Origin of the sequence: Salinivibrio sp. PR932, from assembly GCF_001996125.1 — a bacterium.
GTDB classification, from domain to species: domain Bacteria; phylum Pseudomonadota; class Gammaproteobacteria; order Enterobacterales; family Vibrionaceae; genus Salinivibrio; species Salinivibrio proteolyticus.
Window position 1 is genome coordinate 1 of the sequence record NZ_MUFM01000012.1, and the last position, 57,671, is coordinate 57,671.

Below are 57,671 nucleotides of genomic sequence, written 5' to 3' on the forward strand. Positions count from 1 at the left end.
TCAAAATACCTGTATATATATACAGTATATTTAATGATAAAAACGCTGCAAGAAAAGAAAACGAAAAGCGTGTTTTTACCTAACAGAAAACGGTATCAGGCTTCTGCAATAGGTGTGGTCACTGATTGAGAGGAGGCCAGCATCACTTGATTACGACCACGATCTTTCGCACGGTACATAAGAAGGTCAGCGGCATGGGTCAAGGTATCCAAATCCAGCGAAGCAATGTCGTCAGTAACATCACTGGATACAATTGCGCCAATACTTACGGTGACACGAATCTCGGCGCCATCGAACTCAAACACACTGTCTGCCACATCGCAGCGGATATGGTTGGCTATGTCGATCATTTCATCTAATGACGTGGCCGGACACAGCACGCAGAATTCTTCGCCCCCTAAACGTGCCACGGCACCATGCTTCACGACCCGCTTTAAATAACTGGCAAGGTGCACTAACACTTTATCACCCTGCATATGACCGTATTTGTCATTCACCTGTTTAAAGTGATCGAGGTCGATGAGGATCAGCCCCATTTCTTGCTGACGCTGAAGTTTGGGTTTAAGGCGAGAAAAATAGCCCTCTAGGCCACGTCGATTCAGCAATTGAGTCAGTGGGTCGGTATTGGCAAACTCACGCAAGCGGGCATTGGCTTGGCGCAAGGCAACGGTGCGCTTGTACACCATGCGCTTGAGGAAAAAGATGTACGCGACGGCGCTCAATGCCACCATGATCACTATGGTCGGGATTAACCAATCGGGATACGCCTCAATCCGCTCGGTATTAATCCATTTTTGCTTAATCCGTAGTAGTTCCTCAGACGGAATATGACTGATCCCAACACGTATTTCATCGAGCAATGCTTGGTTGCCTTTCGGCACTGCTGCATAAATTGGACGGGTATAAAGAACCTGCTCCGCGACAAATGCTAGCGGTTTTCCTTGAGTCAAAAAGTAAAAGTTGGCGACCTGACTATCCGCCACAAGGGCTTGGATCTCACCCTCTAGCGCGGCCGCAAATAAATCCTCGTTATTTAAAAAGCGACGTTGCTCCACTTGTGGATAGTGCTTGGCTAAGAACGAGGATTCATAACTTTCTGCTACCACACCAACGACTTGATCTGCCGCTAAAGGCTTAGTATCCGCACTGCCCGGTTGGTTTTTCACATACAAAGAACCATTGATATTAAAAATTGGCGTCGCAAAATCTAAAAAGCGCTCACGTTCAGGCGAACGTAATAAACCGGCATGCACACGGTTACCGCCTTCTCGCATGTAAGAAAGGGTTTCAGGCCAATCTAACAGAACAAACTGAATGGATTCATGATTGTATTTGGCATAAGCCTGCCAGAAATCGATCAATAGCCCTTTGGGCTGACCTGAGTCGGATAAATAGCTATAAGGCTTCCACACAGAGGAGTGGGTGGCGACTAAAATGTCTTTATTTTCTGACAGATAGGCGTCATCGGCCCACACCTGCGTACTCGCATACGTGAAGACTATAAGCAGCATCCCTGTCAAAAACCGTAAAATACGCGCAAACATTGTTAGGCAGCCCATCGAAAGTGCTCTGATAGTAGATAAATTCTAGGTGAACGCAAAAGACTTAATAAAAAAGCATGATCCAGTTCAAATTGGAAGACAGATCACACTCATTAGTGACAAAAGAATCACTAACAGCGCATAAAACAACCACCTTGTCGCATGGGGTGATAATCAACAGAAAACGTAATCATCAAAATAAAAGCGTGCTGAAACCGATTACTGTCACCGGCTTGTAATGATCTGGATGGTGAGCTGTGGTAAATTTACGCGCCCAAAGGATGGGAGGTGAATGGTGAATCGATGGCACAGGGTGAAATCGTGTTACACCAACAACGCCTTTATTGCCCGTGATCAACACAGATCAACGCAGACAATCTATACTCACGATCGATAAAACAGTGACGTCACCTCAGCGTGAAGGCTGCGGTAACGTCATTGAGAAATGCGAGAATTTTGCTAACTGCACCGCGATAACGACCTGTTTATGTTGTTTAATTACATTTAAATCAGTCTTTTGCAGTTAGGCCCCAAGTTTATGTTTCAATTTTTGACCGGAGAAATGCGTCGATGAAAAAGACCAAAATCGTTTGTACGATTGGACCTAAAACTGAATCGGAAGAGATGCTGACTAAGCTTGTTGATGCAGGCATGAACGTGATGCGTCTTAACTTCTCACACGGTGACTATGCCGAACACGGTGCGCGTATCACAAATTTGCGCAACGTCATGAAGACAACCGGTAAGCAAGTTGCGATTCTGCTCGATACCAAGGGCCCAGAGATCCGCACCATCAAACTCGAAGGTGGTAACGACGTCGCATTAGAAGCTGGTCAAACGTTCACTTTCACCACAGACACCTCTGTCGTGGGTAACAAAGATCGCGTAGCCGTTACTTACGCCGGCCTACCTCGTGACCTAAAAGCAGGCAACACTGTACTCGTTGATGACGGTCTGCTTGAGATGGAAGTACTAGAAACGACTGAAAAAGAAGTGGTTTGTAAGGTACTGAACAACGGTGAGTTGGGCGAAAACAAAGGCGTTAACCTGCCAGGTGTTTCGGTGAGCCTGCCTGCACTGGCTGAAAAAGATAAATCGGATCTAAAATTTGGTTGTGAGCAAGGCGTTGACTTTGTTGCGGCCTCATTTATTCGTAAGAAAGAAGACGTGGAAGAAATCCGCGAGCTGCTGGCTCAAAACGGCGGCAGCGACATCAAGATCATCTCTAAAATTGAAAACCAAGAAGGTGTCGACAATTTTGACGCTATCTTGGAAGCGTCTGACGGTATCATGGTAGCCCGTGGTGACTTGGGCGTAGAAATCCCAGTGGAAGAAGTGATCTTCGCGCAGAAGATGATGATCGAGAAGTGTAACCGTGCTCGCAAGATGGTTATTACCGCAACACAAATGCTGGACTCAATGATCAAAAACCCACGTCCAACCCGCGCTGAAGCCGGTGATGTGGCGAATGCGATCATGGACGGTACCGATGCCGTCATGCTGTCTGGCGAGTCAGCGAAAGGTAAATACCCGGTTGAAGCGGTGAGCATCATGGCGCAAATCTGTGAGCGTACTGACCGTCAAATGTCACCTGCGCTGGGTTCTCGTCTCGATAGCGATCGCCTGCGTATCACCGAAGCGGTCTGTAAAGGCGCGGTTGATACCTCTCAGAAGTTGGGCGCACCTTTGATTGTTGTTGCCACAGAAGCGGGCAAATCAGCACGCTCAGTACGTAAGTACTTCCCAACGGCAAACATCATCGCGGTCACCACCAACCCGAAAACAGCCGCTCACCTGTGTCTAACCAAAGGTGTAACACCTGTGATGATCGAAAGCATCGACAGCACCGATGAGTTCTACCGTCGCGGTAAAACCATCGCGCTTGAGTCTGGTTTGGCGCATAAAGGCGACATCGTGGTCATGGTTTCAGGCGCGCTTGTGCCTTCTGGTACCACCAACACCGCCTCTGTGCACGTGCTGTAATTAAGCACCAATAGCAACGCCTACGCCTCGACAATGTCGGGGCGTTTTTTTATCCATGACACGGTGGCATGATAAAGAGGCTTGCATTTAGTCGCGAGCCAACCTCGTCGACCTAGCACAGGAAGTGTTATGAAGTTCACCAAAGCCCAACACGCTATGGAGCAAATCTGGGTAGCCATATTAACCCGCCAGTTATCACTCACAGCGCGCGCAGAGGGCGATTATCCACTCACTGTCTCCGCTTTGTGTGAGCAACTCAGCCTGTCGACGGCCACAGCGCGCGATGGGTTACATTTATTAGCGGTAGAAGGACGGGTTCTTTATCAGCCTCATCTTGGCTATCGGCTCACACCATTAAGCCAAGCAGACTGGCAGGCATTGATTCAAGCCCTAAAAGGTCTGTTTGGTGCGTGCATCGATAGCTTTCCTAGCAAACTTGATGAACACACTGCATTACAGGTGTTGGGACTGATTCATTCTATTCAGCACTTACCCGCCAAAGATAGCGCCGATATCACCACCATGGCCTATTGGCACCAAACCCTGCACACCCAGCTGCTTTGTGGTATCAACCCCTACTTGCAAAAGGCGTTGATTCCAGTCATGGCACAGCACCAGCGTTATCTCACCCATCCTGATGTGAAGATAGATTGGCTGGCACAATGGCAACAGTTATTTCCGATTGTGCGCGGTTTGGTTTCGCCGCGCCCGCAAGCGTATACGCAGCGCTATCAGCTGTACTGGCAATCACTAAACCAGCACATTGACCATCAGCTTATCGCGCTTACCAGTGGACAATTTCTTTGAAGTGCGTTTTGATCAATACCGCTAACGGCACTAAATAAATCGCGCTAAGCTTTAATGCCATTACCGCGAGCGTCAGTGTAGTCATGCGCACTAGGCACTTGTTGATGGTTTGTACGACAGGGTGGCTCATCATCATTTCAGTCTAAAGTAGGATGGTTGTTCAAAAATCAGGCTGTAGTTTACAAATTAATCAATAAATCGCAAGCGCCAATCACGCCTGTTATCATGGCGCGCGAAGAGGCTGAGTCTAAGTCGCTGATTTACCGCTACCACAGAGAAAAAAATGACAAAACCATTAACCATTTTGGATATTGCCCGCTTAGCCGGGGTGGGGAAATCGACCGTATCGCGTGTGCTAAACCATGACGCACGCGTTAAAGACAGTACCCGCGCTAAAGTACAAGCGGTGATCGACCAACATGGCTTTTTACCGTCGAAATCAGCGCGCGCGATGCGTGCGCAACGCAGCGGTGTTGTGGGCGTGATCGTGGCAAAGCTCAGTTCCAACTCAGAGAACACCGCACTGACGGGACTGCTCAATACCTTGTATGCCAAAGGCTATGACGCAGCCATTATGGAAAGCCAGTTCTCACAACAAAAAGCACAAGCCCATCTCGATGTGCTAAAACGCCGTAACGTGGATGGGATTATCTTTTTTGGTTTTTCGGGCTGTGATCTCAACGCGCTAGCGCCATTCGCCCCCAACTGTGTCGTGCTGGCCGTTGATAGTGAGCAATACGCCAGCGTCAGTTACGACAACCAAGGTGCCGTCACGCAAGTCATGGACCACTTTTATCGTCAAGGATGCCGTCATATTGCCTTCTTGGGGATTGATGAGCGCGATGAAACCACAGGTCTCGCCCGATCTGATGCCTATCAGCGTTTTTGCCAAACCCACCAGCTTTCACCACAACTCCATCGTTGTGAGATGAGCCTACATGCCGCCTATGCCGCAACAGATTGCCTATTAACCCCACAGAGTGACGCCATTGTCTGCGCCTCCGACACTCTCGCCTTAGGGGTCGCAAAACGCCTACAAACCCTACATCGTGAAGATATCGCCATTGGCGGCATTGGCAACCATGACATGCTACGCTTTATGTTCCCACGCGCAGTGAGTGTGGAGCTGGGCTACCATCAAGCAGGGCAACATGCTGCTGAGTTACTGCTCAAGCAGTTGGATGATGAAGTGACCACTATCACACATTGGACGCAACCCTGTCACCTGGTGACTCCCTAACCTCCCACTAAAAATCAAGCAGTTACGAATTTCTGTGTGATGGTTTTCAAAATGTGGGAACGATTCCACTGATGATTGGCTTAGTACGATCAATAATCAATGGGAACGTTACCAATGAATACCCTACAGCAATACAGGATTGCTTATGAGCCAGATAAATAAAAATGCCGTTGATCAATTGATCACTCATATAGGCGGCAAAGACAACATCGCCACCGTGAGCCACTGCCTCACCCGCTTACGCTTCGTATTAAATGATCCAGAAAAAGCGGACGTCGACGCCATTGAAGCGATCCCCATGGTTAAAGGCTGCTTTACCAGCGCTGGCCAATTTCAAGTCGTGATCGGCACCAGCGTGGACCAAGCCTTTGTCCTGTTGCAACAGGCTACCGGCGTCGAAGGCCAATCAAAAGATGAGGCCAAGCAAGCCGCGCGTAAAAACATGAGCCTGCTAGAGCGTGCGATTTCACACCTCGCGGAAATTTTTGTTCCCCTTCTCCCCGCGATCATCACCGGTGGTCTGATCCTCGGCTTCCGTAACGTGATCGGTGATATCCGCATGTTCGATGGCAAAACCTTAACCGAGATCAGCGAGTTTTGGGCCACCGCCCACGGCTTTTTATGGCTGCTTGGCGAAGCCATCTTCCACTTCCTGCCTGTCGGCGTGTGTTGGGCGACGGTCAGAAAAATGGGCGGCACGCCGATTTTGGGTATCGTACTAGGTATTACTCTGGTATCGCCGCAGTTGATGAACGCTTACCTTATCGGTAAAGAAATGCCTGAAGTGTGGGACTTTGGCTGGTTCTCAATTGAAAAAGTCGGCTACCAAGCACAGGTGATCCCAGCCATGTTTGCGGGGATGGCGTTAGCGTTTATTGAAACCCAGTTAAAACGCATTATTCCGGATTATTTGTATTTGGTGGTGGTGCCGTTTGTCGCGCTACTCACTTCCGTTATCTTGGCGCACACCCTCATCGGCCCCTTTGGCCGCGAGATTGGTAATGGCGTCGCCTTCTTAGCCCGTTCGGCAATGACCGGCGATTACGCCTACATAGGCGCGGCCCTGTTCGGCTTCCTGTATGCACCTTTGGTGATCACCGGTGTTCACCACACCACCAACGCGGTGGATTTGCAGCTGATGCAAGAGATGGGCGGCACACCCATTTGGCCACTGATTGCTCTGTCTAACATTGCACAAGCCTCGGCGGTTGTCGGGATCATTTGGATGAGCAAAAAAGAAAACGAACGTGAAATCTCTGTGCCCGCGGCGATTTCCGCCTATCTTGGCGTGACAGAGCCGGCCATGTACGGGATTAACTTACGTTACAAATTCCCAATGCTGTGCGCGATGGTTGGCTCGGCGCTAGCCGCCATTGTGTGTGGTCTTTCCGGTGTGATGGCCAACGGCATTGGTGTAGGTGGCTTGCCGGGTATTTTATCTATTCAGCCACAGTTCTGGGGTGTTTACGCGGTCGCGATGCTGATTGCCATTATCGTGCCTATTGCACTCACCGCCTTTATGTATCGCCGCCAAGCCAGCAAAGGCAAACTGGCGGTCGTCTAACTCCCATTCAGTCTGCGGGGAGCATGCTCCCCGCTTTATTAGCGTTAAGAGAGACATTATGCACGCACATCCCTGGTGGAAAACGGCCACCATTTATCAGATTTATCCCAAGAGCTTCCGTGATACCACACAAACAGGGACAGGTGATCTGCCGGGCATTATCGAAAAGCTGGACTACTTTTCGGCCTTGGGCATCGATGCATTATGGCTAACCCCCATTTATGTATCACCACAAGTCGATAACGGCTACGACATTGCCGATTATTACGCCATCGATCCTAGCCTAGGCACCATGGACGACTTCGACACCCTGCTCGCCGAGGCGCACAAACGCGATATCCGTATCATCATGGATATTGTGATTAATCATACCTCAACCGAGCACCCTTGGTTTCAATCAGCGCTGGCCAGCAAAGACAGCCCCTATCGCGATTACTACATCTGGAAAGATCCGATTAACGGCGGTGCCCCAAACAACTGGCAATCAAAATTTGGCGGTAGCGCGTGGCAATGGCATGAACCGACCGGCCAGTATTACCTCCACTTATTTGCCACCGAACAAGCCGACCTTAACTGGGAAAACCCAGCGGTGCGTTCGGCAGTCAAAGACGTAATGGCTTTTTGGGCCGAAAAAGGCGTGGATGGTTTTCGCCTCGATGTGATCAATTTGATCTCCAAAGATCAATCGTTCCCCGATGATCATCAAGGCGATGGTCGCCGTTTTTATACCGATGGCCCGCGCGTTCACGAATACTTGCAAGAGATCAGCCGCGACATTTTCCAGCGTTACGGCAGCGTCACTGTGGGCGAGATGTCTTCGACCACCTTGGAGCATTGTCAACAATACTCCGCGCCAGATGGCAAAGAGCTCTCCATGGTGTTTAACTTCCACCACTTAAAAGTCGATTATCCGGGCGGCGAGAAGTGGCGACTGGCACCGTTTGACTTCTTGGCCCTAAAGCAGCTTTTCCGTACTTGGCAGCACGGCCTGCATAACCAAGGTTGGGGGGCACTATTTTGGTGTAACCACGACCAACCGCGTGTAGTCAGCCGCTTTGGTGATGATCGCCATCATCGCGTTGCCTCCGCCAAAATGCTCGCCACCGCGATTCATATGCAGCAAGGCACGCCTTACGTGTATCAAGGGGAAGAAATTGGCATGACCAACCCTGGCTATCAGCGTATTGATGATTATCAAGACGTCGAAAGCCGAAACATGTACCGCCTGCTGTGCGAACAAGGCATGCCTGAAGGAGAAGTGTTGGCCATTCTGGCGGCACGCTCACGCGACAACTCGCGCACCCCCATGCAGTGGGACAGTTCAGCAAACGCCGGTTTTACCAAAGGCACACCGTGGCTCAAGCCTGCGCCTAACTATGTTGACGTCAATGTCGACAGCGCACTGGCGGATAAAAACTCGGTGTTCTATCACTACAAGCAGCTAATTTCCCTGCGAAAAACCTTACCCGTGATCCGTGAAGGGGATTATCAGGACTTGCTGCCTGACCACCCACAGCTGCTCGCGTATCGTCGCGACAATGGCGACAGCCAACTGGTGGTAGTGTGTAATTTTTATGGCGAACCAGTTACAGCGACCTTGCCTGTCGCCCCTGCCCCGAACGCAGACTTGGTGAGCCATAATTACCCAGAAGCCAAGCCCTTGATGCCAGAAATGCAATTGGCACCCTATGAAGCCTTGGTGTACTTGATTAACCACGACTAACACGCACAAAAATGGCACGCCTTGGCGTGCCATTTTTCTTACAACGGCCAGTGGCTTTGGTTACTGGCGCAGCGCTCGCTCGCCGCGTGCGATGCCCACCACGCCACTGCGTGCCACTTCAATGATCTCGGTAATTTCACCCACCGCGCGAATAAAGGCATCCAACTTGTCACTGTCACCCGTCAGCTGCACGGTATATTGTGAAGCCGTCACATCGACAATTTGCCCCCGAAAAATATCGGCGGTGCGTTTTACCTCTGCGCGGGCGTAGCCACTCGCTTTCACTTTCACCAACGCCAGTTCACGTTCAATGTGATCGCTCTCGGTGACATTACTCACTTTCAGTACATCAATCAGCTTGTGCAAATGCTTTTCGATTTGCTCGCGGTCCGCATCGCTGACCACTGATGTGGTGATATTTAAGCGCGACAAGGTCGCATCATCGGTGGGTGACACCGTCAGTGATTCAATGTTGTAGCCACGCTGAGAGAACAGACCCACCACGCGCGACAACGCACCCGGCTCGTTTTCCATTAAAACCGATACAATACTGCGCATTAGGTTCTCTCCGTTTTGCTCAACCACATTTCATTCATCGCCCCACCGCGCACCTGCATCGGATACACGTGCTCAGTTTCATCGACATGGATATCGACAAACACCAAGCGATCTTTCATTGCCAGCGCCTTTTCTAGGCCGGCTTCTAACTCAGACGGATGGCTAATGCGCATCCCCACATGGCCATAGGCTTCAGCAATCGCGGCAAAATCCGGCACCGAGTCCATATAGGAGTGCGAATGGCGGCCTTGGTAAATCATGTCCTGCCATTGTTTGACCATTCCGAGGAAACGGTTGTTGAGGTTGACGATCACCACCGGAATGTCGTATTGCAATGCCGTCGACAGTTCCTGAATGTTCATTTGAATACTGCCATCACCGGTAACACACACCACCTGCGCGTCCGGCAGTGCGAACTTCACCCCCATGGCGGCCGGTAGCCCAAAGCCCATGGTGCCCAAGCCGCCCGAGTTTATCCAACGACGTGGTTTATCAAACGGATAATAGAGTGCGGCAAACATTTGGTGCTGACCCACGTCGGAGCTTACATAGGCCTCGCCATCGGTAAGGCGATACAAGGTTTCAATCACTTGCTGCGGTTTGATGCGCTCCGGATCCACGTCATACTTCAAACACTGACGCTCGCGCCAAGTTTGAATATTGTGCCACCAAGTGCTGATCGCATCACTGTCGTTACTGCCACCTTGCTCCACCAGCAATTTCAGCATGCTATTTAGTACCGCATCCGCCGAACCGACGATAGGAATGTCTGCCGCCACGGTTTTAGAAATGCTCGATGGGTCGACATCAATGTGCATGATGGTGGCATCGGGGCAGTATTTTTCTAAGTTGTTGGTGGTACGATCGTCAAAACGAACACCAATACCAAAAATCAGATCGGCTTGGTGCATCGCCATGTTCGCTTCGTAGGTGCCATGCATGCCCAGCATACCCAGCGAGTGTTGATGGGTGCTGGGAAACGCCCCCAGCCCCATCAAGGTGCTGACAACCGGTATGTTAAGGCTTTCTGATAGTTGGCGGATTTGTTGACCGCAATCGGCCATGATGGCCCCACCACCGACATACAGTACCGGCTTTTTCGCCGCCAGTAGTGCTTTTAAACCACGCTTTATCTGCCCTTTATGTCCCGAAGTAGTCGGATTATAGGAGCGCATGCGTACACTGTCTGGATACTTATAAGGATGCTTTTGTGCCGGATTTAGCATGTCTTTAGGAATATCCACTACCACAGGGCCGGGACGTCCCGTTGAGGCAAGATAAAAGGCTTTTTTAACAATGTTAGGAATGTCTTCAGCGCGCTGGACTAAAAAGCTGTGTTTGACCACCGGGCGGGAGATCCCCACCATATCGCATTCTTGGAAGGCATCATTGCCAATCAGGCCGCTCATGACTTGGCCAGAAAACACCACCATGGGGATCGAGTCCATGTACGCGGTGGCAATGCCAGTAATCGCATTGGTTGCCCCTGGGCCTGACGTCACCAGCACCACCCCTACTTCCCCCGTGGCACGCGCATAACCATCGGCCATGTGGACCGCGGCTTGTTCGTGGCGTACCAACACATGGTCGATATCACTCTTTTCGTGCAATGCGTCGTATATATCCAGTACTGATCCGCCTGGATAACCAAAAATATGTTTTACGCCTTGATCGATCATGGAACGCACGATCATCTCGGCACCGGATAACATTTCCACTCTACGCCTCCCTGTTTGCATAGTTAGGACTTACTTTTAGCCTAATCCTGCCCCTTACTCTTAGATGTACTGGTGGTCACTCACCACGCGGACATCGAAACCAAATACTGGCGGTAAGGCGGCGTTAGATTGTCACTTGGCCTGCTTCGGATGAAACTGCAATCAATGTAACGTTTTATTTGCAAAACTGTCTATTGGCTAGTCGGTATTTACACTTTTAATCTAAATGTTGAGTTAATGTTGCTAAATAATACTGGTTGGGAGGTCAAAAATCGGAAAGATCCACTACAAGGAAACAATTTTTACAGATTTTCTATACCTGTCGAGGAGAAAAACGATGTGAAAATAGCCTTCAGAAGGGACATTTCTCATCGATGAGAAACATCCCCCTTTACACATCATTGACGCTGGTACATCGCCTCAATGTGATGTTGGTAACGTGAAAGGATCACTTTACGGCGCAGCTTCATGGTCGGCGTGAGCTCGCCACTGTGCATGCAAAAGCCCTGAGGCAACAAAGTGAAACGTTTGACTTGCTCAAATTTGGCCAACTCGTGTTGCAAGCTCTGCAAACGCTTTTCAAATAAGGCCACCACATCGGAGTGTTTCAGCAGCTCTTTGCGATTTTGATATTCGATATTGGCCGCCCGCGCCCACTCTTCCAAGGCATCAAAGCAAGGCACAATCAAGGCCGATACAAAGTGACGCGCCTCGGCCACCACCGCAATCTGATCAATAAAATGATCGCGCACCAAAGCGCCTTCTACCCGCTGTGGCGCGATGTATTTGCCACCAGAGGTTTTCATCAGCTCTTTGATTCGGTCGGTGATAAAGACGTTGCCCTTGGCATCGAGATACCCCGCATCGCCGGTTTTCAAAAAGCCATCCTCGGTAAAGGTGGCAGCGGTCGCATCGGGCTGATTAAAGTAACCTCGCATCACCATTGGCCCGCGGACTTGAATTTCATCCTCCGCACCAATTCGCACCTCCGCCCCTGGCATCGGATAACCAATCGAGTGAGGGTCAAAGCGCGTATCGTCCCAACAAGAAACCGTAGCGGTGGTTTCGGTCATGCCATAACCGAGCTTGACGTTAATGCCTATGGCATGGAAAAACGCGCCAATGTCAGGGTCAAGACGCGCTCCACCGCATGGCATCAAGCGCATCTTGCCACCCAATAGCGCACGCAGCTTACTCAGTACCAGCTTGTCGGCCAATGCTACTTGCCATTGCTGCCGTCGCGACGGTGATTGACCTGCGCGTAACTGAGCAGCATGACGCTCGCCTTGGCGCAGCGCCCAACGGAATAAATGCGGTTTAACACCGGTGGCCCGACTGAGTTTATCGTGAATAGCACCATGAATTTTTTCATAAAAACGCGGTACCGCACACATCACCGTCGGTTTAATCTCCGCCAATGCATCACGTACCTGAAACGGGTTTGAAAGATAACAGTTCACCGCCCCGCGGTGCAGGACGTAATAGCTCCATGCACGCTCGAACACATGAGAAAGCGGCAAAAAGGCCAAAGACACATCATCGGGTCTTAATGCCAAGACTTGGTCATGTACCTCCAGCTGCGCCGCAACATTGGCATAATCCAGCATCACCCCTTTCGGGTCGCCCGTGGTGCCGGAGGTGTAAATCAAGGTAATCAAATCATCCATGCATCGCGCATCAATGCGCGCGTCTAATTCGGCTTGATAGCTGCGATCGTCTTGCAATAACCAACTGGCCCAGTCCCACACTTTGGGATGTGCGGGTGCCTGTGTTTCTTGGTTGAGGGCGATTACTCCTTTGACATTGGGACAGTGTTCAAGGGCAGCAACCGCGCTCTCCAGTTGTTCGTCACCGGCGAAGATCCATTGCACGTCCGCATCATTGATAATGTGTGCCGCTTGCTGATCAGTACTGGTTGCGTAAATCGGCACCGGCACGGCACGAATTTGCAACGCGGCATAGTCCAACATCGCCCATTTTTCACTGTTCGGCGCAAAGATAGCGACGGTTTGCTGAACCTGACAACCAGCTTTGAGTAAACAGCGTGATAGCTGATCGATGCGTTCGCCCAATTGGCGCCAGCTGATACTCGCCCACTGTGACTGTTGCTGAAAACGGATAGCTTCGCGTTCACCTTGGGCAGTAATTTGCTCGCGGATGCGCGTGACGATATGGTTTTGGGTGTTCACTGTGTCTCTCTTGGTTTGCCGTTTGGCGAACACATGTACGCTCAATAATGGCAGCGAGTTTACCGAGCGCACCACCAAACTCAAGAGAAATTGAGTGAATGCTCTAGCGAAAATGTAAAAACGTGATTCAACAGACCAGACCGCCGTTATTGGGCGGTCAGCGCATCAAGCGGTTTAACAGTAAGGGATGCTGACGTCGACGTGGATGCGGGCGGCTAATATCCAGCAAACACTCTTCAACTGCTTCTGGAAAACGGACCTGCGACCAAAGCTGGTGAAATAAACTTTGCGTTTGGTCGAGCTCACCTTTGACCAGCCACTCCGCTAACGCTCTTGCGACATCAGGGTAACGGATCTCGCCACTGGCCGGGGCTTTCAACCAATCTCTCACCGCGCGAGCGTCTAAGTGTGTCATGGCGTGCGCCAACCCTAATTGTGCCAGCGTTGCCACATTACTCAGCTGCTCAAACTGTCCTGCCAAGGGTTTTAGCAACAACTTTTTCCCCATGGTTAATGCTTCAGAAGGCAGTTCAAAGCCACCATTCGCGATCACACCTTGGCAAGCCTTTAGCGCAGCATGAAAGCTGGCTTTCCCAAGTGGCATAAAGCGAATATTCTCCCGCCGATAGCCTTGCTTCACATCCGGATGAAAACAGACAAAACCTTGGTTAAAGCGCAGTAACAGCGCCGTCACTGCATCGAGTGACTCAAAAGGAAGATAGACCAAGACATCCTCTGATTGACTCGCCTTTAGTGAAAGGGTGTCATCACTGCCGATATCAATGATGGGAGGCAAAATCGGCTGATTAAAGTGATACCAATGTAGCCCTATGGCATGATCCGTCGGCGCAAAATAACGCATAATCAGCCGGTTTATCAGTCCTTCTCCCTGTTTAGGGACCGCATAGGCAAAGGCAGCTTGATGGCTAATCGCCACTGAGGGAACACCTTGCTGGCGTGCCGCCCAAGCCGTGATAGGCTCAAAATCGGATACCACTTTGTCGTAGCCGGTAACATCAAGCGCACGAATATCGCGATAAAGTTGCCGAACGTGATTCTTTTTCGCCGTCTCAAGCAGCGCAATTTTACCGTCACGACTGATAAAACTCATCCCGGTAAACGTGCGATAGTCACCAAACGGCGCCATATCAAAATAGCGCTCTGAAGGTCGTCCAGAAAAGACAAAATCCACACTCACGTCATACGCTTTTAGGGCCCTTGCCATCGCCCTTGCTCGTGAAATATGGCCGTTACCGGTTCCTTGCACACCGTATAAAAGCTTCATGTACTTGCCGCCATCCAGTAAAGATCGTCGGTGATGTTTTGTGCCAACGCAGTACAGAGAAGTCCGAGCACCGCGCCGACCAGAATATCGCTAACAAAATGGACCCCCAGCAATACGCGGGACAGCCCAATCAACCCCGCCCAAATAAAGGCCACTGTCGCCAAGGGGGGATAAAAGGTACTAATCAGTGAAGCCATTAAAAAAGCGGCCGCCGTGTGGCCAGAAGGCATGCTGTATAAATCTGAGGGCGTGATAAAAGCGGGCAGCTGTGAAGGCCGTGCGCGGCGGAAGCTCCGTTTAAGAACCCAATAGATGGGCAATTCAATCGCAAAGGCGACGATTCCAGTGCACAACAACCATAAGCCAAATGCACCGTCGAGCCACCATGCGGCCAAGCCAATTCCTGCATATAACGGCCCATCACCAGAGTGTGATATCACCCGCGCTACTTTGGCTGTCGCTGCACTAAATCGATGAGAAAGGCACAGGTACGACACCGTGTAGTCAAAACGTTGAATCGCTGTAAAGCTTCTCATCATGCCCCCGCTTTCGGTTAGCTGATGGTCAAACTCTAGACAGCGGGTATGACAACGGGGTGACGTTACGAGGTCATATTGATGAAGATAACACTCCCTACAGTTTGTTATCCTGACACAGAGAAAGTGCTATCTAACTGTATTCCTTCCCCGCAACCAGCAGCCGTTTATTTCGAATTACACACTCAAAACCAGTGTAATAAACTGGTTTTAAGCGGGTTAACTAAGCAGATCCATTTTTTTATTTTTTTGTGATTGACGCTTTCCCCGCCGCTCTGTTATTTCTGTAACCAGCAAACACATTGAATGGATAGTTCATGACACTGATTACACTACGCCTCATCCTCCTCCTTATCGTGACTCGGTCGCGCGGGTAGGTATTGGGCAGCAATCAGTGAATGCCAAATGTCAAAAACCCGCGCCAGACGCGGGTTTTTTTGTATCTAACGCCGTCAAAATAAAACACAGTGCCCATTAAAAGAGCCATGAAGGCGGCGAGCAAACACAACAGGGAGTCACCCATGAGCGACAACAGTCAGGTCATCATCTTTGATACCACTTTGCGCGATGGTGAGCAGGCCTTATCCGCCAGCTTAACCGTAAAAGAGAAGTTGCAGATCGCCCAAGCCTTAGACCGACTGGGCGTCGACATTATTGAAGCCGGTTTTCCAGTCTCCTCACCGGGCGATTTTGAATCGGTGCGCACCATCGCTGAGCATATGCAACATGCGCGCGTTTGTGCCTTATCTCGCGCCGTTCCTAAAGACATTGATGTTGCCGCTGAGTCCCTCAAAGCCGCCGACGCTTTTCGTATCCACACCTTTTTATCCACCTCAACCATTCATGTAAAAGATAAGCTTCGCCGCAGCTACGATGACGTGGTCGAGATGGGGGTACGCGCCGTCAAGCACGCGCGCCAATACACGGACGATGTGGAGTTTTCCTGCGAAGATGCTGGGCGCACCCCGATTGATAACCTGTGCCGCATGGTCGAAGCGGCAATTGATGCCGGTGCGACTACCGTCAATATCCCCGATACCGTCGGCTACACAGTTCCCAGTGAATTCGGCAATATCATTGCGACCTTGTTTAATCGCGTACCCAATATCGACAAAGCGGTCATTTCTGTTCACTGCCATGATGACTTGGGGATGTCGGTCGCTAACTCCATTGCTGCCATACAAGCCGGCGCTCGCCAAGTGGAAGGCACGATCAATGGCATCGGCGAGCGCGCCGGTAACTGTGCGCTGGAAGAAATTGCAATGATTTTAAAAACCCGCGCCGACTTATTAGGTGTGGAAACCAAGTTGAACCACACCGAAATCGCCCGTACCAGTAAGCTGGTTAGCCAACTTTGCAACATGCCAATCCAGCCCAACAAGGCCGTGGTCGGTACCAATGCCTTTAGCCACTCTTCTGGCATTCACCAAGACGGCATGCTGAAAAACAAAAACACCTACGAAATCATGACGCCAGAGTCGATAGGGTTGGGCAAAAAAGCGCTGAATTTGACCAGCCGCTCCGGCCGCGCCGCGGTGAAAAGCCACATGGAAAACCTTGGCTATACCGAGCAAGACTACGATTTAGACACCTTGTATCAGTCATTCTTGCAGCTGGCAGATCGTAAAGGTCAGGTGTTCGATTACGACTTAGAAGCCTTGATGTTCTTCAACAACCTCAAAGAACAGGACGACTTTTATAAGCTCAACTATCTAGGCGTGCAATCGGGCAGCCTAATGGCGACCACCAGCATCAAGTTGCAATGTGGCGACGAAGAGAAACGCGAGGCGGCGATTGGTAACGGCCCCGTCGATGCCCTTTATCAGTGCATCTACCGGATCACCGGCTATGACATTGAACTGGATAAATTCGATCTGACCGCCAAAGGAGAAGGGGAAGATGGCCTCGGCCAAGCCGACATTATTGCCAACTACAAGGGCCGTAAATATCACGGCACCGGGGTCTCAACCGACATTATCGAAGCCTCCGGTGAGGCGCTATTGCACGTGATCAATGCCATCTATCGCGCGGATAAAATTGCGCAGATTAAGGAACAATCCCACTTAAAACAGGAGACAGTATAACCATGGCCAGCGCACACCAGATTGCAATTTTACCCGGCGACGGTATCGGCCCCGAAGTCATGGCGCAAGCCGAAAAAGTGCTTGATGCGATTAGCGAGCGATTCTCACTCACCTTGGATCGCCACCACTACCCTGTAGGCGGTGCCGCCATTGATGCCCACGGCTCTCCGCTGCCAGCACACACCTTGGCCGGCTGTGAAAAAGCGGATGCGATTTTATTTGGCTCGGTCGGCGGCCCCAAGTGGGAGCATTTACCGCCAACCGAACAACCGGAGCGCGGTGCCTTACTGCCATTGCGCAAACACTTTGGTCTGTTTTGTAATTTGCGTCCGGCACAAATCCATACCGGTCTAGAAGGCTTTTGCCCACTGCGCGCCGACATTGCCGACAAAGGCTTTAACATCGTGGTGGTGCGAGAGCTGACCGGCGGGATTTATTTTGGTGAGCCCAAAGGACGTGAAGGTGAAGGCCGCGATGAAAAAGCGTTTGATACGGAAGTCTATCATCGCTATGAAATTGAGCGTATTGCCCGTATTGCCTTTCAATCGGCCCAGCTTCGCAACAAACACGTGTGCTCAATCGATAAAGCCAACGTGCTGCAAAGCTCAATGCTATGGCGTGAGGTGGTGGAAGAGGTGGCCAAGGACTATCCGGATGTCCGCTTAAGCCATATGTATATCGACAACGCCACCATGCAGCTGATTAAAGACCCGTCGCAATTTGATGTGATGCTATGCTCGAACATTTTCGGCGACATCATCTCCGATGAGTGCGCAATGATCACCGGCTCAATGGGCATGTTGCCATCTGCGAGCTTGAACGCGAGTAAATTTGGTTTGTATGAGCCCGCAGGCGGCTCTGCGCCCGATATTGCGGGTAAGAATATCGCCAACCCAGTGGCGCAAATTCTCTCCGCCGCGCTAATGCTGCGCTACTCGTTAGGCGAAGAAGACGCAGCCTGCGCGATTGAGTATGCAGTCAGCCAAGCGCTGGCGGCCGGTGAGCTAACCGCCGATCTCGCCGGTAACCGCCCCGCATTAAGTACTGAACAAATGGGCGATCGTATCGCCGCCTATATCCGCCAAGGCGCAGAATAATTACCCGTAAGGATACGAGCTATGTCGAATGCAAACACCCAACAAGGCGCTAAGACCTTGTATGAGAAAATCTATCAAGCCCATGTGGTCACCGAGCAGCCAGGCGAAGCGCCGCTGCTGTATATCGACCGTCATTTGGTGCACGAAGTGACCTCACCACAAGCCTTTGATGGCCTGCGGGAAAAAGGGCGCCCAGTGCGCCAAGTGAGCAAAACCTTCGCCACCATGGATCACAATGTCTCCACCGAAACCAAAGACATTAACGCGTCAGGGGAAATGGCGCGTATCCAAATGGAAACCTTGGCCAAAAACTGCGAAGAGTTCGGAGTGACCCTGTACGACTTAAATCATCCTTACCAAGGCATTGTGCATGTAATGGGCCCCGAGCTTGGCATTACCCTGCCCGGCACTACCATCGTCTGTGGTGATTCGCACACCGCAACCCACGGTGCCTTCGGCTCCCTCGCCTTTGGTATTGGCACCTCAGAAGTCGAACACGTACTGGCCACCCAAACACTTAAGCAATCCCGCGCCCGCACGATGAAAATTGAAGTCACGGGCAAAACTGCCCCCGGGATCACTGCCAAAGATATTGTCCTTGCGATTATCGGTAAAGTTGGCCACGCAGGTGGCACTGGGCATGTGGTGGAGTTTTGCGGGGACGCAATCACCGACTTGTCGATGGAAGGGCGAATGACGGTGTGCAACATGGCCATCGAATTAGGCGCAAAAGCTGGCCTGATCGCGCCAGATGACACCACCTTTGCCTACCTAAAAGACAAGAAATTTGCCCCTAAAGGCGAGCAATGGCAACAAGCCGTTGCATACTGGCAAACCTTGCACTCAGATGCCGATGCGCACTTTGATCGTGTGGTCACTCTCGATGGCAGTCAAATCCATCATCAAGTCACATGGGGCACCAACCCCGGCCAAGTGGTCAGTGTGCATGATAGCGTGCCTGCTCCAGAGAGCATGACCGACCCGATAGAGCGCCACTCGGCTGAGCGAGCCTTAAAGTATATGGGGCTGACGGCAGGCCAAGCCATTACAGATATCCGCATCGATAAAGTCTTTATTGGCTCTTGCACCAACTCACGGATTGAAGACATGCGCGCAGCCGCCGCGGTCGCCAAAGGACGACGCGTGGCAGAGGGTGTACATGCCATGGTGGTGCCGGGCTCCGAGCAAGTGCGCGCCCAAGCAGAGCAAGAAGGGCTGGATGTAATCTTCCGCGAAGCGGGCTTTGAATGGCGCTTACCAGGCTGCTCGATGTGTTTGGCAATGAACAACGATCGCTTAGGCCCTAAAGAGCGCTGTGCGTCCACCAGCAACCGCAACTTTGAAGGGCGTCAAGGCCGTGAAGGCCGCACCCACTTGGTCAGCCCAGCGATGGCCGCAGCGGCGGCGATTGCGGGCCATTTTGTCGACGTTAACCAATTATAAGGAGGCCTTATGTCAGGCATACACACTCATACCGGCATTGTTGCCCCATTAGATGCGGCGAACGTCGATACCGATGCGATTATCCCTAAACAGTTTTTGCAAAAAGTCACCCGTACAGGCTTTGGTCAGCACCTGTTTCACGATTGGCGCTTTTTAGACGATGCGGGTAAACAGCCGAACCCCGAGTTTGTGCTCAATCAAGCGCGTTACCAAGGGGCGAGCGTGTTACTCACCCGCGAAAACTTTGGCTGTGGCTCGTCACGCGAACATGCTCCTTGGGCGCTGGATGATTACGGTTTTAAAGTGATTATCGCCCCCAGTTTTGCCGATATTTTCTATGGCAACTGCATTAATAACCAAATGGTGCCAGTGACACTTGAAGAAGGCCAAATCGATGCTCTATTTACGTATGTGGCCGAAAATGAAGGCGCGACGGTAACGCTAGATTTGCCCGCCCAAACCATCCGTGCCGGTGAACACTGCTTTAGCTTCCAGATGGATGATTTTCGCCGTCATTGCTTGTTGGAAGGATTAGATAGCATTGGCCTCACGCTTCAGCACGACGCTGAGATCTCGCGCTTTGAGCAAAACATTCCCGCCTTTTTGGCATAACACAACACTTTAACCACTAAAACGCTGCTCAAGCAGCGTTTTTTTATGGCCATGAAAGCAAACATGGCGCAAGCTGGTCTAGGATATAAACAAGATACGCTCGCGATTGAGGAAGCGGTATGCGAACACGGATCACGCTCATTTTTTGGTTACTCGTTGCTTTTCCAGCCTTGGCCGCCCCGAAAGCCGATTATTGGGCAATGTGGGATGCGCACAACCCCGCCAGCCAAGCCACGTTTACCCATCACAGCTGGCAAGTATTACTCGATAAATATTTACAGCCTCAAGGACAGCACACCTTATTTAACTACGCAGCCGTCACCGAGGCCGATAAAGCGACTCTCGATCATTACATTAGCATGCTCACCGCGCGCGACCCGCGCACCTTGACCAAAGACGAACAATACGCGTACTGGGTTAATCTCTACAATTCAGTCACCGTAAAGCTAATTTTGGATGCGTATCCAGTCCGTTCGATCACCAAACTCGGTGGCCTGTTTAGCTTTGGACCTTGGGATGATGAGGTGGTCACGGTGGCAGGAGAGCCGCTTACCTTGAATGATATTGAGCACCGTATTCTGCGCCCGCTCTGGCAAGATCCGCGTACCCATTATGCGGTCAATTGTGCCAGCCTTGGCTGTCCGAACCTACAGCCACAAGCCTTTCAAGCCGACACCTTAGAGGCACAATTAGAACAAGCCGCCTATACCTTTATTAACAGTGATAAAGGCGTGAGTCAGCAAGGCGGTCAGTGGCAGCTTTCTTCTATCTATGAGTGGTTTGAGGCCGATTTTGGCGGCAGTGAACAAGGAGTAATCACCCATATCAATCAATACCGCGATATCAAACTTCCCGAGGATGCACGCTTAGACTATGACTACGACTGGGCGCTTAACCGAACCGCTGACTAAAAGGCTTGGTTAACCCTAAGCCAATCAGTACAATGGCTTCGTACTCATTGGGGAGCCTCTTGGCTGAGATTGCGCACCGCGCTAAACCCATCGAACCTGATCCAGCTAACACTGGCGTAGGGATTGAGACTTGATGATGTCATCAACCAGCCTCAACACCCACGCCCAACTTAGGAGCGTGCTGTGAAAGTCATTACGTCTGTTTTAACCGTACTTTCTTTGTCTCTGTTATCGCTTGGCGCCCGCGCCGCCGACCCGCTGACTGTCTATACCTACGACTCGTTTATCGCCGATTGGGGCGCAGGGCCAAAAATTAAAGCCGCCTTCGAGAAACGCTGTAATTGTAAGGTCGAGTTTGTGTCCCTTGAAGACGGCGCAGCCTTGCTAAACCGCATGCGGATTGAAGGCAGTAACACCAGCGCCGATATCGTGTTGGGTATAGACACCAATTTAATGAAAGAAGCGGAGCGGAGCGGCATTGTCGCCGAGCACGCGGTGAATACGGAGCGCCTACAGGTACCCGGCGGTTGGGATAATCCCTACTTTATCCCCTACGATTACGGCTACTTTGCCTTCGTGTACGACACCACGCGCCTGCTCGATCCGCCCAAGAGCTTGAAAGCCTTGATTGAAGATCGTGATGACATCAGTGTGATTTACCAAGATCCCCGTGTCTCCACCGTTGGCCAAGGCTTAATGCTTTGGATCCAGAAAGTCTACGGCGATAAAAGCCAGCAAGCATGGCGTGATCTCGCGGATAACACCATTACCGTGACCAAAGGCTGGACCGAAGCGTACAACATGTTCCTGAACAAGGAAGCGGACATGGTGCTCTCTTACACCACATCACCGGCTTACCATTTGGTTGCCGATGATGATGACCGCTTTGCCGCCGCGACGTTTGAAGAGGGCCACTATATGCAGATTGAAGTGGCCGCAAAATCAGCCTACACCGACCAGCCAGAACTGGCCGATGCGTTTTTGCAGTTTATGCTCAGCGATGAAGCGCAGTCGATCATTCCCCTTACGCAATGGATGTACCCTGTTACTGATATCACGTTACCGGATGCCTTCTATACCTTGAGTAAGCCAGAAAAAAGCTTGATTTATCAACCCGATGAAGTGATGGGCAACCGTCAACAATGGGTGCGTGACTGGCAAACGGCGTTGGTTGAATAATCGTCATGCTCAACCCTTCACGCACTTGGCCGGGCAGTCTCGCGGCCAGTCTCGTCGTGCTTTTAATTGGCAGCGCTCTTTGGGCGCTGTTCTCTCACAGCCAAGATCTTAACCTTCAGGCACTATGGCAAGATGCCTACCTTCGTCACGTCACCGTATTTAGCTTCAAGCAAGCCATTTTATCAGTGATCCTCAGTGTGGGATTGGCGATTCCTGTTGCCCACGCCCTGTCGCGTCGCGAGTTTGCGGGTAAGCGTTGGTTGTTGAAACTGTTTGCCATGACCTTAGTGCTGCCTGTGCTGATTGGGGTATTTGGCTTGGTAGCCATTTTTGGTCGCAGCGGATTGCTCGCCGACACCCTACAACATTTTGATCTTTCTATGCCATTTTCCATTTATGGATTGAGCGGCATTTTGCTGGCACACGTGTTTTTCAACTTACCATTTTCCGCCCAGATCATGGTGCAAGCACTCGAGGGGATCCCCGCCGATCAACGCCGCTTAGCGACTCAATTGGGCTTAGGTGGCTGGCAGCGTTTTCGTCACCTTGAATGGCCTTATCTTCGCCAAAGTTTGCCCCATATCGTCGGGCTGGTGTTTATGCTCTGCTTTACCAGTTTTGCCACCGTCATGGCGCTTGGAGGCGGCCCCAAAGCCACCACCATAGAGTTGGCCATTTACCAAGCCATTCGCTTTGACTTTGATTTGCAAACCGGCGCGGCATTAGCGCTGTGGCAGATGATGCTGTGCGGCACCATTGCGTTTGTAGTGCAAACATTCACACGCGCGGTGCCGAATACACCCAGTGAAGTATTACCATTGCCGCATGCCCTCGATAGCCGAGCGGCGAAATGCTGGGATCTGCTCTGGATAACCTTGGTCTTGCTTCTCGTATTGCCGCCACTGGGTGTAGTGCTGTATCGCGGGCTCAACCCGAGTGCGCTCACTGTCCTTGCCGATACAGCGTTATGGCAAGCCACCATGCACTCATTGTGGGTGGCCACCGGCGCGAGCGCCATTGCATTTGTGTTGGCAATTGCAGTGATCTTAGCCAGTCGTCACTGGCGATTTCATGGTCAAAAAAAACGAGCCGATGGTATTGAAACGCTGGGGGCCATGATTTTGGTCGTGCCAAGTATCGTATTAAGCACTGGACTGTTTTTGCTGTTTCGCCAATTTAGCGATGTCTTTAGCCTCGCCTTGTGGTTGGTGATGGGGGTCAATGCGCTGATGGCCTTACCGTATTTGATTAAGGTGCTCAGTGCCCCTGCCTATCAAGTGGCGCAATCTTATCATGCACTCTGTGCCACCCTAGGCGTGCGCGGGGTTACCCGCTTGCGCTTAATTGAATGGCAGTGCTTACGCCGCCCAATAGCACGTGGCCTCGCGGTCAGTTTTGTCCTCTCGATGGGCGATCTCAGCGCCATCTCTTTATTTGGTAGCCAACACTTTCAAACACTGCCTTTGTATCTATTTCGTCTGATGGGCAGTTATCAAATGGATGCGGGCGCCGCGGCGGCCATGCTGTTATTAGCGACCAGTTTAGGCAGCTACGCTCTGATCATCCGCCTCGTCCAATGGAGACACGCATGCTAACCCTTTCCAATATCACGTATCGCTACCAGCAAGCGTGGATGCACTTCGACGCCCACATTGCGCCGGGAGAGATTGTTGCTGTACTCGGCCCAAGCGGCGCAGGGAAAAGTACCTTACTCTCTCTGATTGCAGGATTAATTGCTCCTGATAGTGGCGAGATTTTGATTGCAGGTAAGCCAGTCACTACCGCGCCGGCTCACCAGCGCCCACTCTCCATCCTGTTTCAAGAGCATAATGTCTTCACCCACTTATCGGTGTTTGACAACATGGCGATTGGACTTTCGCCTTCACTCAAGCTCAGTCACGCACAAAAAGAGAGCGTGAGAAGCGCCGCGGATGCGGTGGGGCTGACACCTTATTTAGATCGTTTACCCGGCGCATTGTCCGGCGGGCAGCGCCAGCGGATTGCACTCGGACGAAGTATTGCACGTCAACAGCCTCTGTTATTACTTGATGAGCCTTTTTCAGCCCTTGATCCTGCGTTGAAAAAAGACATGTTAGCCTTGGTGAAACGGACCGCCCACGCGCAAGGTACAACCGTTTTGATGGTGACCCATCACCCCGACGATGCGAAAGCCATTGCCTCACGTTTTCTTTACGTCGATGAGGGCCAGATTGCCTTGTCTCGCCCCGTCGCTGACCTGAATGCGCCCCCACCGGCGATGCATCGTTATATGGGCATGATGGAATCCCCCTAATAGATGGCGCCTCCTCGTTTGGCTTCTATACTGACAACAGGAATAGACCCTTTTAAGGAGGCGCTTTGTGCCCGCCAGTAGCATTCAGATACTCGACTCTATCGTCGATTTCACGGCCAAAACTGAAGTTGATGCGATTACCAAGAGCCTACTGACGTCGATCCTTGAGCTAACGCCTGTCAGTGAAGTGGTGTTACTCGATTACTGTTCTGGACTCAATCCCCCTTTTACGGTGCTGGGTACCAATGACAACAGCGCCTTTCAGCAAGAAAATATCGAACAAGTGGATGCGCTGCTGGAAGACTGCCTCGAGAGCCAAAAGGTCACCGTGCATCAGGCGCACGATCACACCTTGGTTGCCGTCCCTATCTATTACGAAAAAGACGAAGACATTCGCGGTGTCTTATGTGGCCGCGCCGAGCAATTAAACGAGGAACAGCTTGCTCTGGTGTCTGGCCTCATTCACATCTATGAGAACTATCAACAAATCATTATGGCCAGCGAGCGAGACAGCTTTACCGGTCTATTCAATCGCAAGGTGCTGACCAAGAAATTGGACCTGATTAGTGATCGCTTAGCGCAAGCGCCCGCGGCGATGGACAGCGATTTGGATCAGGCGAGTTATCCTTGGATTTGTATTTTTGATGTCGACCATTTCAAGCAAATTAATGATAACTTTGGCCATGTCTTTGGCGATGAAGTCATTTTGTTGCTCGCGTCTTTAATGCGACAAACCTTTTCTGTCGAAGACACCCTGTTTCGCTACGGCGGGGATGAATTTGTGGTGTTACTTCACCCTTGCACACGCGCTATGGCTGAGCAAAAAGCCAATACCTTTATTGCCAATGTCAACGCACGCGACTTTGGCGCAGCGGAAACCGTGACCATTTCCATGGGCGCAACGCGTATCGATAAAGCGCATCAAAGCACCAGTACCTTATTGGGTAATGCGGATCAGGCGCTTTATCACGCCAAGCAAAACGGTCGCAATCAAGTGGCTTTCTACGAAGGATTGCTGGAAAACGGCATCATCAAAACCTTTGTTGCCGCCGACGATGTCGAGCTGTTTTAACGCAAGGAAAACACGGCGGCTGAGCCGCCGGTTCGGTTAAAGGTTTTCTTCGGCAAACTCGGCAAGACGGCTGCGTACTACCCCATTGAGGTATACGCACGCACTGCCCTCGAAATTTTTAAATCGCTCGACAATGTAAGTCAGCCCAGAGGTAACCGGTGTGAGGTAGGGGGAGTCGATTTGCGCTAAGTTGCCTGAGCAAACCAGTTTAGTCCCTTCACCACAGCGGGTGATAATGGTCTTCAGTTGCGAGGCAGTCAGGTTCTGGCACTCATCCAAGATCACAAACGCGTTTTGAATCGAGCGACCACGCATAAAGTTAATCGACTTAAACTGTAAGTTGGCTTTCTCCATGATGTAACGCATCGAGCCATCCGTGCATTCATCATTCATGTGCAGCGCTTCTAACGTATCGGTCACCGCTCCCAGCCAAGGCAGCATTTTTTCCTCTTCCGTACCCGGCAAATAACCGATCGATTCACCAATATCCGGGGTGTTGCGGGTGACGATGATCTTGTCATACATTCCCTTTTCCACCACCTGTTCTAGCGCGGCGGCCATCGCCAGAATGGTTTTCCCGCACCCTGCCGGTCCGGTCAAAATGGTTAAATCAATGGTCGGGTCCAGCAACGCGTCCATCGCCATGCCTTGGTAGATATTTTTCGGCTTCACATCCCAAGCACTGCGGTGCATGAGTCGCTCGCGACTAAGGTCTTTAATAATCGCTTTTTCACCATTGATGGCTTGAATGCGTGCCGCGAAATCATCGCTTTCATCCAACAGGTACTGGTTAACGAACGGTGTTTCCAGTAATTCAGACGGTAAAGTGTGGAGGGTATCTGAACCATACGCTTGGCTATCACATTCCCCGACTTTGTCCCAAAAACTGCCCTCAAAGGTATGAAACCCTTTGGTCAGCAATCGCACATCGTCAATCAATTGATCCGTGCGATAGTCTTCCACATACATCACTCCCGCGCCTTTAGCGCGCAGTCGCATATTAATATCTTTGGTCACCAATACGACTTTACGTGGTGAGCGTTTGGTTTGTAGATATAGCACCGCATTTAAAATTCGGTTATCGCCAGCCTTGTCAGCAAAGGCGTGTACCGTTTCTTTAATTTCAAAGTCGGCCAGTATCGATACGGTTCCCGTCGCATCGCCTTTGCCAACAGCAATGCCCTCGCCGATTTCATCGGGGGTCGCTTCTTTAAAGATATCTTCCAACGCTCGAATCGCGACACGCGCATCTCGTGAGACATCACGCTTGCTGTCTTTGATGCGGTCAAGCTCTTCGAGGACGGTCATGGGGATCACAACATCGTGTTCTTGGAAGGAGTAAATAGCGAAGGGTTCGTGGAGGAGAATATTGGTATCCAATACAAACAGCTTCCGGTCGGCGTCGCCCATAGGCACCTCCTGTGTCGGCAGTTCACTGTCGGTGACAGCGCTTAAGTTAAGCGTAGACCTGGCATTGGGAATTCCCAATCTATTTCGCTGCGCCACGTCACGCTTTTATCTTTGCCGCTCAATAATGACGTTTGTGTGTCAGCGTGACCTTTGCGGGGATTCGTTGAGTTTCATCGTGACGCTCCTCACAAGTTCGAGTACTATTGGCGGCCAATTTTTTCAGTGCCACACTGAATAGCACAGTATTTAAACGGCGCCGCTGTCGCGGGGCTGCGTCTTCGACAATCGAGTTAATTCAGAGGTTTTCCCCTATGTCATTTGCGCTTGGACAACGTTGGATCAGTGATACGGAGCATGATCTAGGATTGGGCACCGTGGTGTCTGTTGACGGCCGTACCGTGACCCTAATGTTTCCTGCTAGTGATGAAACACGGCTGTATGCCAGCCACGATGCACCCGTTACCCGAGTGATGTTCAACCCGGGCGATGAGGTGGAAAGCCATGAAGGCTGGACCATGACAGTCTCGCGTGTTGAGGAAAACGACGGGGTATTAACCTATATCGGTACACGCAATGATACCGGCGAAGACGAGGTGTCACTGCGCGAAATCTTGCTCAGTCACCAGATTCGTTTTAACAAACCGCAAGACAAGCTGTTTGCTGGCCAACTTGATCGCATGGATCGCTTTGCCCTGCGTTATCGCGCCCTGACCAATCAACACCAACAACTCCGTAGCCCGCTGCGGGGGTTAACCGGCATGCGTGCTGGTCTGATCCCTCATCAGCTTTACATTGCTCATGAAGTCGGTCGCCGTCATGCGCCACGCGTACTGCTTGCCGATGAAGTGGGCTTGGGTAAAACCATTGAAGCGGGCATGATTATCCACCAGCAGGTGCTGGCAGGTCGCGCTGAGCGGGTCTTGATTGTGGTGCCCGAAACCTTGCAGCACCAATGGTTGGTCGAGATGATGCGCCGCTTTAATCTGCACTTCTCGATTTTTGACGAAGAGCGCTGTGTGGAGGCCCTAGCGGATGCCTACAACCCCTTTGATACCCAACAATTGGTCCTGTGTTCGCTGGAGTTTTTGCGTAAAAATCGCCGTCGTGTCGAACAAGTCTGTGAGACCCACTGGGATCTGCTAGTGGTCGATGAGGCGCATCACCTCTCATGGGCACCAGACGCCCCTAGCCGCGAATACCAAATCATTGAGAGCATCGCCGAGCATACACCGGGCGTGTTGCTACTTACCGCTACACCGGAACAACTTGGCCAACAAAGCCACTTTGCCCGCTTGCGTCTGCTCGACCCCGATCGCTTCTACGATTACGACGCCTTTGTGGAAGAGGCAGCGCAATACGCGCCAGTGGCGGAAGCGGTTGAAGCTTTGCTTGCCGATGCGCCCCTGAGTGATGCGGCACAACATAGCATCCGCACCTTGCTCCAAAGCGACGATTTGGAGCAGCGCTTGACCCTCATCCACAGTGATGATGAGTCGACTCAGCGCGACGCTCGCCAACAGTTAATTGACGATCTCATGGACCGCCACGGCACCGGCCGTGTTCTCTTCCGTAATACTCGTGCAGCGATCAGTGGTTTTCCAACCAGAAAGCTGCACATGCATGCGCTTGCCTTGCCCAAACAGTATCAAACGGCCATGCGCGTTGCCGAGATGATGGGCGGCCGTCTTGCTGGGGAGCAAAAGGCGGTACAAAACCTCTACCCTGAAGATATTTATCAACAGTTTGAAGGGGACAGTGCCAGCTGGTGGGGCTTTGATCCGCGCATCGATTGGTTGCTCGATTACCTGAAAACGCACCGTAATGACAAAGTCCTGATCATTTGTTCACGGGCGCAAACCGCCTTGACCTTAGAGCAGGCGCTGCGTGAGCGCGAAGGCATTCGTGGCACTGTGTTCCACGAAGGCATGTCGATTGTCGAGCGAGACAAAGCCGCGGCTTACTTTGCCCAAGAGGAAGGGGGCGCGCAGGTGTTGATCTGCTCGGAGATCGGCTCAGAAGGCCGGAACTTCCAGTTTGCGCATCAGTTGGTGATGTTCGACTTACCCATGAACCCAGACCTTTTGGAGCAGCGTATCGGTCGTCTTGACCGTATCGGCCAGCAACAAGATATTGCCATTCACGTCCCCTATCTTGAAGGCACCGCGCAAACTATTTTGGCACGCTGGTATCACGAAGGTCTCGACGCGTTTGAAGATACCTGCCCAACCGGTCGTGCGGTGTTCGAGCAATACGGCGAGACCTTACTGACCCTGCTGGCCGCGAACCAACAAGACGACGCCCTCACCACGCTGATCGAAGACAGCGCTGCCATGAACCAGCGTCTCAAAGCAGAAATGGAGCAAGGTCGCGATAAACTGTTAGAAATGCATTCACATGGTGGGGACGCAGCGAAACAGTTAGCACAAACGATTGCCGACCAAGATGGCGATACTGGCTTGGTCACCTTTACCTTGGGGCTGTTTGATACCATCGGCGTCAACCAAGATGACAAAGGGGAAAATGCGCTGGTAGTCACGCCATCAGAACATATGATGGTTCCGAGTTATCCGGGCCTCCCCACCGATGGCTGCACCATCACCTTTGATCGCGATACGGCGCTCAGTCGCGAAGACGTCCAATTTGTCTCGTGGGAGCACCCTATCGTGCGTGGCGGTATCGACTTGCTACTGAGCGAAAACATCGGCACCACCGCAGTCTCTTTGCTCAAAAACAAAGCGCTGCCGGTGGGTACCTTGTTCCTTGAACTCATCTATGTGGTGGACGCCCAAGCGCCAAAATCAAGCGGGATTCATCGCTTCTTACCGCAAACGCCGGTACGTGTCTTGCTGGATGCGAATGGCAACGATTTATCCGCCAATGTGGAGTTTGAAGGTTTCCATCGCCAGTTAAGCCCCGTCAATCGCCATTTGGGCAGCAAAATGGTTAACTCGGTACAAAGCCAAGTTCACCGCTTGATTGAAAAAAGTGAGCCTTTAGCTGAAAAAGCACTGGGTGAGATTCAAACCCGTGCCCACCAAGAAATGGAAAGCGAGCTGACCCAAGCTTTGGCGCGTTTAGAGGCACTCAAAACCGTCAACCCCAATATCCGTGATGATGAGTTGGATGCCCTACGCGAGCAAATCAGCACCCTTTCACATCACATTCAACACGCGCAGATTGAATTAGACGCCTTGCGTCTAATTGTGGTCAGTCATCAATAATTTAGCGTTAGGCGGGGCCAGCCGGCCCCGATGTATCCTATGGCAATGACAGAATACCATCCTCCCACCGAGCCTTGGCTTGATATTCTTTATCAAGATGCGGATTTGGTGGTGATCAATAAACCCAGCGGTTTGCTGGCCAATCCTGGCCGCGATCCGGCCCACTACGATAGTGCGTGGTCACGGGTGAAAGACGCCTTCCCCGAGGCAGAGCTGGTCCATCGCTTAGATATGTCGACGTCTGGAGTGATGGCCTTTGCCGCCCACAAAGAGGCTGAGCGAAACCTTAAGGCCCAGTTCCGAGATCGTATTCCGACCAAGCTTTACTACGCCGAAGTCTGGGGGCATCCTGCTGATCATGAGGGGCAGATCGATTTACCGCTAATTTGTGATTGGCCTAACCGCCCGCGCCAAAAGGTCTGCTTTGAGCATGGGAAACCATCGCAAACGCACTATCGCTGTTTACACACCTTCCCTAAGACCAGTTTGATGGCCTTGTACCCACTGACTGGACGCTCGCACCAGCTTCGTGTGCACATGCAATCGTTGGGACATAGCATCGTTGGCGATGAGTTTTATGCCTCTCCCGAGGCACTCGACTATGCCCCTCGCCTTCATTTGCATGCGGCCGAGCTGAGTTTATTACATCCAACTACCGGCGACGTCCTGCATTTTCACGCCCCCTGTGAGTTTTATACCACGATGCCCGCCAATCGCCTTGCCGATGAGTATCAGTTGGCCTCACCTAGCGCGACCTAGCACACCGAATTGCCCTCGTGGTCGCTGAAACGATTGCACAATGTGACGATATTTCGCACCCTAGAGCCATGGATTGAGACACGGAGATCAACATGGCTCAGCGTACCCCCACCAATATCGTCTTTCTCGACCGTAACACCATTCCAGCCCATATTGTGCTGCCCACACCTCGCTCGCCCCATCACTGGCAAGCCTATGGTGAAACACAGCCTGATGAGGTCGTGGCACGTTTGCAAGAGGCCGAGGTCGCTATCACCAATAAAGTGGTCATCGATGAGGCGGTGCTCGCCTCCTGTCCTAATCTCAAACTGATTGCGGTCGCTGCGACTGGCGTCAACAATGTGGATTTAGCAGCATGCCGCGCGCGTGGTGTGCAAGTCTGTAACGTCCAAGGTTATGCCTCTCAATCGGTACCTGAACACGTCATCGCACTGATCTTCGCACTTAAACGTCAATTACTCGGCTACCACCACGATGTTCAACACGGCGCATGGCAACAGCATGGTCAGTTTTGCTTTTTTACTCACCCAATCGGCAGCGTTGCGGGCAGTAAATTGGGGATTATCGGTAAAGGGGTTTTAGGCGAGGCGGTTGCACGTTTAGCGCGCGCAGTCGGCATGACCGTCATGTTTGCGGAGCACCGCGGAGCCACCGATTGCCGGGAGGGTTATGTACCCTTTGATGAGGTGATCAGTCGTGCCGATATCCTCTCGTTGCACTGCCCGTTAAATCCGACCACAGAAGCCTTGATTAACCGTGATGTCCTCACCCGCATGCCAAACCATGCCTTATTGATCAATACAGGGCGTGGCGGGTTAGTTGATGAAAGCGCGCTCCTCGACGCCCTCAAAACCGGTCAAATTGGTGGCGCCGGACTAGATGTGCTGAGTGAAGAGCCAGCCCCCAATGATCACCCGCTTATCACCGCATCACTGCCGAATTTAATCGTCACCCCCCATATCGCATGGGGAGCGGATGAAGCAGTGAATCGGCTCAGCCAGCAACTGATAGATAACATTGATGGCTACCTGCAAGGCACACCACAGCACCCCTTAATTAACACGGCCGCCCGCTAAATATCGCGGGCTTTTTTAATCACATCGTAAGCTTTTTGAATTTCTTGCGCTTTTTCTTTCGCCAATTCCATCATCTCAGGGGGTAACCCTTTGGCCATCAGCTTGTCAGGATGATGTTCATTCATCAACTTACGGTAAGCTTTCTTCAATTCCTGAGCAGAAGCTGAGGCATCCACGCCGAGTACTTCATAGGCATCATCCACCTCACGTTGACGCGGTGGTGCTCCCGCCCCCCCCGTGTGCTGGTGCCAATCTCCTTGGTAACCTTGGCTAAATCGAAACGCGGCTTCTTGCATACGCAGACGCTGCTCAAGTTGCTGCGCGGAAAAGCCCAATCCCTCCGCAATAATATACAGTAACTCACGCTCTTTCGGATGCAGCTCTCCGTCCGCAAACGCCGCTTGTACCTGCACTTCAAGGAAAAAGCTAAGCAGATCGCGCCGCCCTTGGCTTAACGCCCGGATCCCATTCAAAGTCTCTTGGAGCGGGAAATCACCGCCTTTTCCTTCTCGAAAAGCGTCTTGCGCGGATTGCCTCGCCGCCCCATGCAACTGCATGCGATCCATAATTAAGCTGGCTAGACGAATCTCTTCCTGTGTGACTTGCCCCTTGGCCTTTGCCACATGCCCCATCACAGCAAAGGTGCCATGAAAAAAGACGCGTTGCGCCTCGGCACCTTGAGCACCGAAACCGCCGCCAAAACCGCCCAGTGAAGCGCGTTGCTTGGCTTTATCAAACTGATGACCTAAGAACAGGCCAAGAAAAAAACCGAATGGGCCTCCCAGTAAAATGCCGAGAAAAGCGCCAATTACCTTGCCATATAGTTGCATGCCATGGTCTCATTGCTGGTTTCACACCCTGCACATTTACAGGTGATGCCGGGCGTAAATTGATTTATGATAATCGCATTTTGCAGCCAAAGCATACTGATGCGTTGCCTTCGTGTACACCACGCTATCAGATAAAACAGGAATGTCTTCTTCAATGTCACCGACTGCACGCAGCTTTTTAGCCACCATGATTAGCCTGGCGCTCTATGGCCCAGCGCTTGCGTTTGCCAATACGGACTCCGCCGACACACCTTGCCCAGACAGCGAGGCGCGCTGTATTCCAGCAAGTGAACAAACGCAAGATGTGAACAACGCCCCGATTCGCGTTGTAGCTGATCGTGCCGAAGCCCAATCCAACGAAAAAGCCATTTACAGCGGCAACGTTGAGGTTACCCAAGGGCATCGTAAAATGACCGCGGACACCGCTACGCTGCGCGATCCTGAGCGTATTGTCACCGCCCAAGGCGATGTGGTCTTCAATGATGGGCAAATGATGGTGACCTCAGATTACCTGCAGGCCAACCTTGATACGGAAGACACCACACTCAATAACGCACAGTACAAAATGCTGTGTACACCGGGGCGCGGTGAAGCCAAACGGGTATTTAAAAACGGAACTACCTTCTATGAAATGGAAGACGGTACCTTTACCACCTGTCCAGATGAAGATAAAAGCTGGCGCTTTTCGGCTTCTAAAATAGAAAAAGAAGAAGACAGTCTGTTCGCCGACTTGTATCACCCCAAATTTGAGGTGATTAATGTGCCCGTCTTTTACCTGCCTTATTTGCGTGTACCGGTCGAGGATGGGCGCTTAACGGGTTTTCTCTATCCATCCGTGTCGTGGAGTGATCGGGACGGGGTTGAGCTAGAAACCCCATTTTATTGGAATATTCACCCACAACTTGATGCCACTATCACGCCGAAGTATATGTCGGAGCGTGGCGTTCAGCTTAACACCAATATTCGTTATTTAGCCCCATTTGGCAGCGGCTCGTTATATTCCGAGTACCTTCCTGACGACCAGCTCAATCCAGAACTGGATGAGCGTTGGGGCTTTAACTGGAAACACAGTGGTGTTCAAGGTCACTGGCGCTATGAGGCCGATTACAGCAAAGTCAGTGATATTGCTTATTTTCAAAGTATCGACTCCGATGTGGGTAAGCGGGAAGACAACACCTTGCTACAAACCGGCGAAATCAGCTATCGCGGGTTAGATTGGAATAGCACGGTACGTGTCCGAGATTTCCAAGCACTGACTGAGAATACCAGTGTCTATCGCCTCATGCCGCAGGTTGACCTCAATTACTATGCGCCGCAAACCTTGGGCTGGGCAGATATTAGTTTGCCCGCACAACTGAGCGTGTTTGCCAGTGATGACCCGAACAAACCTGAAGCCACCCGGACCCATTTGGCGCCGACCTTAAGCATTCCCTTCACGCGTCCTTGGTTTAGCGCCACCGCCGAAGCCAGCATGCTCTACACTCACTACGATCAGCGCTTTAATAACGCCTCACCCGATGCGGAGTCGACCGCCAAACTGAGTAAGTCAGTCGAGCGGAAGATCCCCACATTGCGGTTACACTCAGGACTGGTACTTGAGCGTAATTTCTGGGCGATGGGGAACAACTTTAGTCAAACCCTTGAGCCACAAGTGCAGTACTTGTATATCAAGGATGTCAATCAAAGTGATATCTATAACCCGGTGAACTACAACGGGGGCGGCTATGATACTGCGCGCTTACAAACCGATTACTATGGCCTATTCCGCGGTAATCAGTTCAGTAGTATCGACTTTATCAACCCCGCTAACCAACTCACCTACGGGGCAACCACACGCTTTTACGACAGCGGTTATAAAGAGCGCTTTAACCTGTCGTTTGGTCAAATCTATTATTTTGATCGCTCCTCGGATGAAGATGTGGATGCGTTCGACTATTCCGCGTGGGCGCTCGAAGGGGAAGCCAATTTCAACGACAACTTCTTTGTTCGCGGCTCCATGCAGTACGACAGCAACTTAAGTGAGTTGCAATTCGGTAATGCGATTGCGGAATACCGTCAGGATGGCTTTTACGCGCAAACCAGCTATCGTTACGTGGCGCAGGAGTACATAGTATCGACCTTGCCAAACCGAGATATCAGCAAGCTAACGGACGATGGATTGTCGCAAGCAGGTGTCGTGACAGGCTTCCCACTTTGGAACGGGCTGAGCTTTAAAGGGCAATACTGGCGCGATCTGACCCAAGATGTCATGCTGGAAAACCAGTTTAGCCTGACTTACCGTTCTGACTGCTGGGTCATTGGGCTGAGCTACAATGAGTACTTGCTCTCGCGCTCTAACATCAACAGCGATCCTGAATACGACAACAACGTCACCCTCTCGTTTAGTCTGCTGGGTCTCGGCGCACAAAGCGGTTTCAACTTCAGTACAGACTCAGGAAACGCCCTTGGCTACCGCGATCCTTTTGCGCTGAAGAACTAACACGGCACACTGTGGTCTGGACAGTAGAACGATTTTTAAAGAAGTGGACAAAGCATGAACAAATGGAGTCACGCCCTCATCACTGGCGTTTTAGTGTTGCTTACACCTTTTTCCCACGCAGCACCCAAAGAGCTGGATCGCGTGGTCGCTGTAGTTAACGACGGGGTCGTGCTGAACAGTGATATGGAAGCCATGCGTCGCACCGTGACGCTGAACGCACAACAAAATGAGCGTCAACTGCCACCAGCCTCCGTGCTGGAAGAGCAAATGCGCGAACGCTTAATTGTCGAAGAGCTGCAATTACAAGAAGCGAAGCGTTTAGGCATTCAAATTGACGATAGCCAGCTACAACAGGCAATTACTAATATCGCCAAAGAACAGTCGCTGAGCCTTGATGAGCTGCGTAAACAAGTTAGCGCGCAAGGCACCTCTTGGGCGCAATACCGCGAACAAGTGCGCCGCGAGCTGACCATTTCAGAAGCACGCAATGCCCAAGTGCGTCGTCGGATCAGCATTTTGCCTCAAGAAGTCGAATCCTTGGCCAAGCAGCTGAACGAACAACAACTGCAAAAAGTGCGCTACAAGCTGTCTCATATCCAACTAAAGCTGGATGATGACGCGGATAAAGCCACTCGCGAAGCCGTGAAAAAGCAAGCATTTGAGCTTGTCGACAAACTGCGTCACGGTGGAAAAGTTGCCGATTTGGCCATGGCATACTCGAAAGGACCGAAAGCGCTCGACGGGGGAGATTGGGGCTGGCTCCGTTTAGAGGAAATGCCGACCATCTTTGCCGACCAGATCAGTAACCAAGGGAAAGATGCCATTATTGGCCCCTTCCGCAGTGGTGTGGGCTACCATATTCTTAAAATCACCGATGTAGAAGGACTCGAGACCGTCGCGGTGACTGAGGTTAAAGCGCGTCATATTTTGATTAAGCCATCGATTGTCCTTAGTGATAAAGGCGCACAAAAAGAGCTGAATGACATCATCGCCCAGATCAAACGGGGTGATCAGAGTTTTGCCGATTTAGCTAAACAGTACAGTGATGACCCTGGCTCGGCAGTCAATGGGGGTGACTTAGGCTGGTCAACCACAGATGTCTATGTCCCTGCCTTTAAAGCCAAAGTGGATGCCCTTCCACAAGGCCAGATCAGCGAGCCATTCAAAACGGTACATGGCTGGCATATTGTTGAAGTCACCGACCGTCGCGAAGTGGATAAAACCGATGCAGCGGTTAAAAACCGAGCCTATCGTATGCTGTTTAACCGCAAGTTTAACGAAGAAGCACAAGCATGGTTGCAAGAGTTACGCGCCGGTGCGTACGTCGAGGTACTCGGCGATGACCGTTAAGCGTATTGCCATCACCCCAGGAGAACCTGCGGGGATTGGCCCTGATTTAATTTTAGCGATGGCACAGCATCCTTGGCCACACCAACTGGTGGTGGTGGCCAATCGAGACATGTTGGCAGCGCGCGCCAAAACACTTGGCCTATCAGTGACGCTTGAGCACTACGACACCACGCAGCCAGCCACGCCACACCAAGCCGGTACGCTGATTGTCGAGGATATATCACTCGGCGCGCCTGTAGTGGCGGGCCGCTTAGATGAAGCCAATGGCCGCTACGTGCTTGAGACACTGACACGCGCCGCTGAAGGGAATCTCAACGGCGAATTTGCTGCCATTGTCACTGGCCCCGTTCACAAAGGCATTATCAACCGTGCTGGTGTTTCATTTAGCGGTCATACGGAGTTTTTTGCCCAACACGCAAACGTCAATCAGGTCGTGATGATGCTTGCCACTGAAGGCTTGCGTGTCGCACTCGTGACTACCCATATCCCGCTCGCCTACGTCGCCAAAGCGATCACCCGAGAGCGTCTGCATGATGTGATTGCGATTTTGCATCAAGACTTGCAAGAGAAATTCGCCATCAAGCAGCCGCGTATTTATATCTGTGGTCTCAACCCGCACGCTGGGGAAGACGGCTGTCTTGGTCGCGAAGAAATTGACATCATTGAACCTGCGCTCGACGAGTTACGCGAGCAAGGGATGGACTTGGTCGGACCGCTCCCTGCTGATACGCTTTTCCAAGAGAAATATCTGCAAGATGCCGATGCTGTACTGGCGATGTATCACGACCAAGGCTTACCTGTGTTAAAATTCAAAGGATTTGGGCGCTCAGTGAATATCACTTTGGGTCTCCCTTTTATCAGAACATCAGTAGATCATGGTACCGCACTGGATTTAGCAGGTACTGGTACGGCGGATACAGGAAGCCTGCGGACGGCCATCTCCCACGCCATTGAATTAGTAGATAGCAAAGCATGAGCGATAAAGTCCACCAAGGCCACCGCGCCAGAAAACGTTTCGGACAAAACTTCCTAAACGACCCTTACATCATTGACGGCATTGTTTCGGCCATCAATCCGCAATCCGGTGAAAATCTGGTTGAGATTGGTCCGGGACTGGGCGCGTTGACTGAGCCTGTCACCGAGCAAGTGGATCATTTAAACGTGGTCGAGCTTGACCGCGATCTTGCCGCTCGCCTGCGTAGTCACCCATTTATGGCCAGCAAGTTAACCGTTCACGAAGCGGATGCGATGCAGTTTGATTTTGCCGAGCTTGCCAAGCAAGGGCCTTTGCGGATTTTCGGTAATCTGCCTTATAACGTCTCGACCCCTTTGATGTTCCATCTGTTTTCATTTGCAGGCCATGTGCAAGACATGCACTTTATGTTGCAAAAGGAAGTGGTAAACCGCTTGGCGGCGGGTCCAGGAACCAAAGCGTACGGCCGATTGACCGTTATGGCGCAATATTACTGTCAGGTCATTCCGGTACTAGAAGTCCCACCCAGCGCGTTTAAACCTGCGCCTAAAGTGGACTCGGCTGTGGTGCGTCTGGTCCCACACAAAACGTTGCCGCACCCTGCAACGAGCATGCAATGGTTAGAGCGCGTTTGTCGTGAGGGCTTCAACCAACGCCGTAAAACCATACGTAACGGTTTCAAATCCTTGGTGAGTGTGGACACACTGACTGAGCTCGGTATTGACCCTAGTTTGCGTCCGGAACATTTGACGCTGGCACAGTTTGTCAGTTTGGCAAACTGGCTGGACGCCAACCATCAACAATAAACAGGAGCCTTGACTTGCAAGCCACCGATAACCCGCAATTCGAGATTAATGTCGCGACCCAATACGTCGAAGATCAATCCGAGCCGGACAACGAGCGCTTTGTGTTTTCTTACACCGTCACCATTAAAAACCAAGGTGATGCGCCCGCACAGTTGATGCGACGCAAGTGGTTAATCACGGACGCCAACGGTAAAGAGCTCGAGATTGAGGGCGAAGGCGTGGTGGGAGAGCAACCCAGTATTGCCGCGGGGGAAAAGTATACCTATACCAGTGGCACCATCATTGAAACGCCTGTAGGTGTGATGCAGGGTTTCTATACCATGCAAGATCAAGCCGATAACCAGTTTAAAGTGGAAATTGAGCCGTTCCGCCTCGCGCTCCCTAACATTCTTCACTAACGTCCCTCAAGGAGGCCACACATGGCTACCTATCTTATCGGGGATATTCAAGGTTGTTACCAAGAACTGCGCGCGCTGTTGGCGCGCGTTGATTTCTCCCCCACTCACGATACCCTCTATGTCGCGGGTGATTTGGTCGCTCGCGGACCGGATTCCTTATCCGTGTTGCGCTATCTTCATTCGCTCGGCGCGTCGGCCAAGATAGTCCTTGGCAACCACGATCTGCATCTATTAGCCGTTGCACACGGGATTAAACCGGCCAAGCCAAAAGACCGTACCCAGCCGATCCTCGACGCGCCAGACCGAGAAACATTGCTTGAATGGTTAGCGGCTCAGCCTCTGTTAATCGACGAATCAGCGCGAGACGACGGTGGCTTTTTGCTGACCCACGCGGGGATTAGCCCACAATGGGATAAAGCGACGGCTGTCGCCTGCGCGCGAGAAGTCGAAGCCATACTGCACAGCAATGAGCAAGCGTGGTTATTACGACATATGTATGCGGATCAACCCGATCACTGGGAGGAAACGCTGGAAGGCCTGCCTCGCTACCGCTATATCATCAATACTTTGACCCGGATGCGATTTTGCTGGCCCGATGGTCGCCTCGATATGCAATGCAAGTTGCCTCCTGCGAAAGCGGCAGACACGGGTCTCATCCCTTGGTTTGAGGTGGCGCGCCAACAACCACTGGGACACGCGATTGTGTTTGGCCATTGGGCGGCTTTAGGGGGAACCATCCAGCCCGGCTTATACGGACTGGATACCGGCTGTGTTTGGGGCGGTGAGTTAACCTTGCTGCGTTGGGAAGACAAGGTTTGCTTTACCCAGCCAGCGCTCAGTGACGGTGCTTAACCACGCTCCCAAACCGTAAAAGTCAGTGGGTGGGCGTTTTTCTCGTCCGGTGCATGGGTTTCACTGGCCACTTGCGTCCACCCTTCACCCCAATCAGGGAAACGAGTATCGCCTTCAACATGGGTGTCGATAAAGGTGAGATACAAGCGATCCGCGCGCGGTAAAAACGCGTCATAAATGGTCCCACCGCCAATCACCATCACCTCAGCCACATCACCCACCGCGGCCAGCGCCTGCTCAGGTGAAGCGACCACGGTCACGCCGTCTGGTTGATAGTCAGGATCGCGGCTGATCACAATATTGGTACGCTTTGGTAAAGGGCGGCCAATCGACTCAAAGGTTTTACGCCCCATCACCACAGGATGCCCTAGGGTGGTGCGCTTAAACCACGCTAAATCAGCCGGCAAATGCCAAGGCATCTGGTTATCTTTTCCAATTACTCGGTCTTTTGCCATTGCGGCAATTAAGCTGACTCGCATTACGCTGGCCTCATTGAATTAAATCACTGGTCGGCGACGATAAAATAATAACCCCGGCATCGCAAGACCAATGGCTAATGCGGCCAAGATAAACCCAGCGCTAATCAAATTCTCCATCAAGCTGGCCCACAAGGCCGGCGTGTATCCTTGGTTATTGATAGTAACCAAGGCGATCATCGCTTTAAACGCGTAAACGCCGGGGATCATGGGAATAATGGCGGCGACGGTAAATACCTTAGGATGGGCCAGAAAGCGCTGAGACCAATACACCCCTAAAAACCCGATGGTGGTGGCGCCCGCAAGCGTCGCCCACTCGATAGCCATGCCCGACTCCATCAACACAAACCTTAGCCCATGACCAATCGCGCCACCGTAAGCGCAGTATTTGAGCGCCTTGGCAGGCACATTGAAGACCAAGGCAAACCCTACCGCGGGGATCATGGCAAAAAACATATCTTCCAATAGGGCAAGCAGCAAACTCATAACCACCCCCATGCGCCGACAAGATTCATCGCCCCGACAATGCCGAGCGCGGTGGCGAGGGTCAGTAACGACGCCATGGTCCAGCGTGCAATCCCCATATCGACAAACCCTTTCACCATGTCAGAGACCGCGTTAATGAGCGGATAACCCGGCACCAACATCAACACCGACGATGCCATGATCAGAAAAGGTTCATTGCCCCAATTCATCACCGTCCCCACGCTTGAAATTAAGGTGGTCACCATGGCGGTAAGCGCAAAAGTGAGCAAAGGATTAAACTGACGGTGGGCAAGCAGTTGGCGCACACGCATGCCGCACGCCGATGCGACAAAGGTTAAGGCAAAGATAACCGCATCACCACCGGCCAACCGGCTAAACGCGGCACAGGAAAGCCCTATCATGCCCACCACTAGCCAAGGAGGATAACGATGAGGCTTGATGCGGGTGAGACGTTTACGCACCGCTGGCGCGTCGAGAATGCCCTTTTCCGCGAGGATCACCGTGCGCTGAATATCCGTTACCACCTGCATATTGATCCCGCGGTCGGGGCACTGTCTCGCAGTGGTAATGCAATGGCCGCGGTTCAAGGTGGTGACCACCAATGAACTGGCTGATAGCGCGAGCTCAACACTGTCTAGCCCCAACGCTTTGCCCAAGCGAATGCTGACATCGCTCACCAGTTTACTCTCTGCACCATGTTGCAAAAGTCGCTGCCCGACTTCTATGACCAAACGTGAAATCGCACGCTGTTCTGGTTCGGTTAACCGTCTCGTCACCCGCTATCCCTCTCGCCTTTATCTACTATCGCAGTATTGATGAATAACTGCTTAAAATCTTTGATGCAAATAAAACACCTCCGATTTCCTTGTCGGAATTGGGCAGCGTACCTTTTTCTGCGCTCAGCCAATACAGCGACGATCAAACATGGCGACGATAGGCATAAAAAAACCGCTGCTCGGGAGCAGCGGTTGTCAGGTTAAGGCTTGTAGATGATTTCGACGTCGTAGTCGTCTTCATCCCAATCGTCCCAATCATCGTCGTCATCGTCCGATTGATTGAGTTTCTTCTCGTGGTAGTCATCCCACTTGAAGGCCACCGTCTCATCTTCTGGCTCAACCTCTGGCGTCGGTGCCGGTAAGGTATCAATAAAGCCCATCAGATCGTAAATCAGTGGCTGGACGTTCGCCTTGTTGATCGCAGAGATCGCGTAATATTTATCATCCCACGCGAGCGCTTCTAACACACGGTCGATTTGCTCTTGCGCCTGCTCTTCTGGCATGAGGTCGACTTTGTTAAAGACCAACCAACGCGGCTTATCTGCCAGCTTCTCACTGTATTGGTTTAACTCATCAATGATGGTAAACGCATTGTCGACTGGATCGGTGCCATCCACAGGCATGAGATCAATCATGTGCAACAAGACACGGCAGCGCTCAAGGTGTTTCAAGAAGCGAATACCCAGTCCAGCGCCATCGGCAGCGCCCTCAATCAGACCCGGAATATCCGCCACGACAAAGCTTTTATCGGCAGCGACACGGACCACGCCAAGGCTTGGCACCAAGGTGGTAAAGGGGTAATCAGCGACCTTTGGCTTAGCGGCCGACACCGCACGAATAAAGGTTGATTTACCCGCATTCGGCAAGCCTAACATGCCCACATCGGCGAGGAGCAACAGCTCTAGGCGCAGCTGACGGACTTCCCCTTTGGTCCCCATGGTTTTTTGGCGTGGCGCGCGGTTGACGGATGATTTGAATCGGGTATTACCCAACCCATGGAAGCCGCCTTTTGCCACCATGACTTTCATGCCATGTTGGGTCAAATCGGCAATCACTTCACCAGTATCTTCATCGACAGCACGGGTACCAACAGGCACATTCAGCACCAAATCATCACCGCGTTTGCCGGTACAGTTACCACCGCGACCATTTTCACCACGCCCTGCGGCATGAAAGCGCTCGAATTGGTAATCAATCAGGGTGTTAAGGTTCTCGTCGGCGAGCAGGTATACATCACCGCCATCGCCACCGTCGCCGCCATCTGGGCCCCCTTTGGGCACATACTTTTCACGTCGGAAGCTGACGGTACCATTGCCGCCGTCACCCGCGTCTACGCGAATTATCGCTTCATCTACAAACTTCATGCTAACTTCTCCGCACCAGCGGCCAGAAACATCTCGTTCCCGGGCTGCTAGCCTTATCCCAGATTGGTGTGTGGCGATCTTATCGATCTTAGGATCAATTTTCAGCCTTGGCTGACTTTCTGCTTACCGTGGATTGGCGGCGGCTCGACGAGGGATCACCAGACACAATAAAAAGCCCCGCCAAGTGGCAGGGCTTCAAAATTCGCTTGGCGTTGAAACTTATTCAGCTTCGATAGTAACGAATTTACGGTTCTGAGGACCTTTAGTCTCGAACTTCACTTTACCGTCGGTCAAAGCGAATAGAGTGTGGTCTTTACCGCAACCTACGTTAGTACCTGCGTGGAATTTAGTACCACGCTGACGCACGATGATGTTACCTGCTAGAACAGACTCACCACCGAAACGCTTAACACCTAGACGTTTACTTTCTGAATCGCGGCCGTTTTTAGTAGAACCGCCAGCTTTTTTGTGTGCCATCTCTTCTCTCTCCTAACTCTTAAGCGCTGATGCCAGTGATTTTCACTTCAGTGAACCACTGACGGTGGCCCATTTGCTTGCGAGAATGTTTACGACGACGGAATTTGACGACTTTCACTTTATCGCCACGACCGTGGGTAACAACTTCCGCTGTTACTTTACCGCCACTAACAAATGGCGCGCCAACTTTAACGTCTTCGCCGTTTGCTACTAGCAGCACGTTGTCAAATTCAACACTTTCGCCAGTTTCAACGTCTAGCTTTTCCAAGCGAATAGTCTGGCCTTCGCTTACTCGGTGTTGCTTACCACCACTTTGGAAAACTGCGTACATGGTTTACTCCGCATTTCCGCACGGCCTACTACGTTTAATATTTGAGCAGTAAGGGGTGCGCATATAATTCATCAATAGGGCGCGAATTCTACGGTAGAAATTGATTTGAGGCAAGAGGGGATCGCAAGAAAATTGGTGAAAAGCTGCTCAGCATAGATTCCCACACTTTTTGCAGGCGTGAAAGCTATCTCGTCGCACGTGATTTGGTGTACCATTGTTACCTTAAACCCCCGCGCTAGCGCCGATACTGACCCTGAAAGCACGCCAACGCTGATACGTCATGCGTCTTTCATCCATCACGTCGTAGAAACGTGCAGTTTGGTGGCGGCAAGCAAGCAACTAGGACAAAGCCCGGATTTTATTCATGGATTTCAAATCAATCCAAGCCTTGATCAGTGATGACATGGCGCAGGTCGATCAAAAAATACTGGCTCAACTCAATTCTGACGTCGCGCTTATTAACCAACTTGGCTTTTACATCGTGAACAGTGGGGGTAAACGCTTACGCCCAATGTTGGCGGTTCTTGCGGCGCGAGCCCTTGGGTATCAAGGTGAAAAACACACCACAGCGGCCGCGTTTATTGAGTTTATTCATACCGCTACCTTGCTTCATGATGATGTGGTCGATGAATCGGATTTACGCCGTGGCAATGCAACGGCCAATGCCATGTTCGGTAATGCCGCCAGTGTGCTGGTCGGCGACTACATCTATACCCGCTCATTCCAAATGATGACCAGTCTGCGCTCGTTGAAGATATTGGATCTGATGAGTGAGGCCACCAATGTGATTGCCGAGGGGGAAGTGCTGCAGTTAATGAACTGTAACGACCCGAATACTAGCGAAGCGAGCTACATGCAGGTGATCTACTCTAAAACCGCACGTCTTTTTGAGGCAGCGACCCAGGTCGGGGCCATTCTCAACGACGCGGATCCAGAGACAGAAAAAGCCTTCCAAGATTATGGCCGCTATTTGGGAACGGCGTTTCAGCTGATTGATGATGTCATGGACTATACCAGCGCGGATGACGAAATGGGTAAGCATGCCGGCGATGATTTAGCCGAAGGGAAACCAACGCTCCCCTTGCTGCATGCGATGCAACACGGTACTGAGCATCAATCGGCTATGATCCGCGAAGCCATTGAGAAAGGGAATGGACGGGACAAACTCGAGACGATTTTAGCCTGCATGGACCAATGTGGCTCCTTGTCCTACACCCGCGAGCGTGCAGAGCAAGAATCAGAAAAGGCGATTCGCGCCCTAGATGGTTTAGCGGATTCGGACTACAAGGCCGCCTTAGTCGCATTGGCAAAATTGGCGGTTAACCGGAATAAGTAACCACAAGCGTCTATTGCTATTTAGCGACAAGCAAGCATAAAAAACGGCGCCTATCGCGCCGTTTTTCCATCGATGAAGGGGCTCTATTTCGCCGCGAATTCTTCACCCATTTGAATGTCTTTACGCAAGGTGTCGAGCATATCGTCCATGGCTTTTTGCTCAAACGCGCTCAGCTCACCGATGCTCAAGATTTCTTCCACACCGTTTTTACCCAGGCGCACCGGTTGGGCAAAGAAGCGCGCGTGCTGACCATCGCCTTCCACGTAGGCACACTCCACCACATTTGACTCACCTTGTAGCGCGCGCACTAGAGATAGGCCGAAACGGCACGCTGCTTGCCCCATCGACAAGGTCGCAGAGCCGCCACCTGCTTTGGCTTCGACAACTTCTGTACCCGCATTTTGGATACGTGGCGTAAGCGCTGCGACTTCTTCGTCAGTAAAGCTCACTCCTTTCACCTGAGACAGCAAAGGCAAAATGGTAACGCCTGAGTGACCGCCGATCACCGGAATGGAAACCTCACGCGGATCCATGCCTTTTAGCTCACCAATAAAAGTTTCAGAGCGAATCACATCCAAAGTGGTGACGCCGAACAATTTGTTTTTATCGTAGACGCCTTTGGCTTTGAGGACATCCGCCGCAATCGCCACTGTCGTGTTCACAGGGTTGGTGATAATACCGACACACGCTTTCGGACAAACATCGGCAATTTTTTCCGCTAAAGACTTAACAATACCGGCGTTTACGTTGAACAGATCTGAGCGGTCCATGCCAGGCTTACGGGCGACGCCTGCAGAAATCAAGACCACGTCCGCGCCTTCCAGCGCTGGGGTTGGATCTTCACCGCTGTAGCCTTTAATAGAAACCGGGGTTGGGATATGGCTTAAATCCACAGCTACCCCAGGGGTAACCGGTGCGATATCGTACAGAGCCAAGTCGGAACCCGCTGGCAGGTTATTTTTTAGCAGTAGGGCTAACGCCTGACCAATGCCTCCCGCGGCGCCAATCACAGCAACTTTCATGTCGTTCTCCTTTCGATATTTCTTATAGTCCGGATCCGGTCCGGCTTCTGTTCGGGCACAAATCGCCACGTAATGGTGCGAACTGTGGGCTCATCATATGCCCGCCTATGCGTGCACTCAAGCGTCAAGCGGTGATGATCAGCCAAAGCTCTCATTTTTCTTTTTGCTGCGTTGAAATCGCGTGAATCGAGTTAGGAACAGTGATGCTGTCGCCAATTTGTGGGGTCAGCAATTGCCCTTCGGTGAATGTATATGCAAAATAGCCACTCGTTTGTCATTGCGAGTCAGCCGTCATGCGTAACTCAGAAAAACAAGACCAATTGGTTCGGGCGTTTAAAGCCATCCTCAAAGAAGAAAAGTTCAGTTCTCAGGGCGAGATCGTGGAAGCCTTACGTGCTCAAGGATTTGAGGGCATTAACCAGTCGAAAGTGTCGCGCATGTTGACCAAGTTCGGCGCTGTGCGTACCCGAAATGCCAAGATGGAGATGGTGTACTGCCTTCCTATCGAATTGGGCGTACCTACTACAGGCAGCGCATTGCGCGAGTTAGTGATGGAAATCGACTATAACGAAGCGGTTGTCGTCATTCACACTGGTCCAGGCGCGGCACAATTAATTGCCCGTTTACTGGACTCTCTTGGCAAAGCTGAGGGGATTTTGGGCGCCGTCGCTGGGGATGACACCATCTTTATCACACCCACCCGTGGCACCACCACAGAGGCACTGTTTGAAGCCGTCTGTGATCTGTTTGAATACCACTACTAATCTTTTTGTCAGGCAGCGTGATCCCGCTGCCTGTCTGTCTTTTCCCCTCTTCGCTACACACCTTTTCACACAAAAGCGATAACATCCTTTTAATTTTTCTTTATCGCTCTGTTACTATCGGCGTTTGACCGCCAACAAACGATTAACGCATTGGCCACCCATCGGCCCATTATAATTAACGGTTAGGTACTCATCGTTGACACTGATGTCATTGTCTACAGGCTATGCTTTGTGACAGAGAGTACCCTTTTCTCGGGACATTGCTGCCGCTCTCGCGGTGCAAATGATAATAAGGACAAACTGCATGACGAAGACAAGTCAATCGTCTCCTGATGTGCAAGACATGGTCGCGCAAGCGGATACAGGTGCGCGCTCACCTCATGGACTGCCGGGACGCATTTTATGGCTGGTACCACTTTTTTGGTCACTGTTTCAGCTATGGTATGCCTCACCTCTCCCCTTTATGCTCGATTTTGGTGTCCTCAATGACACCGAAGCTCGCGCGGTTCACCTCGCTTTCGCGATGTTCTTGGCCTACACCGCTTATCCTGCATTAAAAACCTCTCCCCGCGATCGTATCCCCCTACTCGACTGGGTATTCGCCTTAGCGGGAAGCTTTGCCGCAGGGTATTTATTCTTATTTTATAACGATCTAGCTGGACGCGCCGGCGCTTATACCGACGTGGATATCACGGTCGCTGCCATTGGTATGGTGTTGATGCTTGAGGCGACCCGCCGTGCACTTGGCCCCCCATTGATGGTGGTCGCCGGTGTATTCTTGCTCTACACCTTCGCCGGTCCCTACATGCCGGATGTGATCGCACATAAAGGGGCGAGCTTAAATAAAGCCATGTCGCATCTGTGGCTCACCACGGAAGGGGTTTTCGGGGTGGCGCTGGGCGTCTCTACCTCGTTTGTATTCCTGTTTGTCCTGTTCGGGGCATTACTCGATCGTGCCGGTGCCGGCGGCTACTTCATTAAAGTGGCCTTCTCGCTACTCGGTCACATGCGCGGTGGCCCCGCCAAAGCCGCGGTAGTCGCGTCCGGCCTGTCCGGTTTGGTCTCAGGTTCATCGATTGCCAACGTAGTGACTACTGGGACCTTTACCATACCCTTGATGAAACGTGTGGGCTTCCCGAGCCATAAAGCCGGCGCGGTTGAGGTAGCCGCCTCGACCAATGGCCAGCTCACCCCACCCATTATGGGGGCTGCCGCGTTCTTGATGGTGGAATACGTGGGGATTTCCTACGTCGAGGTAATTAAAGCCGCACTACTGCCTGCGCTTATCTCCTACATCGCTCTGATTTACATCGTGCACTTAGAAGCGTGTAAGGCTGGGATGCAGGGCCTACCGCGCCGCCACACCAGCACCTTGCTACAAAAACTGTTCTCATTTATGACCGTGTTTGTGGGCTTGCTGGTCCTCAGTGCCGCGGTCTATTACGGCATCGGTTGGACCAAAGATGTGTTCGGTGCCATGGCAACCGTTATCATTGGTCTGCTGACATTAATCGCTTATGTGCTGTTGGTGCGCTATTCCGCTCAGTACAAATCCGAAGCGGCAGAAGACCCGGCCGCCGCCGATTTATCCGAAGTGCCGGAGCCAGGCCCAACCGTACGTTCTGGCTTGTACTATTTGTTGCCTATTGGCGTATTGGTTTGGTGTTTGACCGTCGAACGCTTCTCACCGGGTTTGTCCGCATTTTGGGCGACGGTGTTTATGATCTTTATTATTCTCACCCAGCGCCCGCTGATTGCTTACTTCAATCAACGGACCAACTTTAAAGAAGAAATCCGCGACGGTGTGGTCGATATGGCCGAAGCCTTTGTGACCGGTGCACGTAACATGATAGGTATCGGCGTTGCCACTGCGGCTGCGGGGATTGTGGTGGGTACCGTCACCCTCACTGGCATCGGTCTAGTGATGACGGACTTTGTCGAGTTTATCTCCGGCGGCAACATCTTCTTGATGCTGCTGTTTACCGCGGTCATCAGCTTGCTATTGGGGATGGGTCTACCGACTACCGCCAACTATATCGTGGTCTCCACCCTGATGGCGCCAGTGATTGTTACCTTAGGCGCACAACAAGGGCTGATCATTCCCTTGATTGCGGTACACTTGTTCGTGTTCTACTTTGGTATCCTTGCCGATGACACGCCACCGGTCGGCTTGGCAGCCTTTGCCGCGGCGGCCATTGCTAAATCCGACCCGATACGTACCGGTGTGCAGGGCTTTACCTACGACATACGTACCGCCATCCTGCCGTTTATGTTTATTTTCAACACTCAGTTGTTGTTGCTAGACCTAGAGGGCCCCATTCACCTGATCTTAACCGTGGTGTCGGCAACCATCGCAATGCTGGCTTTTTCCGCGGCGACACAAGGGTGGTGGCTCACCAAGAATAAATGGTGGGAAACCGCACTACTTCTAGTGATCACCTTCTCGCTCTTCCGCCCCGGCTTTTGGTGGGACGAAGTGTACCCACCGACCACCAGCTATCCGGGCACTGAATTAGTGCGTATCGCAGGCACCTTGCCTGAAGGCGAGCCGTTACAGCTGGAAGTGGAAGGGGAAAACTTCTTTGGTGAGCAGATAGCGAAACATGTCGTGCTCCCCATCGATCACAGCTTGGAAAGCGGCGAAGCACGCATCAGTGACACAGGCCTCATGCTCCGTGAGGAAGATGGCAAACTCTTGGTAGATATGATTCAGTTTGGCAGTGATGCAGACAAAGCAGGCATCGATTTTGATTGGCAAATCAAAGCCGTGACTGTCGATAATGTCCGCCCATGGAAAGAATGGGTCTTCGTGCCAACTTTGTTGCTCTTGGCATTACTCGGCTGGAATCAACGCCGTCGCATTCGCCAAGCCTAGTGTTAAGGGCACGTGTTTTACCGCGTGCCCTTTTCTTTTTTAGACCGTAAAGGATATCGCTATGTATAAACACATCTTGGTTCCGGTTGACCTCAATGATGAGAGCTTTGCTGACAAGGCCGTCGATCATGCGGTCTGGCTGGCCAGCCAATCTGGCGCAAAAATACACCTACTGACTGTGCTGCCGGGCATTCATAATTCGATGGTGGCCTCTTATTTCCCGGAAGACGCCGCCAACAAAATGAAACGCGATATGAAGCGAAACTTACAAGGCTTTGCGGATAAATACGTGCCAAAAACCATCGCCTGTGAGGTGTCAATTGCGGAAGGGAAACCTTACAAGGGGATCATTAAAACCGCCGAGCGTATTGGCTGCGATCTCATCGTGATGCCAAGCCACAAACGTTCACGCGTCAATAAAATGATGCTCGGCTCCGTCGCCGCCAAAGTGCTCGAAGGGGCGACAGTGCACGTGATGGTACTCAAACCTTAGCTGTGTAGTGCTCAGGCATGCTTGCGCTTGCCTGAGCACCGTTCATCGTTCGCGTTGGTCATAGCCCCAACGTGGCACCAGCTGTTGCTCAGCACCGACATGATCCAAAATACGCGCTACCATAAAGTCGATGAGATCATCTATCGACTGGGGTTGATGATAAAAACCCGGCGCGGCTGGCATAATCGTCACCCCCATTTGCGAGAGCTTGTGCATGTTCTCAAGATGCAAGGTCGAAAAGGGCGTCTCACGCACCACCAACAGAAGTTGTCCGCGCTCTTTAAGCACCACATCCGCCGCCCGTTCAATCAGGTTATCGGACAAGCCATGCGCAATCGACGCCAATGAACCGGCGGAGCAAGGGCATACCACCATTTGCTTCGGTGCCGCTGACCCTGAGGCAACTGGCGAAAACCAATCCTCTTTGCCACACACCACTAGCTTATCCGTGTTGCACTGTAAATGTTCTACCAATACCTTTTTGGCCGCGTCAGGCCCGGCAGGCAATTTCAGGCCATGTTCGGTGGCTAACACCACACGTGCTGCCGATGAGATCAATAAGAAAACCTGATAATCCTGTGCAAGCAGGCATTCGAGCAAACGTAGCCCGTATGGCGCGCCAGAGGCACCTGTCCACGCCAGAGTGATGCGTTTATCCGCCATGCTTTTCCCCTTTATCGCCGAGCGCGTTAAGCAGCTTGTCGTGAATACCACCAAAGCCACCATTACTCATCACCAACACGGTATCGCCTGCTTGGGCTTGCTCACATAAAGCGGTTACCAACCCATCAATATCGGCATGAATATGCGACGGCTGCTCGCAGCTATCCACCACCGCTTCAAGCGACCAATCCAGCCCTTGGGGTTGGAACAAGAACACTTGGTCAGCACGAGCCAACGACGCCGCCAGCGTGTCTTTGTGAACCCCTTGCTTCATGGTATTGGAACGTGGCTCTAACACCGCCAGAATGCGACCATTACCGACTTTCGCGCGTAACCCCTCAAGGGTCAGTCGAATCGCCGTCGGGTGATGAGCAAAGTCATCATACACAGTGACACCGGCTTGCTCACCACGCCACTCAAGGCGTCGCTTGGTATTGATAAAGGTCTCGAGCGACTGACAGGCTAAGTCAGGCGTTACGCCCACATGACGCGCTGCCGCAATGGCCATTAACGCGTTACGTACATTGTGATCACCAACTAAGTCCCAGTTCACATCCCCAACATGCTCGCCGGCAAAATACACCGAAAAATGATTGCCGGCTGGATCTTTTTTCACCGTCTGCCATTGTCCATCTGGTCCTGCATAAACGCATTCACTCCAGCACCCCATGGCAAGCGTCTCTGCGACATTGGCATCGTCCGAGGGCGCAATGATTTGGCCAATCCCCGGCACAGTGCGCACCACATGGTGGAATTGCTTTTGAATCGCGGCCAAATCATCAAATATGTCGGCATGGTCGAACTCAAGGTTGTTGATCACCAAGGTTTTCGGTTGGTAATGAACAAACTTGGAGCGTTTATCAAAAAACGCGCTGTCATATTCATCGGCTTCTACCACAAAAAATGGGCTATCGGCCAATCGTGCCGAGCCATTAAAATTCCCCGCGACACCGCCAATCAAGAAACCGGGCGCGTAGCCGCAATCTTCTAAGATCCATGCCAACATGCTAGCGGTAGTGGTTTTACCATGTGTGCCAGAAACCGCCAGCACCCAGCGGTCTCGTAATAAGAAATCATGCAACCATTGCGGGCCTGAGGTATACGGTAAACCTTGGTTTAGTACCGCCTCAACACAGGGATTGCCACGACTCATTGCATTACCAATCACCACAAGGTCCGGAGCGGGAGCAAGCTGAGCCGGATCATAACCTTCGATAATCTCAATACCTTGAGATTCGAGTAACGTACTCATCGGGGGGTAAACATGGCTATCAGAGCCCGTCACCCTGTGTCCCAATTGTTTTGCGAGCATCGCGGCGCCACCCATAAAGGTGCCACAGATGCCGAGAATATGAATATGCATAGCCTTCACTGTGTTGTATTGGTTGCTCAGCCATCCGGCATAAGGCTGTCATTATGCCTTGGATTGGCGCTTGGGTCTTATCGCTTGCGTACATCTGACATGGTTTTTATGTGGCGATCACACTTCCCTTGCTTCATGTATTTCTTCAGTACGATTAAAAAGTCGCTGGCGCTAGAATATCAGCGATTTTAAGAGGCAGCTGACTGCCCATGTATCCGATTGCATCAGAAAGAAAGTTCATCATCATTAAGGATTGAGAATGCCCGACATTAAGACCCTCGGCGAGTATATTGTTGAGAAACAGCACGCCTTCCCGCACGCCAGCGGTGATTTATCTTCTCTTCTCGCCTCCATCCGTCTGGCCGCCAAAATTGTTAACCGTGAAGTCAACAAAGCCGGTCTGGTCGATATTGCCGGCGCGATTGGCACAGAAAACGCACAAGGCGAAGAGCAGCAAAAGCTCGATGTCTACGCCAACGAAAAGTTTAAAGCCGCCATGGAAGCCCGCGACCACGTCTGTGGCGTTGCCAGCGAAGAGGAAGATGAAGCGGTTATTTTCAACAAGCAGCTCAACCGTAACGCCAAATACGTCGTCCTCATCGATCCACTGGATGGCTCCTCTAACATTGATGTTAATGTGTCTGTTGGCACCATTTTCTCTATCTACCACCGCGTATCGCCGGTGGGTACTCCCCCCACCGAGGAAGACTTCTTACAGCCCGGCCACCGCCAAGTGGCTGCCGGTTACGTCATTTACGGCTCATCGACCATGTTGGTTTACACCACGGGCGATGGCGTGCACGGGTTTACCTATGACCCGTCGCTTGGGCTATTCTGCTTGTCGCATGAGAACATGACCATTCCTCAAGACGGTAACATCTACTCGATTAACGAAGGGAACTACATCAAATTCCCACAAGGCGTCAAAAAATATATCAAGTACTGTCAAGAAAACGTCCCTAATGAGAAGCGTCCCTACACCTCACGCTATATTGGCTCTTTGGTCGCGGACTTTCACCGCAACCTGCTAAAAGGCGGTATTTACTTATACCCCAGCACACTTGCCTATCCCAACGGCAAGCTACGCTTGCTTTACGAGTGCAACCCCATGGCGTTTATTATTGAGCAAGCGGGTGGTAAAGCGACCGATGGTACCCAGCGCATACTGGATATCGATCCGAAAGAATTGCACCAACGCGTGCCTTTCTTTGTCGGCTCCAGCAATATGGTGGACAAAGTGGGTGAATACCTCGAACGCTACCCTGATCACGACGATAACTAAGTGCGGTGAGACGGTGAGATTTCACCGCAATTTATGATTAAGAGGCGACCACAGCGGTCGCCTCTGTTATTTTCACGCTCGGTGGTTATAATTGGCACACACTTTTTTGATAAACAAAAGGACATCCCATGAGCCTGAACCAGGTCCCAGCGGGCAAAGATCTGCCTGAAGATATTTATGTGGTGATTGAAATTCCTGCCAACGCCGATCCAATTAAGTACGAAGTCGACAAAGACAGCGGCGCCGTATTCGTTGATCGCTTCATGGCAACGCCTATGTTCTACCCATGTAACTATGGCTATGTAAACCACACCTTGTCTTTGGACGGCGACCCAGTTGACGTGCTGGTACCAACCCCATTCCCATTGGTACCCGGCTCAGTGATCCGCTGCCGCCCTGTTGGTGTGCTCAAAATGACCGACGAGTCTGGTGAAGATGCCAAAGTGATCGCGGTACCGCACAGCAAGCTGACCAAAGAGTACGATCACGTGAAAGACGTGAACGACCTGCCTGAGCTGCTAAAAGCACAAATCACGCACTTCTTCGAGCGCTATAAAGAGCTAGAAGCTGGCAAATGGGTGAAGGTAGACGGTTGGGAAGATGCCCAAGCGGCAAAAGACGAAATCCTGTCTTCATTTGAGCGCGCGCAAAAATAATAGCGCCATCGCCATGAAGCTAGAAGCCCGCGTCAACACGCGGGCTTTTTTCTATTTAATCTCAAACTGATAGAGTAGATCCACCGCCTGATCGACTCCCGACACCGCTTCTAGATAAAGATCTTTCATCAATCGATAGCGCACCGTGAACACCCCTATCGCATCAAAGATCCCCACCCCATACTTCACTTCCAAGTCAGGCAGAATATATCCCGAGACCTCGACTTTTTGCTCATCGCCGGCGCCAGAGGTATCAAGAGTGAGATCCTCGACTCCAAACGCCTGACCAATTTCGCCTACCAGTTTGCCACTTTGCGCCAAGCCCAAACCAATCAGCATAGAGGTCATATTGGCATCACCGGCGCCAGCATCAAGTGCTCGGCCGCGTAACAGGTATGACAAGGCATTGGCCTGCGAACCGGCCGGATCCATAAATACAGTCGCCACCGGCTCATCGGCAGGTCCTGTAAGTCGGATCCCCGCGATGACATCGCCCTCAGTGCGCTCGGGATTGCGAATCGCTTCGACTTGCAAATACGGCTGATCAGCAGGGCCATTAAATAAGATTTCCCCTTTACGGATAATCAAATCTTGTCCAAATGATCGATAGGTTCCTTCCAACAAGCTCACGTTACCGACAATCAAGGCGCCTTTACGGTTGTTCTTAATGTTAAGCTCTCCTGCCAAGCGCGACTTCAAACCAAACGCCGCCAGCCGAACTTCATCACCAAGCACTAAGCGTACATCCGTGACCAAATTAAAAGGAACCGCATCTTTTTGTTCCGCGTCTTCAGGCTCATAGTTTTGATTGAGGATCACCGTATCATCCGACACAGTGACGGCCGACTCCGGCAAGTGCTCCACCTCAATCCGTCCCCATGGCACCTCAATATTCCCCCGAATCGCCACTTGTTCTGGGGTTGCTGAAACCGTTAAGTCAGGCGCAACATCAAGACGGACCATCGGCGGCACATTCACTCGCAACGTATCGCCCGCGACATTCAGATTAAACAACCAACCTCTCACGGTCGGCCACCGACCCTCACCTTTGAGGCGTAAGGTGCCATCGGGAGTAATCAGCTGGCCGGTTAACTGTCCCTGCTGACCATCAAGGTTGACCGTCACCTGCCCGTCATTAACATCAACCGGCGATGATAACCCTTTCACACGTAATGCGCTGATATCCAGCTCGCCAAAGACTTTCGGCAATGTAATCGGACCTTGAACGCGTAAGTTAGCATTCACTTCGCCATTAACATCGGCCTGTTTGTCACCGCCGAGTAACGGCTCCAGCTTGGCAAGTTGCACCGCATTCATGTGCACATTCCCATCAATCGTACGTGTCGACGCTAACAGATCATTCAAGGTAAAGGCTGAAGCCAGTGTGCCACCCTCAGATAAGGTGAGTGCCAACGCACCTTGCAGTGCATCTTGATGCCAACGCGCATTGAAGTTGGCATGCTGCCAGCCAATCACCAGTGGCGTGTCGGCCTGCTGGCGCAGATTGCCATCCGCGATATCAATCGAGGCTTGTACATCCGGCGAGGCGTCAGGCTGCCAACGTGCATGAACCACGGCATTGGCACGTGTATCAAGCAGCCATTCCGGCGGTAAGAAGGCAGCGATTTGCTTCGCTTCAAAGCCTTCAATCTTGGCGGCCACCTCCCCTTGCTCGCCGATTGTCGCCGGTTGCGATAAGCACAAAGACGTTGCTTGCCACTGCCAACAATGTTCGCCAACCTCGGTTTGCATATCAGTGAAACTAAACGCAATGGGTACCGCACTTTGCTGCACAATGTCGCCAAGTTCTTCCACGTTCACCGATGTATCAAGTAGTTTACCTTTCCAGCCAGTGTCTCGGGCCAATGCACCTTCAACACGTAACGCGCCAGACGCCGGCGCCCCTTGCCAGCGCAAATCCAGCTGGTGTGCCGCTTCATCACCGCGCACGGTTAAATCAAGGTTGTCTAAGCGCGCGGTTTGATAGCGCCCGCCTAATACCGACACCGTCAGCTCGCCGCCTAAGCGATCTTTTACGGCCAGATCACCGTCTACCGTTAGCTGATTAATGCGCACATCTTGCCAACGCAATTGCTTAGCATGAAGCGCCAACTTTGCGGTTGGCTGTGCAAACGGCCCGCTCAATCGTGCATCGCCACGGATCACACCAGTGAGCATGGGCAAGGATTGCGACAAATCGGCAATATCGACCGACAGTCCCATTTGCCACTCATCACGCACTTGCCCTTGTGCCGTGACGTGATTGGGACCATGCGACAGCGTCAGTCCCGGCGTCGACACGCTCGGCTGGCCATCGCCATCACGATCATGCGCGTTAAGTGCGCCCGCGACCGCTAGAGGCAGTTTTTGTAACTCCCCATGCACCACCAACGTAGGCACCGACACATCCCAGCCGCCTTGGGCGGTTAAGCGACCACGATGGCTGATTGCACCGGTTAAATCCCCCGTGACCTCTGGCCATTGCTGCTGAGGTTGGATGTTGGCAAACCCTAACTCAGCTTGCCAAAAAGGCTCGCTGGACCAATCCACGCTGGCACGACCGGCCACCTTACCTCCAAGCGTATTAGCTTCAAGCTGCGAGAGGGTCAGCGCCGTTAGACTGCCTTGGCCGGTTAAATTCAGCTGGGTGGTCGGAATCTCAGGGCCCTCGACGCCGGTTTGTAAACCGAGCTGATAGTCGGACAAATCCCCATCGGCGTGAAATTGTAGCTCGCGTAATGCCGCGATCGCTTCCCCCGTCAGCGGCCAAGCCAAGGCTTTGCTCTGCAACTGCACCGCAAAAGGTAAGTTTGCCGCCAGCAGGTTTGCCTCTCCTTCCAGCGTCGCCGTCACCGGTCCGTGCGCATTCGCGTTTAGCTCAAGCGCGGCTAGGCTTCCAGAGGCCGACAGTGATAAAGCTTGGCCTTGAAGCGGGGAAAGATTACTGGTCAACTGGGCTTGTAAGGTAAGTGGGTACTTACCTTTAAGTGTAATATCACCTGCAAGGCTTGCCGTGCCTTGGGGGGCGGTCACCGAGAAACTATCAATAGTCACCGCGCTGCCTCGAACGCTACCCGCCAAAGATAACGCTGAGAGGGTTTGTACTGTGCCCGCTTCAATCCGCGTATCTTGCAGGCGAAGCTGCTCCACCTCGATAGCCAGCGGCAGCGCCACCGTGGGTAACTCCAGGCCTGGGTAATGCCATGGCGTGCTTGCCACCGCGCTATCCGGTTTACCGACCGCTTGGTCGGTATTGTCTTGGGGCTCACTCGGCAGGATCACCACTAGCTGCTGCCAATCGGTCGGCGATAAAGTTAA

The 57,671-nt window shown here is 51.9% G+C and carries 47 protein-coding genes and 1 riboswitch (1 of these 48 running past the window's edge); of the genes, 29 read left to right on the forward strand and 18 right to left on the reverse strand.

Annotation, left to right across the window (positions count from 1 at the left end; genetic code table 11):
- Positions 1–95: 95 nt before the first annotated feature.
- Positions 96–1,511: a transporter substrate-binding domain-containing diguanylate cyclase gene (locus BZG84_RS07800; protein ID WP_158074931.1), complete on the reverse strand. Its 1,416-nt coding sequence runs from the start codon at positions 1,509–1,511 to the stop codon at positions 96–98.
- A gap of 600 nt (positions 1,512–2,111) precedes the next feature.
- Here BZG84_RS07800 and pykF point away from each other — a divergent pair.
- The 5 genes from pykF to treC all read left to right on the forward strand — a co-directional run bounded on the left by pykF (position 2,112) and on the right by treC (position 8,858).
- Positions 2,112–3,524: a pyruvate kinase PykF gene (gene pykF / locus BZG84_RS07805; RefSeq protein ID WP_069591007.1), complete on the forward strand. Its 1,413-nt coding sequence runs from the start codon at positions 2,112–2,114 to the stop codon at positions 3,522–3,524.
- 129 nt (positions 3,525–3,653) lie between these two features.
- The gene (locus BZG84_RS07810) at positions 3,654–4,331 is read left to right on the forward strand and encodes a hypothetical protein (protein WP_077678121.1); all 678 of its coding nucleotides are present in this window, start codon (positions 3,654–3,656) and stop codon (positions 4,329–4,331) included.
- A gap of 283 nt (positions 4,332–4,614) precedes the next feature.
- Positions 4,615–5,571 (forward strand): trehalose operon repressor TreR, encoded by a 957-nt coding sequence (gene treR, locus BZG84_RS07815; protein ID WP_077678122.1) that lies wholly within the window; start codon positions 4,615–4,617, stop codon positions 5,569–5,571.
- 145 nt (positions 5,572–5,716) lie between these two features.
- Positions 5,717–7,135 (forward strand): PTS trehalose transporter subunit IIBC, encoded by a 1,419-nt coding sequence (gene treB / locus BZG84_RS07820; RefSeq protein ID WP_077678123.1) that lies wholly within the window; start codon positions 5,717–5,719, stop codon positions 7,133–7,135.
- A gap of 58 nt (positions 7,136–7,193) precedes the next feature.
- Complete coding sequence (gene treC / locus BZG84_RS07825; RefSeq protein ID WP_077479503.1) at positions 7,194–8,858, forward strand: alpha,alpha-phosphotrehalase; 1,665 nt, start codon at positions 7,194–7,196, stop codon at positions 8,856–8,858.
- 60 nt (positions 8,859–8,918) lie between these two features.
- On the opposite strand, the gene ilvN is transcribed toward treC, so the two are convergent.
- The 5 genes from ilvN to BZG84_RS07850 form a co-directional block, all read right to left on the reverse strand.
- Positions 8,919–9,416, reverse strand: coding sequence for an acetolactate synthase small subunit (ilvN, locus tag BZG84_RS07830; RefSeq protein WP_077479504.1), 498 nt, complete (start codon positions 9,414–9,416; stop codon positions 8,919–8,921).
- Entirely contained in the window at positions 9,416–11,134 is a 1,719-nt protein-coding gene (locus tag BZG84_RS07835; RefSeq protein WP_077678124.1) for an acetolactate synthase 3 large subunit, read from the reverse strand. The genes ilvN and BZG84_RS07835 overlap by 1 nt, the downstream gene beginning before the upstream one ends.
- A gap of 398 nt (positions 11,135–11,532) precedes the next feature.
- Entirely contained in the window at positions 11,533–13,323 is a 1,791-nt protein-coding gene (locus tag BZG84_RS07840) for an AMP-dependent synthetase/ligase (RefSeq protein WP_077479506.1), read from the reverse strand.
- Positions 13,324–13,480: 157 nt separating this feature from the next.
- The gene (locus tag BZG84_RS07845) at positions 13,481–14,608 is read right to left on the reverse strand and encodes an MJ1255/VC2487 family glycosyltransferase (protein ID WP_077479507.1); all 1,128 of its coding nucleotides are present in this window, start codon (positions 14,606–14,608) and stop codon (positions 13,481–13,483) included.
- Positions 14,605–15,144 carry a phosphatase PAP2 family protein gene (locus BZG84_RS07850; RefSeq protein ID WP_077479513.1) on the reverse strand — a complete coding sequence of 180 codons (540 nt, stop codon included), beginning with the start codon at positions 15,142–15,144 and terminating at the stop codon, positions 14,605–14,607. Before BZG84_RS07850 ends, BZG84_RS07845 begins: the two co-directional genes overlap by 4 nt.
- Positions 15,145–15,665: 521 nt before the next feature.
- On the opposite strand from BZG84_RS07850, the gene leuA reads away from it, so the two are divergent.
- From leuA to BZG84_RS07895, 9 genes are all read left to right on the forward strand, one after another.
- A complete protein-coding gene (gene leuA / locus BZG84_RS07855) occupies positions 15,666–17,228 on the forward strand; it encodes a 2-isopropylmalate synthase (RefSeq protein ID WP_077678125.1) in 1,563 nt (520 codons plus the stop codon).
- Positions 17,229–17,230: 2 nt separating this feature from the next.
- On the forward strand, positions 17,231–18,325 hold the full coding sequence (gene leuB, locus BZG84_RS07860) for a 3-isopropylmalate dehydrogenase (protein WP_077479509.1): 1,095 nt from the start codon (positions 17,231–17,233) through the stop codon (positions 18,323–18,325).
- A gap of 21 nt (positions 18,326–18,346) precedes the next feature.
- Positions 18,347–19,768, forward strand: a complete 1,422-nt coding sequence (gene leuC / locus BZG84_RS07865) for a 3-isopropylmalate dehydratase large subunit (RefSeq protein WP_077678126.1) — start codon at positions 18,347–18,349, stop codon at positions 19,766–19,768.
- 9 nt (positions 19,769–19,777) lie between these two features.
- The gene (gene leuD, locus BZG84_RS07870) at positions 19,778–20,380 is read left to right on the forward strand and encodes a 3-isopropylmalate dehydratase small subunit (protein ID WP_069590982.1); all 603 of its coding nucleotides are present in this window, start codon (positions 19,778–19,780) and stop codon (positions 20,378–20,380) included.
- Positions 20,381–20,499: 119 nt separating this feature from the next.
- The gene (locus BZG84_RS07875) at positions 20,500–21,291 is read left to right on the forward strand and encodes a DUF547 domain-containing protein (protein WP_077481293.1); all 792 of its coding nucleotides are present in this window, start codon (positions 20,500–20,502) and stop codon (positions 21,289–21,291) included.
- A 38-nt stretch (positions 21,292–21,329) separates the two neighbouring features.
- A riboswitch (TPP riboswitch) is annotated at positions 21,330–21,431 on the forward strand.
- 52 nt (positions 21,432–21,483) lie between these two features.
- Positions 21,484–22,470, forward strand: a complete 987-nt coding sequence (gene thiB, locus BZG84_RS07880; RefSeq protein ID WP_077481309.1) for a thiamine ABC transporter substrate binding subunit — start codon at positions 21,484–21,486, stop codon at positions 22,468–22,470.
- A 5-nt stretch (positions 22,471–22,475) separates the two neighbouring features.
- Complete coding sequence (thiP, locus tag BZG84_RS07885; protein WP_077481295.1) at positions 22,476–24,065, forward strand: thiamine/thiamine pyrophosphate ABC transporter permease; 1,590 nt, start codon at positions 22,476–22,478, stop codon at positions 24,063–24,065.
- Positions 24,059–24,763: a thiamine ABC transporter ATP-binding protein gene (gene thiQ / locus BZG84_RS07890; RefSeq protein ID WP_077481297.1), complete on the forward strand. Its 705-nt coding sequence runs from the start codon at positions 24,059–24,061 to the stop codon at positions 24,761–24,763. The genes thiP and thiQ overlap by 7 nt, the downstream gene beginning before the upstream one ends.
- Before the next feature lie 67 nt (positions 24,764–24,830).
- Positions 24,831–25,835, forward strand: coding sequence for a GGDEF domain-containing protein (locus tag BZG84_RS07895; protein ID WP_077481299.1), 1,005 nt, complete (start codon positions 24,831–24,833; stop codon positions 25,833–25,835).
- Positions 25,836–25,871: 36 nt separating this feature from the next.
- Here the strand turns inward: BZG84_RS07895 and BZG84_RS07900 are convergent, their stop codons facing one another.
- A complete protein-coding gene (locus BZG84_RS07900; RefSeq protein WP_077481301.1) occupies positions 25,872–27,245 on the reverse strand; it encodes a PhoH family protein in 1,374 nt (457 codons plus the stop codon).
- A 311-nt stretch (positions 27,246–27,556) separates the two neighbouring features.
- Between BZG84_RS07900 and rapA the strand changes: the two genes are divergently transcribed.
- The 3 genes from rapA to BZG84_RS07915 all read left to right on the forward strand — a co-directional run bounded on the left by rapA (position 27,557) and on the right by BZG84_RS07915 (position 32,301).
- On the forward strand, positions 27,557–30,466 hold the full coding sequence (gene rapA / locus BZG84_RS07905) for an RNA polymerase-associated protein RapA (RefSeq protein ID WP_077481303.1): 2,910 nt from the start codon (positions 27,557–27,559) through the stop codon (positions 30,464–30,466).
- 39 nt (positions 30,467–30,505) lie between these two features.
- Positions 30,506–31,225: a bifunctional tRNA pseudouridine(32) synthase/23S rRNA pseudouridine(746) synthase RluA gene (rluA, locus tag BZG84_RS07910; protein ID WP_077481305.1), complete on the forward strand. Its 720-nt coding sequence runs from the start codon at positions 30,506–30,508 to the stop codon at positions 31,223–31,225.
- An 86-nt stretch (positions 31,226–31,311) separates the two neighbouring features.
- Positions 31,312–32,301 (forward strand): D-2-hydroxyacid dehydrogenase, encoded by a 990-nt coding sequence (locus BZG84_RS07915; RefSeq protein WP_443216377.1) that lies wholly within the window; start codon positions 31,312–31,314, stop codon positions 32,299–32,301.
- Here the strand turns inward: BZG84_RS07915 and djlA are convergent.
- Positions 32,298–33,131 carry a co-chaperone DjlA gene (djlA, locus tag BZG84_RS07920; RefSeq protein ID WP_077481307.1) on the reverse strand — a complete coding sequence of 278 codons (834 nt, stop codon included), beginning with the start codon at positions 33,129–33,131 and terminating at the stop codon, positions 32,298–32,300. The two genes, BZG84_RS07915 and djlA, sit on opposite strands and share 4 nt — an antisense overlap.
- 154 nt (positions 33,132–33,285) lie before the next feature.
- Between djlA and lptD the strand changes: the two genes are divergently transcribed.
- From lptD to apaH, 6 genes are read left to right on the forward strand one after another with little or no spacing between them, the layout of a single operon-like run.
- Positions 33,286–35,610 carry an LPS assembly protein LptD gene (lptD, locus tag BZG84_RS07925; RefSeq protein ID WP_077678127.1) on the forward strand — a complete coding sequence of 775 codons (2,325 nt, stop codon included), beginning with the start codon at positions 33,286–33,288 and terminating at the stop codon, positions 35,608–35,610.
- Between the two features lie 54 nt (positions 35,611–35,664).
- Complete coding sequence (surA, locus tag BZG84_RS07930) at positions 35,665–36,960, forward strand: peptidylprolyl isomerase SurA (protein ID WP_077481631.1); 1,296 nt, start codon at positions 35,665–35,667, stop codon at positions 36,958–36,960.
- Positions 36,950–37,936 (forward strand): 4-hydroxythreonine-4-phosphate dehydrogenase PdxA, encoded by a 987-nt coding sequence (gene pdxA, locus BZG84_RS07935; RefSeq protein ID WP_077481629.1) that lies wholly within the window; start codon positions 36,950–36,952, stop codon positions 37,934–37,936. Before surA ends, pdxA begins: the two co-directional genes overlap by 11 nt.
- The gene (rsmA, locus tag BZG84_RS07940) at positions 37,933–38,739 is read left to right on the forward strand and encodes a 16S rRNA (adenine(1518)-N(6)/adenine(1519)-N(6))-dimethyltransferase RsmA (RefSeq protein ID WP_077481627.1); all 807 of its coding nucleotides are present in this window, start codon (positions 37,933–37,935) and stop codon (positions 38,737–38,739) included. The genes pdxA and rsmA overlap by 4 nt, the downstream gene beginning before the upstream one ends.
- A gap of 14 nt (positions 38,740–38,753) precedes the next feature.
- A complete protein-coding gene (gene apaG, locus BZG84_RS07945; protein ID WP_077481625.1) occupies positions 38,754–39,137 on the forward strand; it encodes a Co2+/Mg2+ efflux protein ApaG in 384 nt (127 codons plus the stop codon).
- Positions 39,138–39,158: 21 nt separating this feature from the next.
- Complete coding sequence (apaH, locus tag BZG84_RS07950; protein WP_077678128.1) at positions 39,159–39,989, forward strand: bis(5'-nucleosyl)-tetraphosphatase (symmetrical) ApaH; 831 nt, start codon at positions 39,159–39,161, stop codon at positions 39,987–39,989.
- Here the strand turns inward: apaH and folA are convergent.
- From folA to rplU, 6 genes are all read right to left on the reverse strand, one after another.
- Positions 39,986–40,468: a type 3 dihydrofolate reductase gene (gene folA, locus BZG84_RS07955; RefSeq protein ID WP_069589594.1), complete on the reverse strand. Its 483-nt coding sequence runs from the start codon at positions 40,466–40,468 to the stop codon at positions 39,986–39,988. The two genes, apaH and folA, sit on opposite strands and share 4 nt — an antisense overlap.
- 18 nt (positions 40,469–40,486) lie before the next feature.
- Positions 40,487–40,951, reverse strand: coding sequence for a threonine/serine exporter family protein (locus tag BZG84_RS07960; protein ID WP_077455813.1), 465 nt, complete (start codon positions 40,949–40,951; stop codon positions 40,487–40,489).
- A complete protein-coding gene (locus tag BZG84_RS07965) occupies positions 40,948–41,727 on the reverse strand; it encodes a threonine/serine exporter family protein (protein ID WP_069589598.1) in 780 nt (259 codons plus the stop codon). Before BZG84_RS07965 ends, BZG84_RS07960 begins: the two co-directional genes overlap by 4 nt.
- 200 nt (positions 41,728–41,927) lie before the next feature.
- Positions 41,928–43,091: an Obg family GTPase CgtA gene (gene cgtA, locus BZG84_RS07970; protein ID WP_069589601.1), complete on the reverse strand. Its 1,164-nt coding sequence runs from the start codon at positions 43,089–43,091 to the stop codon at positions 41,928–41,930.
- A gap of 219 nt (positions 43,092–43,310) precedes the next feature.
- Positions 43,311–43,568 carry a 50S ribosomal protein L27 gene (gene rpmA, locus BZG84_RS07975; protein ID WP_069589603.1) on the reverse strand — a complete coding sequence of 86 codons (258 nt, stop codon included), beginning with the start codon at positions 43,566–43,568 and terminating at the stop codon, positions 43,311–43,313.
- Positions 43,569–43,587: 19 nt separating this feature from the next.
- Positions 43,588–43,899 carry a 50S ribosomal protein L21 gene (gene rplU / locus BZG84_RS07980; protein WP_069589607.1) on the reverse strand — a complete coding sequence of 104 codons (312 nt, stop codon included), beginning with the start codon at positions 43,897–43,899 and terminating at the stop codon, positions 43,588–43,590.
- A 364-nt stretch (positions 43,900–44,263) separates the two neighbouring features.
- Here rplU and ispB point away from each other — a divergent pair, with 364 nt between their 5' ends.
- Positions 44,264–45,235 carry an octaprenyl diphosphate synthase gene (gene ispB, locus BZG84_RS07985; protein WP_077481060.1) on the forward strand — a complete coding sequence of 324 codons (972 nt, stop codon included), beginning with the start codon at positions 44,264–44,266 and terminating at the stop codon, positions 45,233–45,235.
- 83 nt (positions 45,236–45,318) lie between these two features.
- Here the strand turns inward: ispB and mdh are convergent, their stop codons facing one another.
- The gene (mdh, locus tag BZG84_RS07990; protein ID WP_069589609.1) at positions 45,319–46,257 is read right to left on the reverse strand and encodes a malate dehydrogenase; all 939 of its coding nucleotides are present in this window, start codon (positions 46,255–46,257) and stop codon (positions 45,319–45,321) included.
- A 293-nt stretch (positions 46,258–46,550) separates the two neighbouring features.
- On the opposite strand from mdh, the gene argR reads away from it, so the two are divergent.
- The 3 genes from argR (at position 46,551) to BZG84_RS08005 (ending at position 50,389) form a co-directional block, all read left to right on the forward strand.
- Entirely contained in the window at positions 46,551–47,021 is a 471-nt protein-coding gene (gene argR, locus BZG84_RS07995) for a transcriptional regulator ArgR (RefSeq protein WP_069589610.1), read from the forward strand.
- Positions 47,022–47,325: 304 nt separating this feature from the next.
- Positions 47,326–49,896 carry a TRAP transporter permease gene (locus BZG84_RS08000; protein ID WP_077481062.1) on the forward strand — a complete coding sequence of 857 codons (2,571 nt, stop codon included), beginning with the start codon at positions 47,326–47,328 and terminating at the stop codon, positions 49,894–49,896.
- A 61-nt stretch (positions 49,897–49,957) separates the two neighbouring features.
- Positions 49,958–50,389: a universal stress protein gene (locus BZG84_RS08005; RefSeq protein WP_069589614.1), complete on the forward strand. Its 432-nt coding sequence runs from the start codon at positions 49,958–49,960 to the stop codon at positions 50,387–50,389.
- 42 nt (positions 50,390–50,431) lie between these two features.
- Here BZG84_RS08005 and BZG84_RS08010 read toward each other — a convergent pair whose 3' ends face one another.
- Together BZG84_RS08010 and mpl are read right to left on the reverse strand one after the other, a co-directional pair.
- Positions 50,432–51,052, reverse strand: a complete 621-nt coding sequence (locus BZG84_RS08010) for a flavin prenyltransferase UbiX (protein ID WP_077662798.1) — start codon at positions 51,050–51,052, stop codon at positions 50,432–50,434.
- Positions 51,042–52,415 carry a UDP-N-acetylmuramate:L-alanyl-gamma-D-glutamyl-meso-diaminopimelate ligase gene (mpl, locus tag BZG84_RS08015; protein ID WP_077481064.1) on the reverse strand — a complete coding sequence of 458 codons (1,374 nt, stop codon included), beginning with the start codon at positions 52,413–52,415 and terminating at the stop codon, positions 51,042–51,044. The genes BZG84_RS08010 and mpl overlap by 11 nt, the downstream gene beginning before the upstream one ends.
- Positions 52,416–52,674: 259 nt before the next feature.
- On the opposite strand from mpl, the gene fbp reads away from it, so the two are divergent.
- Complete coding sequence (gene fbp, locus BZG84_RS08020; RefSeq protein ID WP_077481066.1) at positions 52,675–53,697, forward strand: class 1 fructose-bisphosphatase; 1,023 nt, start codon at positions 52,675–52,677, stop codon at positions 53,695–53,697.
- Between the two features lie 128 nt (positions 53,698–53,825).
- Positions 53,826–54,353, forward strand: a complete 528-nt coding sequence (gene ppa / locus BZG84_RS08025) for an inorganic diphosphatase (RefSeq protein WP_069589628.1) — start codon at positions 53,826–53,828, stop codon at positions 54,351–54,353.
- A 51-nt stretch (positions 54,354–54,404) separates the two neighbouring features.
- Here the strand turns inward: ppa and tamB are convergent, their stop codons facing one another.
- Positions 54,405–57,671, reverse strand: partial view of an autotransporter assembly complex protein TamB gene (gene tamB / locus BZG84_RS08030; protein WP_077481068.1) — the 3' portion only. The gene runs 498 nt beyond the window's last position; 3,267 of the gene's 3,765 nt are visible here — the last part of the coding sequence; the start codon falls outside the window, past its right edge — the gene reads right to left on this strand; the stop codon is at positions 54,405–54,407.

What these genes read in the sequence shown, in the direction of transcription:
- BZG84_RS07800 (WP_158074931.1), bottom strand. Translation starts at nt 1,511, where the DNA reads ATGCTGCTTATAGTCTTCACGTATGCGAGTACGCAGGTGTGGGCCGAT.
- pykF (WP_069591007.1), top strand. Translation starts at nt 2,112, where the DNA reads ATGAAAAAGACCAAAATCGTTTGTACGATTGGACCTAAAACTGAATCG.
- BZG84_RS07810 (WP_077678121.1), top strand. Translation starts at nt 3,654, where the DNA reads ATGAAGTTCACCAAAGCCCAACACGCTATGGAGCAAATCTGGGTAGCC.
- treR (WP_077678122.1), top strand. Translation starts at nt 4,615, where the DNA reads ATGACAAAACCATTAACCATTTTGGATATTGCCCGCTTAGCCGGGGTG.
- treB (WP_077678123.1), top strand. Translation starts at nt 5,717, where the DNA reads ATGAGCCAGATAAATAAAAATGCCGTTGATCAATTGATCACTCATATA.
- treC (WP_077479503.1), top strand. Translation starts at nt 7,194, where the DNA reads ATGCACGCACATCCCTGGTGGAAAACGGCCACCATTTATCAGATTTAT.
- ilvN (WP_077479504.1), bottom strand. Translation starts at nt 9,416, where the DNA reads ATGCGCAGTATTGTATCGGTTTTAATGGAAAACGAGCCGGGTGCGTTG.
- BZG84_RS07845 (WP_077479507.1), bottom strand. Translation starts at nt 14,608, where the DNA reads ATGAAGCTTTTATACGGTGTGCAAGGAACCGGTAACGGCCATATTTCA.
- BZG84_RS07850 (WP_077479513.1), bottom strand. Translation starts at nt 15,144, where the DNA reads ATGAGAAGCTTTACAGCGATTCAACGTTTTGACTACACGGTGTCGTAC.
- leuA (WP_077678125.1), top strand. Translation starts at nt 15,666, where the DNA reads ATGAGCGACAACAGTCAGGTCATCATCTTTGATACCACTTTGCGCGAT.
- leuB (WP_077479509.1), top strand. Translation starts at nt 17,231, where the DNA reads ATGGCCAGCGCACACCAGATTGCAATTTTACCCGGCGACGGTATCGGC.
- leuC (WP_077678126.1), top strand. Translation starts at nt 18,347, where the DNA reads ATGTCGAATGCAAACACCCAACAAGGCGCTAAGACCTTGTATGAGAAA.
- leuD (WP_069590982.1), top strand. Translation starts at nt 19,778, where the DNA reads ATGTCAGGCATACACACTCATACCGGCATTGTTGCCCCATTAGATGCG.
- BZG84_RS07875 (WP_077481293.1), top strand. Translation starts at nt 20,500, where the DNA reads ATGCGAACACGGATCACGCTCATTTTTTGGTTACTCGTTGCTTTTCCA.
- thiP (WP_077481295.1), top strand. Translation starts at nt 22,476, where the DNA reads ATGCTCAACCCTTCACGCACTTGGCCGGGCAGTCTCGCGGCCAGTCTC.
- thiQ (WP_077481297.1), top strand. Translation starts at nt 24,059, where the DNA reads ATGCTAACCCTTTCCAATATCACGTATCGCTACCAGCAAGCGTGGATG.
- BZG84_RS07900 (WP_077481301.1), bottom strand. Translation starts at nt 27,245, where the DNA reads ATGGGCGACGCCGACCGGAAGCTGTTTGTATTGGATACCAATATTCTC.
- rapA (WP_077481303.1), top strand. Translation starts at nt 27,557, where the DNA reads ATGTCATTTGCGCTTGGACAACGTTGGATCAGTGATACGGAGCATGAT.
- rluA (WP_077481305.1), top strand. Translation starts at nt 30,506, where the DNA reads ATGGCAATGACAGAATACCATCCTCCCACCGAGCCTTGGCTTGATATT.
- djlA (WP_077481307.1), bottom strand. Translation starts at nt 33,131, where the DNA reads ATGCAACTATATGGCAAGGTAATTGGCGCTTTTCTCGGCATTTTACTG.
- lptD (WP_077678127.1), top strand. Translation starts at nt 33,286, where the DNA reads ATGTCACCGACTGCACGCAGCTTTTTAGCCACCATGATTAGCCTGGCG.
- surA (WP_077481631.1), top strand. Translation starts at nt 35,665, where the DNA reads ATGAACAAATGGAGTCACGCCCTCATCACTGGCGTTTTAGTGTTGCTT.
- pdxA (WP_077481629.1), top strand. Translation starts at nt 36,950, where the DNA reads ATGACCGTTAAGCGTATTGCCATCACCCCAGGAGAACCTGCGGGGATT.
- rsmA (WP_077481627.1), top strand. Translation starts at nt 37,933, where the DNA reads ATGAGCGATAAAGTCCACCAAGGCCACCGCGCCAGAAAACGTTTCGGA.
- apaH (WP_077678128.1), top strand. Translation starts at nt 39,159, where the DNA reads ATGGCTACCTATCTTATCGGGGATATTCAAGGTTGTTACCAAGAACTG.
- folA (WP_069589594.1), bottom strand. Translation starts at nt 40,468, where the DNA reads ATGCGAGTCAGCTTAATTGCCGCAATGGCAAAAGACCGAGTAATTGGA.
- BZG84_RS07960 (WP_077455813.1), bottom strand. Translation starts at nt 40,951, where the DNA reads ATGAGTTTGCTGCTTGCCCTATTGGAAGATATGTTTTTTGCCATGATC.
- cgtA (WP_069589601.1), bottom strand. Translation starts at nt 43,091, where the DNA reads ATGAAGTTTGTAGATGAAGCGATAATTCGCGTAGACGCGGGTGACGGC.
- rpmA (WP_069589603.1), bottom strand. Translation starts at nt 43,568, where the DNA reads ATGGCACACAAAAAAGCTGGCGGTTCTACTAAAAACGGCCGCGATTCA.
- rplU (WP_069589607.1), bottom strand. Translation starts at nt 43,899, where the DNA reads ATGTACGCAGTTTTCCAAAGTGGTGGTAAGCAACACCGAGTAAGCGAA.
- ispB (WP_077481060.1), top strand. Translation starts at nt 44,264, where the DNA reads ATGGATTTCAAATCAATCCAAGCCTTGATCAGTGATGACATGGCGCAG.
- mdh (WP_069589609.1), bottom strand. Translation starts at nt 46,257, where the DNA reads ATGAAAGTTGCTGTGATTGGCGCCGCGGGAGGCATTGGTCAGGCGTTA.
- argR (WP_069589610.1), top strand. Translation starts at nt 46,551, where the DNA reads ATGCGTAACTCAGAAAAACAAGACCAATTGGTTCGGGCGTTTAAAGCC.
- BZG84_RS08000 (WP_077481062.1), top strand. Translation starts at nt 47,326, where the DNA reads ATGACGAAGACAAGTCAATCGTCTCCTGATGTGCAAGACATGGTCGCG.
- BZG84_RS08005 (WP_069589614.1), top strand. Translation starts at nt 49,958, where the DNA reads ATGTATAAACACATCTTGGTTCCGGTTGACCTCAATGATGAGAGCTTT.
- BZG84_RS08010 (WP_077662798.1), bottom strand. Translation starts at nt 51,052, where the DNA reads ATGGCGGATAAACGCATCACTCTGGCGTGGACAGGTGCCTCTGGCGCG.
- mpl (WP_077481064.1), bottom strand. Translation starts at nt 52,415, where the DNA reads ATGCATATTCATATTCTCGGCATCTGTGGCACCTTTATGGGTGGCGCC.
- fbp (WP_077481066.1), top strand. Translation starts at nt 52,675, where the DNA reads ATGCCCGACATTAAGACCCTCGGCGAGTATATTGTTGAGAAACAGCAC.
- ppa (WP_069589628.1), top strand. Translation starts at nt 53,826, where the DNA reads ATGAGCCTGAACCAGGTCCCAGCGGGCAAAGATCTGCCTGAAGATATT.